Annotated in this window: 65 protein-coding genes and 2 pseudogenes (1 of these 67 running past the window's edge); 20 read left to right on the top strand and 47 right to left on the bottom strand. The window is 49.7% G+C overall.

Going from position 1 to position 55769, the window contains the following annotated elements; all coding sequences use genetic code 11:
* A protein-coding gene (locus tag CPA45_RS17710; RefSeq protein ID WP_244287646.1) for a type 2 periplasmic-binding domain-containing protein crosses the window boundary here: on the bottom strand, positions 1–309 show its 5' end (the start). 798 nt of this gene lie to the left of the window's left edge; 309 of the gene's 1107 nt are visible here — the first part of the coding sequence; the start codon lies at positions 307–309; the stop codon falls past the left edge of the window.
* A gap of 52 nt (positions 310–361) precedes the next feature.
* Positions 362–1486 carry a 4-oxalomesaconate tautomerase gene (locus CPA45_RS17705; RefSeq protein WP_096653804.1) on the bottom strand — a complete coding sequence of 375 codons (1125 nt, stop codon included), beginning with the start codon at positions 1484–1486 and terminating at the stop codon, positions 362–364.
* Positions 1487–1634: 148 nt separating this feature from the next.
* Between CPA45_RS17705 and CPA45_RS17700 the strand changes: the two genes are divergently transcribed.
* Positions 1635–2540 (top strand): LysR family transcriptional regulator, encoded by a 906-nt coding sequence (locus tag CPA45_RS17700; protein WP_170938520.1) that lies wholly within the window; start codon positions 1635–1637, stop codon positions 2538–2540.
* Here the strand turns inward: CPA45_RS17700 and CPA45_RS17695 are convergent.
* Positions 2533–4002, bottom strand: a complete 1470-nt coding sequence (locus CPA45_RS17695; protein WP_096653802.1) for a cobyric acid synthase — start codon at positions 4000–4002, stop codon at positions 2533–2535. The two genes, CPA45_RS17700 and CPA45_RS17695, sit on opposite strands and share 8 nt — an antisense overlap.
* 176 nt (positions 4003–4178) lie before the next feature.
* On the opposite strand from CPA45_RS17695, the gene CPA45_RS17690 reads away from it, so the two are divergent.
* Positions 4179–5099 (top strand): glutaminase, encoded by a 921-nt coding sequence (locus CPA45_RS17690; protein WP_096653800.1) that lies wholly within the window; start codon positions 4179–4181, stop codon positions 5097–5099.
* Between the two features lie 23 nt (positions 5100–5122).
* Here the strand turns inward: CPA45_RS17690 and CPA45_RS17685 are convergent, their stop codons facing one another.
* Complete coding sequence (locus CPA45_RS17685; RefSeq protein ID WP_096653856.1) at positions 5123–5971, bottom strand: bifunctional transcriptional activator/DNA repair enzyme AdaA; 849 nt, start codon at positions 5969–5971, stop codon at positions 5123–5125.
* Positions 5972–6150: 179 nt separating this feature from the next.
* Between CPA45_RS17685 and CPA45_RS17680 the strand changes: the two genes are divergently transcribed.
* A complete protein-coding gene (locus CPA45_RS17680; protein WP_096653798.1) occupies positions 6151–6744 on the top strand; it encodes a LysE family translocator in 594 nt (197 codons plus the stop codon).
* Here the strand turns inward: CPA45_RS17680 and CPA45_RS17675 are convergent.
* Together CPA45_RS17675 and CPA45_RS17670 are read right to left on the bottom strand one after the other, a co-directional pair.
* A complete protein-coding gene (locus tag CPA45_RS17675) occupies positions 6733–7581 on the bottom strand; it encodes an AraC family transcriptional regulator (RefSeq protein ID WP_096653796.1) in 849 nt (282 codons plus the stop codon). The genes CPA45_RS17680 and CPA45_RS17675 overlap by 12 nt on opposite strands.
* Before the next feature lie 86 nt (positions 7582–7667).
* Positions 7668–8144 (bottom strand): Lrp/AsnC family transcriptional regulator, encoded by a 477-nt coding sequence (locus tag CPA45_RS17670; protein ID WP_078087889.1) that lies wholly within the window; start codon positions 8142–8144, stop codon positions 7668–7670.
* Between the two features lie 194 nt (positions 8145–8338).
* On the opposite strand from CPA45_RS17670, the gene CPA45_RS17665 reads away from it, so the two are divergent.
* On the top strand, positions 8339–8950 hold the full coding sequence (locus tag CPA45_RS17665; RefSeq protein ID WP_096653794.1) for a LysE family translocator: 612 nt from the start codon (positions 8339–8341) through the stop codon (positions 8948–8950).
* A 110-nt stretch (positions 8951–9060) separates the two neighbouring features.
* Here the strand turns inward: CPA45_RS17665 and CPA45_RS17660 are convergent, their stop codons facing one another.
* Entirely contained in the window at positions 9061–9849 is a 789-nt protein-coding gene (locus CPA45_RS17660) for a slipin family protein (protein ID WP_078087891.1), read from the bottom strand.
* A gap of 30 nt (positions 9850–9879) precedes the next feature.
* The gene (locus CPA45_RS17655; RefSeq protein WP_096653792.1) at positions 9880–11256 is read right to left on the bottom strand and encodes an NfeD family protein; all 1377 of its coding nucleotides are present in this window, start codon (positions 11254–11256) and stop codon (positions 9880–9882) included.
* A 323-nt stretch (positions 11257–11579) separates the two neighbouring features.
* Between CPA45_RS17655 and CPA45_RS17650 the strand changes: the two genes are divergently transcribed.
* A complete protein-coding gene (locus tag CPA45_RS17650) occupies positions 11580–12233 on the top strand; it encodes an alternative oxidase (protein ID WP_096653790.1) in 654 nt (217 codons plus the stop codon).
* Positions 12234–12268: 35 nt separating this feature from the next.
* Here the strand turns inward: CPA45_RS17650 and CPA45_RS17645 are convergent, their stop codons facing one another.
* A complete protein-coding gene (locus CPA45_RS17645) occupies positions 12269–12676 on the bottom strand; it encodes a DUF4019 domain-containing protein (RefSeq protein WP_096653788.1) in 408 nt (135 codons plus the stop codon).
* A gap of 216 nt (positions 12677–12892) precedes the next feature.
* On the opposite strand from CPA45_RS17645, the gene CPA45_RS17640 reads away from it, so the two are divergent.
* Entirely contained in the window at positions 12893–13636 is a 744-nt protein-coding gene (locus CPA45_RS17640; RefSeq protein ID WP_096653786.1) for a class I SAM-dependent DNA methyltransferase, read from the top strand.
* An 84-nt stretch (positions 13637–13720) separates the two neighbouring features.
* Here CPA45_RS17640 and CPA45_RS17635 read toward each other — a convergent pair whose 3' ends face one another.
* Entirely contained in the window at positions 13721–14119 is a 399-nt protein-coding gene (locus CPA45_RS17635) for a GNAT family N-acetyltransferase (protein ID WP_096653784.1), read from the bottom strand.
* 274 nt (positions 14120–14393) lie between these two features.
* On the opposite strand from CPA45_RS17635, the gene CPA45_RS17630 reads away from it, so the two are divergent.
* On the top strand, positions 14394–14990 hold the full coding sequence (locus CPA45_RS17630) for a GNAT family N-acetyltransferase (RefSeq protein ID WP_096653782.1): 597 nt from the start codon (positions 14394–14396) through the stop codon (positions 14988–14990).
* A gap of 57 nt (positions 14991–15047) precedes the next feature.
* Here the strand turns inward: CPA45_RS17630 and CPA45_RS17625 are convergent, their stop codons facing one another.
* The 5 genes from CPA45_RS17625 to CPA45_RS17605 form a co-directional block, all read right to left on the bottom strand.
* Positions 15048–16112: an alpha/beta hydrolase family protein gene (locus tag CPA45_RS17625; protein WP_096653780.1), complete on the bottom strand. Its 1065-nt coding sequence runs from the start codon at positions 16110–16112 to the stop codon at positions 15048–15050.
* Positions 16113–16260: 148 nt separating this feature from the next.
* Positions 16261–16614 carry an efflux RND transporter permease subunit gene (locus tag CPA45_RS17620; protein ID WP_208858549.1) on the bottom strand — a complete coding sequence of 118 codons (354 nt, stop codon included), beginning with the start codon at positions 16612–16614 and terminating at the stop codon, positions 16261–16263.
* Positions 16615–16644: 30 nt separating this feature from the next.
* The gene (locus tag CPA45_RS17615; RefSeq protein WP_096653778.1) at positions 16645–17403 is read right to left on the bottom strand and encodes a MipA/OmpV family protein; all 759 of its coding nucleotides are present in this window, start codon (positions 17401–17403) and stop codon (positions 16645–16647) included.
* Positions 17404–17525: 122 nt separating this feature from the next.
* Positions 17526–18797 carry a sensor histidine kinase gene (locus CPA45_RS17610; protein ID WP_096653776.1) on the bottom strand — a complete coding sequence of 424 codons (1272 nt, stop codon included), beginning with the start codon at positions 18795–18797 and terminating at the stop codon, positions 17526–17528.
* On the bottom strand, positions 18797–19468 hold the full coding sequence (locus tag CPA45_RS17605) for a response regulator transcription factor (protein WP_096653774.1): 672 nt from the start codon (positions 19466–19468) through the stop codon (positions 18797–18799). Before CPA45_RS17605 ends, CPA45_RS17610 begins: the two co-directional genes overlap by 1 nt.
* Positions 19469–19697: 229 nt before the next feature.
* Between CPA45_RS17605 and CPA45_RS17600 the strand changes: the two genes are divergently transcribed.
* The 5 genes from CPA45_RS17600 to CPA45_RS17580 are packed head-to-tail and all read left to right on the top strand — an operon-like array spanning position 19698 to position 22902.
* A complete protein-coding gene (locus tag CPA45_RS17600) occupies positions 19698–20264 on the top strand; it encodes a cysteine hydrolase family protein (protein WP_096653772.1) in 567 nt (188 codons plus the stop codon).
* Between the two features lie 43 nt (positions 20265–20307).
* The gene (locus CPA45_RS17595) at positions 20308–21264 is read left to right on the top strand and encodes a GlxA family transcriptional regulator (RefSeq protein ID WP_244287645.1); all 957 of its coding nucleotides are present in this window, start codon (positions 20308–20310) and stop codon (positions 21262–21264) included.
* Positions 21265–21309: 45 nt separating this feature from the next.
* On the top strand, positions 21310–22143 hold the full coding sequence (locus CPA45_RS17590; RefSeq protein WP_244287644.1) for a helix-turn-helix transcriptional regulator: 834 nt from the start codon (positions 21310–21312) through the stop codon (positions 22141–22143).
* Positions 22144–22195: 52 nt separating this feature from the next.
* Positions 22196–22651, top strand: a complete 456-nt coding sequence (locus tag CPA45_RS17585; RefSeq protein WP_096653766.1) for a carboxymuconolactone decarboxylase family protein — start codon at positions 22196–22198, stop codon at positions 22649–22651.
* 32 nt (positions 22652–22683) lie between these two features.
* Entirely contained in the window at positions 22684–22902 is a 219-nt protein-coding gene (locus tag CPA45_RS17580; protein ID WP_340640519.1) for a YrhK family protein, read from the top strand.
* A gap of 128 nt (positions 22903–23030) precedes the next feature.
* Here CPA45_RS17580 and CPA45_RS17575 read toward each other — a convergent pair whose 3' ends face one another.
* The 13 genes from CPA45_RS17575 to CPA45_RS17510 all read right to left on the bottom strand — a co-directional run bounded on the left by CPA45_RS17575 (position 23031) and on the right by CPA45_RS17510 (position 30738).
* Entirely contained in the window at positions 23031–23585 is a 555-nt protein-coding gene (locus CPA45_RS17575) for a GNAT family N-acetyltransferase (RefSeq protein ID WP_096653762.1), read from the bottom strand.
* Positions 23586–23686: 101 nt separating this feature from the next.
* Positions 23687–24133, bottom strand: coding sequence for an acetyltransferase (locus CPA45_RS17570; protein WP_096653760.1), 447 nt, complete (start codon positions 24131–24133; stop codon positions 23687–23689).
* Between the two features lie 110 nt (positions 24134–24243).
* Positions 24244–24789 (bottom strand): nucleotidyltransferase family protein, encoded by a 546-nt coding sequence (locus CPA45_RS17565; RefSeq protein ID WP_096653854.1) that lies wholly within the window; start codon positions 24787–24789, stop codon positions 24244–24246.
* Positions 24790–25145: 356 nt separating this feature from the next.
* The gene (locus tag CPA45_RS17555; RefSeq protein ID WP_244287643.1) at positions 25146–25799 is read right to left on the bottom strand and encodes a LysE family translocator; all 654 of its coding nucleotides are present in this window, start codon (positions 25797–25799) and stop codon (positions 25146–25148) included.
* A 54-nt stretch (positions 25800–25853) separates the two neighbouring features.
* On the bottom strand, positions 25854–26360 hold the full coding sequence (locus tag CPA45_RS17550; RefSeq protein ID WP_096653758.1) for a class IV adenylate cyclase: 507 nt from the start codon (positions 26358–26360) through the stop codon (positions 25854–25856).
* Positions 26361–26411: 51 nt separating this feature from the next.
* Entirely contained in the window at positions 26412–26897 is a 486-nt protein-coding gene (locus tag CPA45_RS17545; protein ID WP_096653756.1) for a YehS family protein, read from the bottom strand.
* Between the two features lie 10 nt (positions 26898–26907).
* Positions 26908–27330: a Replicative DNA helicase gene (locus CPA45_RS17540; RefSeq protein ID WP_096653754.1), complete on the bottom strand. Its 423-nt coding sequence runs from the start codon at positions 27328–27330 to the stop codon at positions 26908–26910.
* A 216-nt stretch (positions 27331–27546) separates the two neighbouring features.
* Positions 27547–27981: a GFA family protein gene (locus CPA45_RS17535; protein WP_096653752.1), complete on the bottom strand. Its 435-nt coding sequence runs from the start codon at positions 27979–27981 to the stop codon at positions 27547–27549.
* Between the two features lie 63 nt (positions 27982–28044).
* Positions 28045–28470 carry an N-acetyltransferase gene (locus tag CPA45_RS17530; RefSeq protein WP_096653750.1) on the bottom strand — a complete coding sequence of 142 codons (426 nt, stop codon included), beginning with the start codon at positions 28468–28470 and terminating at the stop codon, positions 28045–28047.
* Positions 28471–28509: 39 nt separating this feature from the next.
* Positions 28510–28974 (bottom strand): NUDIX hydrolase, encoded by a 465-nt coding sequence (locus CPA45_RS17525; protein ID WP_096653748.1) that lies wholly within the window; start codon positions 28972–28974, stop codon positions 28510–28512.
* Positions 28975–29102: 128 nt separating this feature from the next.
* Complete coding sequence (locus tag CPA45_RS17520; protein ID WP_165771577.1) at positions 29103–29603, bottom strand: GNAT family N-acetyltransferase; 501 nt, start codon at positions 29601–29603, stop codon at positions 29103–29105.
* A gap of 104 nt (positions 29604–29707) precedes the next feature.
* Complete coding sequence (locus tag CPA45_RS17515; protein WP_096653744.1) at positions 29708–30268, bottom strand: flavodoxin family protein; 561 nt, start codon at positions 30266–30268, stop codon at positions 29708–29710.
* Positions 30269–30285: 17 nt separating this feature from the next.
* Positions 30286–30738 carry a VOC family protein gene (locus tag CPA45_RS17510; protein ID WP_096653742.1) on the bottom strand — a complete coding sequence of 151 codons (453 nt, stop codon included), beginning with the start codon at positions 30736–30738 and terminating at the stop codon, positions 30286–30288.
* A gap of 104 nt (positions 30739–30842) precedes the next feature.
* Between CPA45_RS17510 and soxR (CPA45_RS17505) the strand changes: the two genes are divergently transcribed.
* Positions 30843–31322, top strand: coding sequence for a redox-sensitive transcriptional activator SoxR (gene soxR / locus CPA45_RS17505; RefSeq protein ID WP_096653740.1), 480 nt, complete (start codon positions 30843–30845; stop codon positions 31320–31322).
* 99 nt (positions 31323–31421) lie between these two features.
* Here soxR (CPA45_RS17505) and CPA45_RS17500 read toward each other — a convergent pair whose 3' ends face one another.
* The 3 genes from CPA45_RS17500 to CPA45_RS17490 form a co-directional block, all read right to left on the bottom strand.
* On the bottom strand, positions 31422–31982 hold the full coding sequence (locus CPA45_RS17500) for a hypothetical protein (RefSeq protein WP_096653738.1): 561 nt from the start codon (positions 31980–31982) through the stop codon (positions 31422–31424).
* 74 nt (positions 31983–32056) lie between these two features.
* Positions 32057–32638: a class I SAM-dependent methyltransferase gene (locus CPA45_RS17495; protein ID WP_096653736.1), complete on the bottom strand. Its 582-nt coding sequence runs from the start codon at positions 32636–32638 to the stop codon at positions 32057–32059.
* 57 nt (positions 32639–32695) lie between these two features.
* Positions 32696–33253, bottom strand: coding sequence for a GNAT family N-acetyltransferase (locus CPA45_RS17490; protein WP_096653734.1), 558 nt, complete (start codon positions 33251–33253; stop codon positions 32696–32698).
* Positions 33254–34077: 824 nt separating this feature from the next.
* Here CPA45_RS17490 and CPA45_RS17485 point away from each other — a divergent pair.
* Positions 34078–34830: a sulfite exporter TauE/SafE family protein gene (locus CPA45_RS17485; protein WP_096653732.1), complete on the top strand. Its 753-nt coding sequence runs from the start codon at positions 34078–34080 to the stop codon at positions 34828–34830.
* A 64-nt stretch (positions 34831–34894) separates the two neighbouring features.
* Here the strand turns inward: CPA45_RS17485 and CPA45_RS23015 are convergent, their stop codons facing one another.
* The 5 genes and pseudogenes from CPA45_RS23015 to CPA45_RS17455 form a co-directional block, all read right to left on the bottom strand.
* Positions 34895–35977 carry an NAD(P)/FAD-dependent oxidoreductase gene (locus CPA45_RS23015; protein WP_096653730.1) on the bottom strand — a complete coding sequence of 361 codons (1083 nt, stop codon included), beginning with the start codon at positions 35975–35977 and terminating at the stop codon, positions 34895–34897.
* Positions 35977–37806: a LodA/GoxA family CTQ-dependent oxidase gene (locus CPA45_RS23010; protein WP_096653728.1), complete on the bottom strand. Its 1830-nt coding sequence runs from the start codon at positions 37804–37806 to the stop codon at positions 35977–35979. The genes CPA45_RS23015 and CPA45_RS23010 overlap by 1 nt, the downstream gene beginning before the upstream one ends.
* Positions 37807–38428: 622 nt before the next feature.
* A pseudogene (locus CPA45_RS17470) lies at positions 38429–38560 on the bottom strand (YtoQ family protein); the annotation flags it as partial.
* 285 nt (positions 38561–38845) lie between these two features.
* A complete protein-coding gene (locus CPA45_RS17460) occupies positions 38846–39634 on the bottom strand; it encodes a DUF2071 domain-containing protein (protein ID WP_096653726.1) in 789 nt (262 codons plus the stop codon).
* 101 nt (positions 39635–39735) lie between these two features.
* Positions 39736–39948, bottom strand: a complete 213-nt coding sequence (locus CPA45_RS17455; protein WP_279628820.1) for a YdeI/OmpD-associated family protein — start codon at positions 39946–39948, stop codon at positions 39736–39738.
* A 444-nt stretch (positions 39949–40392) separates the two neighbouring features.
* Between CPA45_RS17455 and rlmF the strand changes: the two genes are divergently transcribed.
* Positions 40393–41337 carry a 23S rRNA (adenine(1618)-N(6))-methyltransferase RlmF gene (gene rlmF / locus CPA45_RS17450; protein WP_096653724.1) on the top strand — a complete coding sequence of 315 codons (945 nt, stop codon included), beginning with the start codon at positions 40393–40395 and terminating at the stop codon, positions 41335–41337.
* 314 nt (positions 41338–41651) lie between these two features.
* On the opposite strand, the gene CPA45_RS17445 is transcribed toward rlmF, so the two are convergent.
* The gene (locus tag CPA45_RS17445; RefSeq protein WP_096653722.1) at positions 41652–42551 is read right to left on the bottom strand and encodes an arylamine N-acetyltransferase family protein; all 900 of its coding nucleotides are present in this window, start codon (positions 42549–42551) and stop codon (positions 41652–41654) included.
* A 140-nt stretch (positions 42552–42691) separates the two neighbouring features.
* On the opposite strand from CPA45_RS17445, the gene soxR (CPA45_RS17440) reads away from it, so the two are divergent.
* Positions 42692–43147, top strand: coding sequence for a redox-sensitive transcriptional activator SoxR (soxR, locus tag CPA45_RS17440; RefSeq protein ID WP_096653720.1), 456 nt, complete (start codon positions 42692–42694; stop codon positions 43145–43147).
* Positions 43148–43237: 90 nt separating this feature from the next.
* Here soxR (CPA45_RS17440) and CPA45_RS17435 read toward each other — a convergent pair whose 3' ends face one another.
* A complete protein-coding gene (locus CPA45_RS17435; RefSeq protein WP_096653718.1) occupies positions 43238–43966 on the bottom strand; it encodes a class I SAM-dependent methyltransferase in 729 nt (242 codons plus the stop codon).
* A 734-nt stretch (positions 43967–44700) separates the two neighbouring features.
* Here CPA45_RS17435 and CPA45_RS17430 point away from each other — a divergent pair.
* On the top strand, positions 44701–45897 hold the full coding sequence (locus CPA45_RS17430) for a DEAD/DEAH box helicase (RefSeq protein WP_096653846.1): 1197 nt from the start codon (positions 44701–44703) through the stop codon (positions 45895–45897).
* A 124-nt stretch (positions 45898–46021) separates the two neighbouring features.
* Here CPA45_RS17430 and rho read toward each other — a convergent pair whose 3' ends face one another.
* The 8 genes from rho to CPA45_RS17380 all read right to left on the bottom strand — a co-directional run bounded on the left by rho (position 46022) and on the right by CPA45_RS17380 (position 53491).
* A complete protein-coding gene (gene rho / locus CPA45_RS17425; RefSeq protein ID WP_096653716.1) occupies positions 46022–46975 on the bottom strand; it encodes a transcription termination factor Rho in 954 nt (317 codons plus the stop codon).
* The gene (locus CPA45_RS23295; protein ID WP_422822042.1) at positions 46951–47220 is read right to left on the bottom strand and encodes a helix-turn-helix domain-containing protein; all 270 of its coding nucleotides are present in this window, start codon (positions 47218–47220) and stop codon (positions 46951–46953) included. Before CPA45_RS23295 ends, rho begins: the two co-directional genes overlap by 25 nt.
* A gap of 437 nt (positions 47221–47657) precedes the next feature.
* The gene (locus CPA45_RS17415; protein WP_096653714.1) at positions 47658–48158 is read right to left on the bottom strand and encodes a hypothetical protein; all 501 of its coding nucleotides are present in this window, start codon (positions 48156–48158) and stop codon (positions 47658–47660) included.
* On the bottom strand, positions 48148–48480 hold the full coding sequence (locus CPA45_RS17410) for a hypothetical protein (protein WP_096653712.1): 333 nt from the start codon (positions 48478–48480) through the stop codon (positions 48148–48150). The genes CPA45_RS17415 and CPA45_RS17410 overlap by 11 nt, the downstream gene beginning before the upstream one ends.
* A gap of 1172 nt (positions 48481–49652) precedes the next feature.
* Positions 49653–49916, bottom strand: a complete 264-nt coding sequence (locus CPA45_RS17400) for a hypothetical protein (protein ID WP_096653710.1) — start codon at positions 49914–49916, stop codon at positions 49653–49655.
* A gap of 259 nt (positions 49917–50175) precedes the next feature.
* The gene (locus CPA45_RS17395; RefSeq protein WP_096653708.1) at positions 50176–50817 is read right to left on the bottom strand and encodes an MltR family transcriptional regulator; all 642 of its coding nucleotides are present in this window, start codon (positions 50815–50817) and stop codon (positions 50176–50178) included.
* A gap of 777 nt (positions 50818–51594) precedes the next feature.
* Positions 51595–52521: a pyridoxal-phosphate dependent enzyme gene (locus tag CPA45_RS17390; protein WP_096653706.1), complete on the bottom strand. Its 927-nt coding sequence runs from the start codon at positions 52519–52521 to the stop codon at positions 51595–51597.
* 343 nt (positions 52522–52864) lie between these two features.
* On the bottom strand, positions 52865–53491 hold the full coding sequence (locus tag CPA45_RS17380) for a helix-turn-helix domain-containing protein (protein ID WP_096653704.1): 627 nt from the start codon (positions 53489–53491) through the stop codon (positions 52865–52867).
* Positions 53492–53676: 185 nt separating this feature from the next.
* On the opposite strand from CPA45_RS17380, the gene CPA45_RS17375 reads away from it, so the two are divergent.
* From CPA45_RS17375 to CPA45_RS22735, 3 genes and pseudogenes are all read left to right on the top strand, one after another.
* Positions 53677–54054: a RidA family protein gene (locus tag CPA45_RS17375; protein WP_096653702.1), complete on the top strand. Its 378-nt coding sequence runs from the start codon at positions 53677–53679 to the stop codon at positions 54052–54054.
* 50 nt (positions 54055–54104) lie between these two features.
* Positions 54105–55184 carry a YkvI family membrane protein gene (locus CPA45_RS17370; protein WP_096653700.1) on the top strand — a complete coding sequence of 360 codons (1080 nt, stop codon included), beginning with the start codon at positions 54105–54107 and terminating at the stop codon, positions 55182–55184.
* 15 nt (positions 55185–55199) lie between these two features.
* Positions 55200–55310 (top strand): annotated as a pseudogene (locus CPA45_RS22735) (FAD-dependent oxidoreductase); the annotation flags it as partial.
* A gap of 131 nt (positions 55311–55441) precedes the next feature.
* Here CPA45_RS22735 and CPA45_RS23000 read toward each other — a convergent pair.
* On the bottom strand, positions 55442–55769 hold a 328-nt coding region (locus CPA45_RS23000), incomplete at its 5' end, for a hypothetical protein (protein WP_208858546.1).

The raw sequence follows: 55769 nt of genomic DNA, 5'->3' as shown, positions 1-55769 counted from the left end.
CCATTGGCTACCATCCGCGGCAGCTCGCATAGCGAACAGGTTACTGCCATTAATGGAGCCACCGCCGGGCACGTTATCGATGACTAGCGTAGGATTGCCTTGAATATGATCGCTCATCCACGTGGTGAAAAAGCGTGCCCATACGTCGGTTCCTCCGCCCACACCAAACGGAATAGTCCAGCGAATGGTGTCAGGCACGCTCACATCGTCAGCCTGGGCATTCACACTGATAGCGCCTAGCGTGGAACAAGCAACGACAAGTAGCGCTTTTTTAAACGTGTTAAGCGTTGTGTGCTTCATGGTGGTCATGGCGATACTCCTGTTATTGATTATTGTCGTTTGGTAATAGTCGTAGCGTGATTCAATCAACGGTTTCGATGGCGTGATGACCCACTTGCTTTGAAGGGCTCGCGTAGAAAATTTGCCCGCTCATAATTTTGCGAGCCGTTCGGATAAGCGATACACGCGCCAGATCAAACGCATTCTGTTGGCGATACTCTGCCGTCAGCTCAATAGAGCCAGAAGGGTGTTCCAGGACGATCTGTGATAGCAGCTGCCCAGCAAAAAGCTTTTGATGGCTGATGGCCATATGATTGGCAACGGAGCCGGGTAGATTAACCGCGGCAGCAACGGCCATTGCCCCGGTGACGGCAATGGCTTTGTGGCAGCGATGAGGCACAAAATAGCGAACATTGAGCGTATGCGATGCCGCTTCAGCCGCTGAAATCAGCACCACTTTGGGCAGTACGCTGTGACTAACATCGCCCATTCCCATCCGCCGCCCCGCTTCCCGGCGCAGAGTTTCTAAGCGGGTTAACAATGGCGCATTATCATCCAATTCGGCAGGCGACTCATGGCCGGCTAATCCAACCGACTCAGCGCGCAGCAGCATAATCGGGGTGGCCGCATCGATACAGCTCACTGCGACGCCTTCAATCTCTTCACATGCTTTTCCGGTGGGTAACAGCTGGCCTGTTTTACTGCCCATGATGTCTAAAAAGCTAAGCTGGATGCCTGCAGCACTTCCTGGAACGCCGCTAATGGTGACACTGCCTTCGTACTGCACCTGCTTCCCCGGTGTAGGGACATGGCATTCGATCAACCGCTGGGTGTTTAAGTTATGGACTTTCACCACGGTGGTACCGTCTTGCGGTTCTACCAGCCCCGTCTCTATGGCATATGGCCCTACAGCAGAGAGCATATTGCCGCAGTTGGGGTTAAAGTCGACGCGCTTGTTCACTACATCCACTTGAGCAAATAGATAGTCAACATCGGCGTCAGGGTGTGACGAGCGCTCCACAATGGCCACTTTGCTGGTGAGCGGGTCGCCGCCCCCGATACCATCAATCTGTAGCGCGTGGCCGGAGCCCATCAAACTCAGCAAGATATCAGCCTGCTGGGCCTGATCACTAGGTAGGTCTTTCATGCGAATAAAGGGGCCTCGAGAGGTGCCGCCCCGCATAATGACACAAGGAATGCTGTTCATATCGTTCCGCCATAGTTCGCGATGACTGTATGCACGGAGAATGTCAGCCAATCTTTAATGTCTCAAATGCAAATATAGATTGCTATAAATACGATTCTTGCATTAATGTGTTTTGGTTATTAATCCACTTTTTTTGCGCAACAATCCCATGCTGCATAGACTCGAATTTCTTGACCTTCATGCATTCATTTTAGTCGCTGAATTAGGCACCTTTCATGAGGCGGCTCAGCGCTTGCATTTGTCGCAACCGGCCCTTACTCGCCGTATCCAAAAGCTGGAAGAACTCCTTGAAGTTGAACTACTTGAGAGAACCACTAGGCGTACTCGGCTAACGCCTATTGGGGCAGATTTTTTGCCCCGGGCCAGGCGCATGCTTGAGGAGTACGAGTCCTCTATTTTGGGGATTCGGGAGTTGGTCACGCACCAAAAAGGAACCGTGACAATTGCTTGCTTGCCGACGGCGGCCTTCTACTTTTTGCCTAGTGTCATTCGCGTGTTTAGCGAGGCTTGGCCGGGTATTCGTATCCGAATTTTGGATGTCAGTGCTAACGAGGGGCTGGAAAAAGTTATCAATGGCGAGGCGGATTTCGGTATCAATATGATCAGCGCACAAAGCTCGGAGGTGCGCTTTACCCCGCTGTTGCGAGACCCCTTTGTATTGGCACTACGCTCGGATCATCCGCTCGCCAGCAAAAAACAGATCGAGTGGAGCGATCTAGAAGATGTGCGACTTATCACTGTGAGCCGCGATAGTGGAAATCGCACTTTGCTAGATAATGCACTTTCTGCTGAGGGTATCCACTTAAACAGCTTTTATGAGGTTCAGCACTTGTCGACCTCTTTGGGTTTAGTGGAGTCAGGCTTAGGGGTGGCTATTTTGCCGCGTATGACCATGCCTGGCCCAGATCACGACACACTGTGTTCTAGAGATCTTCCTGAGCCACGCATTCAGCGTTCCATTGGTCTTGTGCGTAGCAATACCCACAGCCTCTCCAGTACCGCACAGTTATTTATTGATTTATTGCTTGAGCACTGGGTTAAAGAATCTATTTAACAGTTTTCATGGCGCCAGCATCAATCAGCGCAATAACCGCTTCAATATCAATGTGCTCCTCCAGCATATCGGCCAAACGATCAAGCTCACGCTCACGGTGGGCCTGATAATCACTTTGCTCCCCATTCACAAGGCCGAGCTGCTTTAACAGTGCTTGGCAGGCATCCGGGTGGTCAAATAACCCGTGCAGATAAGTACCGATAATTTGGCCATCTTTGCTAACGGTGCCTTCTGGGCGTCCATTCAAATCAAACAGCGGTGAACTAAGCGCTGCCCCGTCGCTTACGCCGTTATGGATCTCATAGCCAGTAACGGTAGCGCCCTCCGCCACCGTTAAACCACTCACATTGCGCAGCTGCTTACCTGCTACCATACGCGTGGTAATGGGCAACAGTCCTAATCCTGCTACTTTTTCAGGTTTTCCCTCCAAGCCCTCCGGGTCATCTACCCACTCGCCCAGCATTTGAAAGCCACCGCAAATACCCAACACCTTGCCGCCATAGCGCAGGTGACGCTGAATGGCGATATCCCAACCCTGGCGTTTTAACCACTCCAGATCGCTTGCGGTACTTTTACTACCGGGCAGAATAATCACATCGGCAGCAGGAATTGGCTGGCCGGCCCGGATAAACGACAACGAGACCTGAGGATGTAACCGTAAAGGGTCAAAATCAGTGTGGTTACTGATACGCGGCAGCGCGGGTACGATGACGTTAAGCGTTTGACTGGCTTTTTCTGCGTGGGTTAAACCAATACTATCTTCAGCATCGAGCACCAGCCCCTGCAGATAAGGCAGCGTGCCAAATACCGGTTTTCCAGTGCGTTCCTCTAGCCACTCAAGCCCGGGCTTTAGCAGCGCTATATCACCGCGAAAACGGTTAATAATAAAACCTTTGGTGCGCGCCTGCTCGCTATCGCTCAGTAGCGCCAGAGTGCCTACCAACTGGGCAAAAACACCGCCACGGTCGATATCGCCCACCAGTAATACTGGGCAGTCAGCCGCCTCGGCAAAGCCCATATTGGCGATATCGCCTTTGCGTAGGTTAATCTCGGCAGGGCTGCCCGCACCTTCGGCAATAATTACGTCAAAGCGGCTCTCCAAGGCTTGCCATGCTGCCATCACACTCTCTTTAGCAGTACGCTTAAAGGCGTGGTAGTCCAGTGCATCCATATGGCCGTACACCTTGCCACGTAAAATCACCTGGGCACCGCGGTCAGTTTCCGGCTTTAACAGCACAGGATTCATATCGCTATGGGGGACCACACCCGCGGCCTGGGCCTGAAGCGCCGTTGAGCGGCCAATTTCACCGCCGTCGCTGGTCACTGCGCTATTCAGAGCCATATTTTGTGGTTTAAATGGCGCCACCGACACACCACGACGCTTCAGCACACGGCACAGCCCCGCAACGACCGTGCTCTTGCCAGCATCCGAAGTGGTGCCTTGAATCATTAATGTGGTCATGTGCGACGGCCCCTTCTAAAAGAGCCAAACTGTAGCCGTGGAGCGCATGGCGCGCAATGGACAAGGTTACATAACAGGGCGCATAGCCCATAGTATTTCGGTATCACCTACCAGCAGACAAGCTGACTAATTTCCGCTAGTGTAGCGCTTCATGCTGCCAAACGAATCCGCCCTAAATGCAAGAATTACTTAACAATATTGTCGCCGAGCTGGCCGAAGAAACCGAGCGCGGCAAAGTGGCCGACTACATTCCTCAGCTTGCCCACGTAGACCCTAGCCAGTTCGCAATCAGCCTAGCCACCGTAGAGGGTGAACGCTTTTCGGCGGGCTGTGCTACTACCCCCTTTTCCATTCAGAGCATATCAAAGGTATTTACGCTAACCATCGCACTTGGGAAGTTGGGCGATGCGCTCTGGTCGAAAGTTGGGCGTGAGCCTTCCGGTGACCCCTTCAACTCCATTGTTCAGCTTGAGCACGAAGGAGGCAAACCGCGAAATCCATTCATTAATGCCGGGGCTATTGCGGTAGTCGACGCGATCATGATGGGTCACGAGCCAAAAGAGACGCTGGGAGAAATTCTAAGTTTCGTGCGCTATATCGCCGATGACAACAGTATCTGCTTTGACCACCAAGTTGCGGCGTCCGAGATGCAACACAAAGATCGCAACGCCTCACTGGCTCATTTTATGAAAGCCTTTGGTCACTTACGTCATGATGTCGATAAAGTGATCGGCACCTACTTCCACCAATGTGCCATTGCCATGAGCTGCGAACAGTTGGCCCACGCAGGGCTATTTTTGGCTTCCGATGGCGTTAACCGCCCCAGCAACTTGCGCGTGGTGTCGCCACAACGAGCACGGCGGATCAACTCATTAATGATGATGTGCGGGCACTACGACGCCTCTGGAGAGTTTGCCTTCCGCGTTGGGCTACCCGGAAAAAGTGGCGTAGGCGGCGGCATACTGGCTATCGCCCCTGGGCGCGGTTCACTGGCTGTTTGGTCGCCAGGGCTAGATAAATACGGTAATAGCCTGCTTGGCACTCGCGCACTGGAAATGTTTGCTCAGCGCACTGGTTGGTCGGTATTTGGACACTGATGCTTTTTCTGAATAGTGCTTTTCTATGAATGTGTCCCAATCAATAATGAGTGCTTGGCCACTTCCCATGTTTGCACTATCTGCTTTTTCTCTAAACCCCAGCGATAACCACCGAGTGCACCGCTTTGTTGAATCACCCGATGGCAAGGAATCCATAGCGCTATCGGGTTTGCGCCCACCGCATTACCTACCGCCCGGGAAGATTTAGGCCTGCCTAAAGCCTGGGCAATATGCGAATAGCTGGCAAATTGTCCTTCGGGAATAGTCAGCAGCGCTCGCCATACGGCAATCTGGAAATTGGTGCCAGTGACATGCAGAGATAAAGCGGCCCTTCCCCCCTCAGGTTTAGTAAAGAGCCTCTCCACCGCGCAGCGGGTGGTATCAGGGCTGTGGCAAAACGTGCTGCGCGGCCACTCTTTGGTGAGCCGTGCTAGTAACTCATCAGCACTGGTGGCATCGACAAATCCCATTCGACAAATGCCGCGATGCGTAACGGCGACGAACATACTGCCGAATGGTGTTTCATGAACGCCGTACGCTATTTCTACCCCCTCCCCTTGGCGTTTGTACTCACCAGGGGTGACCGCTTCCAACTGCACAAAATGATCGTACAACCGCGAGCCACCACTCAGCCCAAGCGCATGCACGGTGTTGGTGAGGCTCTCCGCTGAAGCAATCAGTTGCTTGCCTCTTTCCAGTGTCAACGCCTGCAAAAAACGCTTGGGGCTAATGCCCGCATAACGACAAAACAACCGTTGGAAGTGGTAAGCACTTAAATGAACCTGTGCCGCCACCGTTTCCAAGCTTGGCTGTTCCGTCGCATTAGCCACCATATAGGTCATTGCTTTTTCGATACGGGCATAGTCGTTCATAGCTAAGTTCTCACGGATCCAAACGGGGAAAAGCACAGAGTTCAAAATATAGACCAAGCTTAACCAGCCAAAAGCGCTCAGCCTACCCGAATCTTGCGCAATGGTACGGCACCTCAATTTTGTTCAATACACCTGACATACACCGTTGCAAACTGCCTACTCTTTTAAGGAGGATGGCAATGAGTGTTTCGCTACTTTTACCGATGTCTGCATTTGCCCTTGCCGCGTCTATTTCGCCAGGCCCGGTCAACATTGTTTGCCTGAGTAGTGGCACCCACCACCCTATCGCGAAAGGTCTTGTTTTCGTGACTGGCGCGACATTAGGTTTTTTGGCTCTTTTTCTGGCAATCGGGGCAGGGCTCTATTCGCTACTGCTCGTGGTGCCCATATTGGAAGAAGCGTTACGCTGGGCGGGTATACTGTTTTTACTCTATTTGAGCTACCAGCTCTTCCGCCATGACGGCTCTATTCATGGCCAGAGTAGCGATAAGCCACCGGGTTTTATGACTGGCGCCCTGATGCAGTGGCTAAACCCTAAAGCGTGGTTGGCGTCTGCCGCTGGTATTGGTGCTTATACCAGCGGTAATGAGCCCTATCAGCTATGGCTATTCGCCTCACTTTACCTACCCATTTGCTGGTTATCTCTGGCCAGTTGGGTGTATGCAGGTGCCTTTCTTAAACGCTACATTCACCGCCCACTCATTCTGCTGAGCATTAATCGCACACTGGCTGTTTGCTTGGCCGCTAGCGCACTGTTCCTGCTACTGGAATAGCTCCTGCTGTTTGAGCAGTGGATAGCGATACTGGTTCGGTGTCGCTGCCACCAAGCGCTTAAACGTTCTTTGAAAGTGGGGCTGATCATTAAAGCCTGCGTTTAAGGCTGCCTCAACGATAGGCTGTCCTCGCTTAAGTGCATTCTGCCCCATCTGGATACGTTGGTTAATCAGGTAGGCATGGGGCGTTAGCCCGAAGTGCTGCTTAAACGCTCGAACAAGATGCCCAGCGCTATAGCCAGACAGCTGACATAAGCGCTTGAGCGGTATATCGGCGGTACAGTTGGCACGTACATAGGCCGCAACATGTTCCAGCATGCAGGGGGCACCTGGAAACTCCACCTCGGGCTCCTGCGCAAGCGTTTGCATAACTTCAGCCAGATATTCAGTAAGTACCGCTTTCTTATCCTCTATATCACGCCGCTCATCCAGCAAGCATGTCGCCATATCGCAATAACCACTAAAGAGCTTAGGCTGAGTAATAACCGCAGTCGCAATATCTTGCCAGCGAGGAGTATCCAGCAGCCCCATTTGGTAGCGCAACTCACTTAACCACGCTGCGTCTACATAAAGCATTAAGTATGCCCAGGGCTGGTTCTCAATGGGGTTGCAAGCATGTACCCAGTGCGGATTCATCATGACCAGATCGCCGGCAGAAATCTGATACGTGGCATCACGATAGCTAAACGTGCTTTTACCTGCCGTTACCGCCCCCAGCGACCAATGCGCATGGCTATGGGGTGCATAGCAAACCTGGCGTGCGTCAATAATTTTACGCAGCTCCACATAGGGCATACGCGCATCACGCCAGAAAATAGGTGTCGAGATTGGACTCATGCTCTGCTCGCAGTATTGAAAAGTAGTTCCTGGTAGCCAGACCAGCGCTATACATCACGCTATTATCAATTTATTTAACGTAGCAGCTAACCTCCCGTAAGCGGCAAAATTCCGTACTCTTTCACCGGCTGTATAGCAAAGTTACTGCGGATATCGCTTACTCCTGGCAAACGCAGCAGCGTGCTAGTGAGAAATGCATCATAAGCCGCCAGGCTTGGCACCACTACCTGTAGCAGAAAATCTGACTCACCTGATACAAGGTGGGCTGTGACCACTTCAGGCAATTTCACCACAGCCTCACGGAAGGCGTTTGCCTGCTCCTCACGGTGGCGCTCCACCTTAATGCCGACAAACACAGTTAACTCTAACCCGACGCTCCGGCGATCAAGCTCGGCGTGATAGCCACGGATAATGCCGCTGGCTTCCAAGCGCCGCACTCGGCGTAAACAGGGAGATGGCGACAAGTTCACCTTCTCTGCCAACTCGACATTAGTTAAACGAGCATCGCCTTGGAGCAAAGCAAGAATACGGCGGTCAGTGGCATCTAATTGGCTGTTTGGCATAGACAAGCATTTCTCTTATTTCAATTGGCACAAACTGCCAACAAGTGACTTTTTAGAAGTGTAAATGGCAAGAAATCACTCATCACTTTAACGCTACCATTAGCTTTCTCGAAGAGCTTTCTCAAAGTGCTTTCTCAAAGTGCTTTCTCAAAGCACTGTTTACCTACAACTTATCTATAGCAGGAAGTAAAACTATGGAGCTCGGGCTTTTTATTGGCGCTTTAGCCATTGTTTACCTCGTCCCTGGCCCTGATATGCTGCTCGTTTTACATACCAGCAGCACCCTTGGGCGCGGGCATGGACTAGCCACTGCAATAGGCCTAGCGATTGCCAGAGGCGTACATGTAGCTCTAGCAGGATTAGGGTTAGCAGCACTTTTCATTGCTGCTCCATGGCTATTTGATGCGGTTCGTTATGTAGGTGCCGCCTACTTGGTTTGGCTGGCGTTACAGCTTATCCGGGCACGGTCTAGCGCCCCAGCTAATCAGCAGGAAGCGCCTCTTCAAGGAAGCTATTACATGGCATGGCGGCGCGGGCTGCTAACGAACCTATTGAACCCCAAGTCGCTACTTTTTTGCTCAGTACTACTGCCCCAGTTTGTACATAGCGAACAGGGGTCAGTAGCGCTTCAGTTCACGCTACTGGGGGCTATGCTAGTTAGCGTAGGGCTCATATATGATACGTTGTATGCTTGCGCTGGGGCCAAAATGCAGCGTTGGTTTGCTGGCAATAAAACAAAGCAAAAAATACAGAACTGGGTATTTGGCACGCTACTCATTGGCTTCGCTCTGCGCTTAGCCTCTTAACGACTTAGTATCTTAACGACTGAGCATCTTAACGAACGTGCTTGCTGGTAGCCCACCCACTTCCAGCCGCGCTAGAAAGTCAACTTGCAGTGGGTGTGTGCTGCCACTTTCTATGCATCATCTGATTTTTTATCCGGCATTGGCGTCGAGTGTTTCGCTTTCATATCCCTGAATGCTTCCATAATATCCATGGGTAGCGGGAAGAAAATCGTCGAAGCATTCTTATTACTCATATCACTCATGGTTTGCAGATAGCGCAGCTGAAGTGCGGCTGAGTTTTCCTGCATCACATTAGCTGCTTCAACTAACTTTTTCGAAGCCTGCAGCTCACCTTCAGCGTGGATAACCTTAGCGCGCCGTTCACGCTCAGCTTCCGCTTGACGCGCAATAGCACGGATCATGCTCTCGTCTAAATCGACGTGTTTAATCTCAACGTTCGCGACCTTGATCCCCCACTCCTCCGTCTGGGTATCAATAATTTCTTGAATGTCATCATTCAACTTGTCGCGTTCGGAAAGCATTTCATCAAGGTCATGCTTACCCAGCACTGAACGCAAGGTGGTTTGCGCCAACTGGCTGGTTGCCTGAGTAAAGTTTTCCACCTGAATAATTGCTTTTTCAGGGTCTACCACACGGAAGTAAAGCACTGCATTCACTTTAACCGTCACGTTATCCTGAGAGATAACATCTTGCTCCGGTACATCCATAGTGATGACGCGTAAATCCACCACGTCCATCTTCTGAATCCCAGGAATCACGACCACTAGCCCTGGCCCTTTCACCGTCTGGAATCGACCCAGGAAAAACACTACCCCACGCTTATATTCCGGCAATATGCGAATAGAGGCAGCGAATAGCATCACTACCAACACAACGGGGACAAAATATGAAAGCATCATGGCACACCTCGTATAGAAGTTGGTTTTCCGTCAGTCGGGGAGCACATGCACAGTTAACCCATCAAGCCGCACTACCTTTAAGGTATCGCCCTGCTTAACGGGCACGTCACACACCGCGTTCCAGCGCTCACCATGCAGGCGAACATGGCCTTGGGTATGAAAGTCTTCTAATGCAATCGCATCCGCACCAATCAGCTGTTCTGCACCACTGTGTACGGGGCGCCTGCGCAGCGCGGCAAAACGTGTCATTGTCCACACCATCAAGCAGCCTGACACCAACGCCACTCCGCCAATTAGCGGTAGCGATATAGCTAAGTGTTCAGCGTCCATCAACATCACCGAACCAAGCACAAAGGCGACAACGCCTCCCCCTCCTAATACGCCAAAACTAGGTAGCAGTGCTTCCCCCACCATTAGCGCTATTCCTACTAAGACTAGTGCAAGCCCAGCATAATTGATGGGCAGTACCTGGAAGGCAAAGAGCGCCAGCAGCAGACAAATGACTCCGATAGTGCCTGGGAACAGGCTTCCAGGGCTGGAGAGTTCAAAAATTATTCCATAAAAGCCAATGATCATTAGGAAGTAGGCGATATTGGGGTTAGTAATCAGCGATAGCAGCTGGGTACGCCAATCTGGGTCGAAGCGCTCAATGGTAAGATTCGAAGTCGCCAGCGTATATTCTCCGCGCTCCATCACGACCGTCATGCCGTCGATCTGCGCCAACAGATCATCAAGATCACGTGCCACCACATTGATTACGTTTTGCTCCAATGCCCGGCTAGCGGTGAGATTTACCGCATCTCGAACCGCCTCTTCAGCCCAATCAGCATTACGCCCGTGGCGCTCAGCCAGGCCTCGGATAAAGCTCACTGCGTCTTCCATCACTTTACGTTCCATTGCACTGCCTTCACGGCTTGGCCTATCAGTAGCCTCCTCGCTCTCTTCAGCAGTGCCTTCGTCAGCATCTCTGCTCACCAGCCCGCCTCCGCCCATTTGTATTGGCGTTGCAGAGCCCAGATGTGTTGCTGGCGCCATGGCAGCCACATGGCTGCCATATAGCAGGTAGGTGCCTGCGCTTGCCGCCCTTGCTCCGCTGGGCGATACATACATAACTACAGGTATATCGGCATTCAGCATGGTCTGGATCATGTCACGGGTCGTATCTACCAACCCACCTGGAGTGTTGAGCTCGACAACCATCAGCTCACTCCCCTGATCACGCGCATGACGCATGCCCCGTTCAAAATAGTCCTTAGTGGCTGGGCCAATGGCCCCCTCAACGTTTAGTACCACAGCGTTGCCAGTACCGCTCTGCGCCAACGCTTGCCAAGTAAATGAAAGAGAGGCCATGAAGACACCAGCAATAAATATCCAAAGCCAATGGTATTTGTGGGAAAGAGCTTTCATATCGACTCCCCGCGCTTTGCGCCTTCATGTCACTGTCTAGCTCACTTTGACAAACATCGCCATGCCTCTTATTCCACGCTCATTAATAGAGACCACCATAGTGCCGTCTTGTTTCACAAACCTTATATTTTGTACAAATCATGGACAACGAGCTATAACCAAGCACTTTTAACAAAGCGACCTATCCGTCCACAAAATCCTAAATAAATTTTCATACATAAATAAAAACAAGCCCTAATCAAATGACTATTTATTCTGACAAGGTGAACCACACTCTTATACAGAAGTCGTACCAAGAGACTTCAAAAAGGAGAAGTAGCTCTATGGCAGCCGATAACCATTCAACTAATTCAACCAAAACAGATACACAGCAGACGCACTACCAGCCACGCGGGCTTTCAGATCGAATCGCTTATCGACTGGTACGCTTTATGCGTTTTTTTGCGGATGTTTTTTTTGCAGGCCGCTACGGTCACCGAGCGGTTATTTTAGAGACAGTGGCTGCTGTACCTGGCATGGTAGGAGGCGCAATTCAGCACTTACATGCCCTACGGCGAATTAAAGATGATGATGGCTGGATTCGCACGCTATTAGATGAAGCCGAGAACGAGCGTATGCACTTAATGACGTTTATCGAGGTGGCGAAACCTAACCGCTTTGAGCGGTTCATTATTATGGTTGCGCAAGGTATTTTCTTTAACCTATTTTTCCTGCTTTACCTCTGCTCCAGCAAAACCGCCCACCGCGTGGTAGGTTACTTAGAAGAGGAAGCCGTTTATAGCTACACCGAATACTTAGAAGGCATTGATCGTGGTGAATACGAGAACATTCCCGCACCACAAATCGCCATCGATTACTGGAACCTGTCACAGGATGCCCGACTACGTGAAGTGGTAGTTGCAGTAAGGGCCGATGAAGCAGACCACCGCGACACCAACCACGACTTTGCCGACCAACTGTCGAAACAGACTGACTAGCCAAGAAAAATTAACTTAAGATTTTTCAAGGGCAACTACTTCACATAATAACCGCTAACCCGCCAGGCCCCCTCTTCTAAGTGGGGAGTAATCGTTTCGATGCTCCTCGCTTTGTTCTCAAATCGCGTTTGAAAGGTGAACACCATGTAGTCGCCATCAGGCGCGCCGGGCATTGACCGCTCACGGCTTACACGGACTCGTTGACGCGACTCTACCGCACCAAAATCTCGTCTTGCCGCGCCGATGGTGCGCTCTAACATGTACGGTGAAAGCGGTCTTTGCAGTATCGGAGAAGAAGCTTCCCAGGCTTGCTTGTACTGACCACTATCGATGGCTTCAAGCCACGCCAACGCAACTGCCTCTGCCGCATTGGTACTTGCATGCACCTGGGTGAATAAAGATAAGAGCAAGGTGGCGACGATACAGGTCACTGTTTTGGGCATAGCGGTCTCTCTTGATATTGAGCAACAACCAGAAAATTCTTGATCGTCTTAATTCTATATCGGTAATCATCAGGGTTTCTTTAGAGCCATGGCAATATGGGGTAATGGCAATAATGTAGGTAAAAGAAAAACTCCAAGCTATGCCCGCTTCTCAAAACCAATCCGCTCGTTTACTATGCTGCCCCCTCCTTCATTAGCACCCAGCATTAGGCAACCATGTCCGCCAACGCACTCTATACCGACCTTTCTGGCTACTACGATTTGATGTGCGTAGATATCAACTACCCAGCACAAAGCAATGCCATTCGCAGGTTGCATCAGCTTTTCGGTAACGGCGGTACCACACACCTAGATTTAGCCTGTGGCACCGGCCCTCACGTACGCCATTTTATTGATTTTGGCTATGTCAGTAGCGGGCTGGATATCAACCAACCGATGCTGGATATCGCCGCCATACGTTGTCCAGAAGCACACTTCACCTTGCAAGACATGAGCACCTTCGAGGTAAGCGTCCCCCTCGATCTAATTACCTGTTTTTTATACTCCATCCACTACAACGATGGCATTGCAAAACTGGCAGCATGTATATCCACCGTACACCACGCACTCAAGCCTGGCGGTGTTTTCTGTTTTAATGCTGTCGATAAAGATAAAATTGATAACGATTTATCTGTTAAACACAGCGCTAAACAAGAAGATGCTGTATTCACATTCCGCTCTGGTTGGCACTACAGCGGGCAAGGAGAAAAGCAATCACTCAGGCTAAGTATTGAAAAGACTAACGCGGAAGAGACACAGCTTTGGGACGACGAACACCCTATGGTGGCCATCAGCTTTGCGGAGTTAAGCGCACTCTTAACGCCTCACTTTGAGGTTCATGTATTTGAGCACAACTACGAAAAAATCATTCCCTGGGATAACGGCTCTGGTAATGCGATTTTTGTGTGTGTGAAAGTTTAATATCACCTGCCAAGTACATCATCGCGCTAATAGGTAAATTAGCGTTATGCATCGAACCTTACTTGATACCCCAGCTTATCGGGACTAAAACCTGAAAACTCGTAGAACATGTGTGTCGAGGGGGACTTTAGAGCAAGTTATAAGCACCACCTTATAACAGCCAGCTTGCTGTGCAAATTCTGCAGCGTACCTAAGAATAGCGTGTCCGATACCTTGCTTGCGGTAAGCCTTGGATACAATCACGTTTTCGATGATTGCATACGGGCGACCAGACCAGCTCAAGTTAGCACAAATATTCACGGTACAGGTACCCACCATGCCATCATCAGTGATGGCACCAACGACGCCCCCACTGTGTAATATCGAACCAAAGATACGCTGCAATTCCTCATCCGCAGGCCTGGGTGAAAGATCACGGTCATATTCATCAATAAGGTCTAGCACGCTGGCAAGTTCTGTTTCATAGACTTGCCGAATTTCCATGGGAGTTCTCTATGTTTAACGGTCACTCTCACGCACTTGTCGCGTAGACTGCATTGCTTTCAATGCTAAGGCAAAGCCTCATTAGATGACCATAAAGCTTAAGGTATCAAACCTACAAAGCATGAATTATAGTTGAGTTGGCAGCTAGCTTGATTGGCATTGGCTTTAATAGCTGAGTGATCAGCTTCTGATATTGCCCCACCTCTGCAAATAAAAATTAACACCACCACGTCTGGATCAATTGTTATTACTCTTTGAATCTAGGAAACAGCATATGGGCATTGTGATTCAGAAAGGCTTTAACCTTGAAAAGGCTGAGCCTGTCGCTAGGCTTTATGAGGAAGCTTTCGGCGCTAAATTCGCCAGCGCAATACCTGACAAGGCTAAACGCATTCAATTGCTCTCCGACTGCTTTATCCCTGAATTTTCCTTTACTGCCATCCTTGAAGATGAGGTCATTGGGCTAGCAGGGTTTCAGCAGCCAAATGGTTCGCTAACGGGAGGAGTCGGGATAAAACAGCTGATAGGCAAGCTTGGAACATTGAAAGGGCTCTGGGCATGTCTGGTGTTCAGCTTATTCGAGCGCAAGCCAAAATCTCAAGAATTGGTGATGGATGGGATTGCTGTCGATAGCCGATTCCGAGGCCAAGGTATAGGCTCCAGACTCTTGGATAGCATTATTGCACATGCCGTGGATAATGGTTTCGAGACAATCCGCTTAGACGTTATCGATAGCAACCCGAGAGCAAGGAGGCTGTACGAATCCAAAGGATTTATAGCCGTAAACGAAGAGAATTTTCCCTACTTGAAATGGTTAATCGGTTTCTCTGGGTCAACAACCATGGTGTTGAAGCTAACAGACACCACCTAAGCACAGGATTTTCTCTCCCACCCCACCACATGTTAACCAGCCACCTCCAGATGCCGACTAGGCACTTGCCTCGGGGAACCTATCGAGCCAGTCAGCTAGGCAATCGAGAACGCCGTCGGCGAAGATAGCGTCGCCAAGAAACCAGATTTTGAACAGCTTCAGCCAAGCATCCATGCCTTGATGCTCAGGTTTCACCTGGTCTGACTTCATCAGGCTATGGTCAGCGTGGTCGAAGCGGCGAACCTCGAAGAACGGCGCGGCTGAGCACTTAAGTAGTTGACGATAGGTAGTAGCACTGGAAACCGGATCGACATAGGCATCATGCGAGCCAAAGAGCGCCAACATAGGCACGTTGATAGCCTGCAGGTCACTACGCACATCAGCTTGCCAGTTGCGTTTCGCGAAGCCCCAGAAAGCTTCGCTCATTGGCTTAACACCTACCTCACCTGCGATATGCTCCAGATAGTCTGTATAAGGTGCATCGCGTTGAATTAAGGCGTTGACTAGGTCAGCGGCATGCTCTTCCTCATCGATCTCCTGCTCCGTCATACCCTCTGCAATCATGCGCTGACGTCCAGAATAGCGCGATTGACCCATCCAGTTGACCGCGCCCGACACCGAGATCAGGAAGGTAATATCGTCGCGCAGGTTAGCGACTTTGGGAAGCACCCAGCCCGCCTGGCTAAAACCGACCAAGCCAATTTGCCTCTCCCCCAAGCCCTCTTGTGTGTGCAGAAATTCAATAGCCGCAGCAACTTCATAGGCCCGATCCTCCATTGATTGCAGCCGCCAATCGCCTTCGGACTCGCCAACGCCAGGTTTGTCCCAGGACAGCGAGCACCATCCTTTCTCCGCAAACAGGCGCCACAGAGATTCGTAGTAGCCATAAGCATCACGAGGTATGTCGCCGGAGCCGTGAACAAACACCACACATGCGTCAGGCATAGCCATCGAGTTTGGCAGTACCAATACGCCTTGCAGGGTATTACCAGCGTGAACGAAGCTAATCTCCCTACGCACCAAGGGATCTTCGTTAGCGATAATAAAACCCGCGCATGAGGCCAGGCATAGCAGCAGCAAGACAATAGCAATGCGCTTAACACTTACGGAGAAAGATGGCATGGGGTTCCTTGGGCGGTTTGGCTGACGGAGCGACCCGACAGGGCTGCTTCTGATCTTGGGTAATGGCAATTAGCACAGGTACTAGGAACAGCATTAGGACAGTGGAGAATAGCTCGCCAAAGGCTAGGGAGGCCGTAGCAGGGTTCAGCTATTGGGCCTGTCCAGAGGTTTCTGAGTGCAGCGGCAGCAAACCAACAACCGTTGTGGCCGTGGTGAGAAAAATCGCCCGAAACCGGCTAGTAGCTGCAGCCTGTATCGCGCCATAGGGGGCTATGCCTTCGGCAACAAGCTCGTTGTGACGGCTCAACATCACCAGACTATCGTTCACGACCACACCAGCCTGGGCTAACATGCCGAACATCGATAGTGACGACAGGGCCAGGTCGAGATACAGGTGGCCGAGAATGGCGCCGACAAAGCCGAACGGAATAATCGCCAGGATAATAAAGGGCTGCCAGTAGGATTTTAGCGGCACCGTCATTAGCACGTAGATTAGTACCATAAGGCCAGGACGCGGCGATTGAGCAGCCTTTTAAAACGCATAGAGATAGCCTGCGCTGATAGACCAAAGGTGATCTTTGTCGATGATAGGACTATCGTGAACCTCGTTGGAAAAACCGCGGTGACTGACGTTAACCAACAACCGATGCGATTCGCCAAACAAACGGGACAGGCTAACACCGGTCTGATACTGAAAGGCACCGCCCGGGCGGTATGCTGGACGCCCTACCTTCGCATCATCGGCACCTACTCCAACGTAGTAGCGCGTCACCTGACTGCCCGCGTAGGTCAGTGAAACATGCGGTTCAATACGCCACCGCTGGAACTCAAGAGGGTAACCGTAGCCGATCACGGCTGAACCCCCATTATGGTTGCCTGTGATATCCTGCCGGTAGCCTAGCGTCAGGTAACCCAATGAACCAAACCAATCGACACTCACTACGGCAGTATAGATGTCGTCGAGTTTCTTCATGTCCTTGAGCTCTCGACTGTTACCCCGTTCAACATCGCCGAAAGCGTCGTAACTAATTGCAGCGGATAAGGCCCAATTGTCCCCTCCGGCTAGATAGCTACCCAGCGAATAGTCACGAAAGAACCAGTTATCCGAATCCCACTCGATATAGGGCAGCAGGCCTGCATTACCCTTACCGCCCACGTAGAGGGACGGTTCCGTGTAGGCAATAAGCCCTATAGAGAAGGTGTCGGCGTTTTCTTGATCCTGGCTGAAGGACCAGGGTGAATAGGTGGCCAGAATGGCCATAGCCAGGGGAATTAGAGAAAAAATCTTCATTGTTTTGACTCCGTTTTGAATCAGTGACTCAAGGTGAAGTGAGAGGCTGATGTTTGCGGAATCTATTGTCAGACAGAGGGTATTAAGCGGGTCTTAAGATGCTCTGGTGGGAATGGCGATGATTACCAGCGTAGGGTTACACAAGCCCACTGGTGGTCAAGGGCAAAATCAAACTGCCAATCAAGCTGACTAGCAATACGTTCGACCAATTGCAAACCCAATCCGAAACTGACCGTTTCAGGTTTGCTACCAGCGTCTACGGGGTTTGAAATAACAAACGAGTTATCTGTTATCACCAGTGTAATCGTACCGCCGCTAGTGTGCTGGAAGGCATTGCGGATCAAGTTGGCTAGTACAATGCGAAATAGATCATTTTCAATTCTGATACTGCTAGCCTGGTCGTTAAGTGAAACCTGAATTCTTTTATTCTCAACCAGGTGCTGCATATCCACTAACAGCTCGCCACACAACGTCCCTGGCCAGACGATGGATTTTCCAATAGGCCTGGAGGATGGGCGTGCCAGCCACAAAAGGGCTTCCGACAACAAGATCATATTGGCGCAGGCTCGGCTAGCCCGTAACAGAGAGGGAAAATTGGGATCCTCAGGGGCAGTTCTCACTCCTAAAGTATCCAGGGAGGCCTGAATAATGGCGAGAGGGGTTCTCAGCTCGTGGCTGGCATGACGAAGAAACTGCTGCTCACGTTCGTTGTATTCTCTTACCTGTTGCAGTGTCGAAAGCAACTGATTGGCGATTTCATTGAGCTCACTGATCGAGAACTGAACATCAATCTCGCTGCCTGGATGCTGCTTGACCCGACTTGACCACTCCACGAGTAGCGATAGAGGCTTCACTGTGTTCTTAAACAGCCAGGAGATAACCAAAAACAGAACCAGGCTAAATATCCCAGTAATCAGGCTGGCCTCAATCAGTGTCTGCTTGAAAATAGCTTCAGCCAAGGCATCAATCTTGTCAGCCTCTTCAAACTCCAACAGGTAAAGGCCACCGGTCTGTTGTTCTTGTGACTGAACTTGTGAATAGAGCAAGTAACCGTATTCACGAACACCCTGCTCATTGACCCGCTCTATTTCCAGTGGCTCCAGGGGTTGGATTTTACTGCCAGAAAACAGCTGCCTGATCTCTAGAGGAATATCATCCCACTCCCGGTAGGCGCTGACGTCATCTCGTTGCGGCAAGACATAGTCGGGATCGTTATTGGCCGCCTGCTCCAGCTTAATCGCATCAAGATACATATAATACTTAGCAGCCTGACCAACCTGATAAAAGCTGAAAATGGTGACCAGGGCAATCTGCCCGACAAAGATGGCAATGGCCAAATACAGCAAGTACTGTCGAGACTGGGAGGCCAAGCTACGAACCGGATTGGAAGGCATCACAGCGTCCCCCCACACAGCGACAAACCAACCCCGACATGGGTATGAATAAGGAGCTGTTTAAAAGGTTTATCGACCACTTTGCGCAGTTGGTGTAAGTGCACGTTGACGGTTCCTTCCTCCACCTCCTCACCTGGCCAGACATGCTCCACAATCTCGTTTCTCGAAACCACAGCAGGCGATCGACGGGCAAGAAATAACAGAATTTTCCAGCTGGTCGGCGTCAGCTTCAGCTCCTGCTCAGCACGAATGGCCCGGTGCTCTTTTGGGTAGATCCTGAGATCAGTAATCCGTATACACTCACGCTCGGGGTGACGACGGCGGTACAGCGCATTCAGTCGGGCCAAGAGCAGCGGCATCGTACAAGGCTTGATGACATAGTCATCGACACCAGCATTAAAACCCTCCATTTGATCGCCTTCCGTATCGCAAGCGGTCAGCATCAGTATCGGAGTGTCGATACCATTAGCCCTCAACTGCCGACAAACATCAATGCCCTGCACCTTCGGCAGCATGTTATCCAGAATCAAACAGTCATAATGCTGCTGGAATGCCAGAGTGATACCGCTAGCCCCAGTATAAGCAAAGTCGCATTCGACACGGTGCAGTTCCAGGTACTCGGCAATAGCCAGTGCCAAGTCCCGGTCATCTTCAATAATTAATGTTTTCATGGAGGCCGACTACGGAAAAACGGGCAGTTACCTTAAATGGGAATGTATTAATATTACATTAAGCCTACCGTTATCGAGACGTGTTAATAATCGTTTCACCTGCTCTGTTTGCTGCTACCCTTTTGGCTACATATGTCCGAAATTGCCCGCTTTTAGACCGATCCACACATCGTTTCCGGAATATGTAACCGCTAATCTGTTGTCTCACTTCAACACGATGAGATTAGCCATGCCCCAGTCTAAAACCGCCTTATTATTAATTGACGTTCAAGCCTCCTTTCCCGCACGCGATTACTGGCTAGAATCGCTGGCTCAAGACTGGCGACCCAAGCAGCGTGCAGTACTGAACGCTGCACAAGCGAGCAACATACCCGTTGTACGCATTCTGCATGAAGAGCCAGACAGCCAAGGGCCTTTCGACCCTGATTGTGGCCTTATTCGTCCGCTTGATGATTTTGACGACATAGCAGCGGTGACATTTCATAAGCGTGTTCACAATGCATTTAGCGATACTCAACTTGAAGATTGGCTACACGAACACGGTATTGAACGACTTGCCATTAGTGGTATTCGTACCGAGCAATGCTGCGAAACAACCGCCCGTGTGGCGTCAGATTTAGGATTTAGCGTCGATTTTATTAGCGATGCTACCCTAACGTTCCCTATGACACGCCACGGCATCACTTGGTCATCGGATGATATTAAGGCACGCACCGAACTGGTACTTGAAGGCCGCTTTGCGCGTATTATTAGTACACAGGACTTGATTAACGAATGGCAAAACCAACGTGAGTGAAGAGCAGCAAAATAGCCAACCGCAGTCCCAAAGAGCCAAAACTTTGCGGATTGCGGTACTGATGATGCCAGGCCAAGTGCCTCTTGATCTGGTTGGCCCACTTCAGGTGTTGCAGTGTGCTGGTCGGCTTTCAATAGATGTTCAGGTGCGCTATATCGGCCCGAAAGCGGCCATGCAATGGCTAGGACCGCTGACCCTTAGCGGCATTGACCCGCTACCTGAGCAGCTTTCCCCTCAACATCTATTGCTTGTTCCAGGGCAGTATCGCAATAGTCTTGAACCATTGGCACAACAGGAGTGTATCAGCTGGCTCAAGGCAAACGCTCGCTATGCGGATACGCTAATGACCGTTTGCTCCGGCGCGCTATTGCTTGCTGATGCGGGCTTATTAGAGGGACAACGCTGCACGACGCACCACACGTTAATCGAGCAGTTACAAGCTAAAGCCCCAACAGCCAAAGTGCAAAGCGACTGTATTTTTATCGAAGATGACCGCTATTTAACTAGTGCCGGAATTTCGACGGGTATTGATACTATACTGTACTGGCTTACCCGTGTTTGTGGCCATTCACTGGCCTTGGCGGTAGCGCGGGAAATGGTGCTATATCTTCGCCGTAGCGGACAGGAACCTCAGCTTGGCGCTTGGCTTGAGGGCCGTAATCATGTGGATGAACGGCTACATCGCACTCAAGATGCAATATGCGCCGCACCCTCTCAAAAGTGGCCTATCGAAGCGCTAGCAGCTCATGCAGCCATGAGCGAGCGTCATTTCCGACGCCGATTCAAAAACCTTACTGGTATGCTGGTGGGCGAATATATTCTGGGGTTGCGCCTGCAGCGCGCCAAAACGTTAATGACTGAGACGACATGGACGCTAGCAAGAATCGCCGAAGCATCAGGGTTCGGTGATGAACGGCAACTCAGGCGCATCTGGGCTCGCCAAGAGAAAATGCCACCTAGCGTATGGCGCAGGGCCAGCTCCCAAAAGCTACTTGATTGAATCAATGTAAGCTACTATTAAAAAACAATATCGCTGGTTGACCCCATGACCGACCTTATCCTGCCAAGTAACGCCAACTATCTAAATTTTCAGCATCGCCTGCCCGATAAACGCTTAGCCCCATGGGTTCAGTGCCTTTGGTCAATAGGTGGCACTGGGCGCCTCGCTGAACCTAGAACCGAAAAGTTCTACCCTGATGCTGGCGCTAGTCTTAGCATCAGGCTCACCAGCAGCCACCCCATCATCACGTTCTGTTTCAACAGGCACACGTTGATAGAAACACTCGACACTACCGCACCCTGTCTGGGCATTCGTTTTAAAGCAGCAGGCGCCCACTGCTTACTGGGTTTGCTACCCGAAGCATTCACAGATACACACCACCGCTTAGATAACGAGCTTGAACCACTAAGTTTGCAAACATCAAGTTTGCAAAGACCAAGGTTGCAAGGGTTAAAGCCCGTGGTAGAGCGCCTCTACCAGCTGGACTCACAACAAGGCTTACGACTGCTGGAAACATGGTTATTACATCGACTAGAGAGCCAGCCGCCCTCCGATAGCCGTATCACTACGATTGTTCAAGCGATTGGAGAGCTACAGCTTCCACCTCAACAGTTAGGTGCCACACTAGGGTTTACCAGACGCACCCTGGAGCGCAAATTAAAACGCGAGGTGGGCGTAACCCCAGGCCAATTAGTAGCCTATTCTCGGCTAAACCGTGCCCGCCACGGGCTGCTTGAAACCACCCTGCCCCTAGCGGAAATAGCGCTGCAATGTGGCTACTATGACCAAGCTCACTTCACCCACGCCTTCCAATCACTCGCCTATGAAACACCCGCCGCCTATCGCAAGCGCAAACTGTCGCAAATTTACAAGGCGTAAAAAAACCTCGACGTTAAGCTGAACCCTCAACTTACACATTGAGGCCATTTACATGTCTACTCGTATACCCCAACAGTCGGTGTATCGCCTTGTCCCACGTCTAGCTAAACACTTGGTTGCATTAGGTAACGTTGCTGACTCAACGGTTAATCGCACAATTACTCACTTAGTAAATTTGCGTGTTTCGCAAATTAATCACTGCTGCTTTTGTCAGCATATGCATACACAAGAAGCTAGAGACGATGGCGAGCATCAGGTTCGCCTAGACGTATTACCTGCTTGGCGTGAAGCTCCCTGCTTCAGCACGCAAGAACGCGCCGCACTCGCCTGGGCCGAAGCACTCACATTAATCAACCAGCAGCCCACCATCAGCGAAGAGACCTACCAAAATGCGTTAACTGCCTTTGGCGAGCATGGATTGGTTGAGCTCACGACCATAATTGTTCAAATCAACAGCTGGAACAGGATATCCGTGGGTTTTCAGTTTGCACCTGATATCAGTATTTAGATCCTCTTGGGCACTTGAAAATACAATTTCAGATGGGAAACACAATGAGCAGTGTGACAAAGCAGCATCAACAGCTACCCCACCTTTTAGGCCTCTTATCAAGCTTATGTTTTTTCTTTGGCAGTCTTTTGTTTCTGCCTGCTTTTTCGAGCTATGCAACCGTAGGCGTATGGTGCTTTGTGATGGGCTCACTAATCATGTTTATTATTTACGCAATGAGTATCAAAAATGCAGGTAAGCAGTGTAGCTAATTGGTTCAACATTTGATGTTGATATAGCCGCTGGGTTTTAGCTACCTAGTGGCTATAGAAGGTAGTGCGGTGAGAGTTGCCCCATGCAAGACTAATGGCGCTAGCATTTCCGCCTTCGGTATCCTGCATCAAACACTGGCCGTGTTCGCCGCATTATTCTGTGATACATACCATTGCGACAACGTTAACCGATATAACCTCACGGGGCGTCCATGGAACTCAAGGGTGTCGAACGTATAAAATCCTGCTTTCGCTGCAACCTTAAGTGACGCAACATTCTCAGCCTCAATAATAACGACCACGGAAGAGAGTTGCTTTTGACTTAATGCATCATTGAGTACCGCTTGCACGGCTTCTGACGCAAATCCCTTGTTCCAATACTGCTTGGCTAGCCGATAACCCAGACCGATTTCCTCAACGCCATTAACCTCTTCGGGGCTGACACCGCAAAAACCAATAAGCTTACCGGAAACCTTCTCTACTAGGGCCCACGGCCCGATACGATGAGACGCATAGCATTCCAAACACCAATCGATAAATCGCCGCGTTGCTGCTTCGTCGCAAACGCCTCGGATCGAATACTTCATTACCTCAGGGTCACTGAGGATATTGGTCAATTCAGGAACATCGCTGAAGGACAACGTTCGTATAACCAGCCTCTCCGTTTCGCAAATTTGCACCATTTCCTCCTTGTGTATGATGCCCAAAACCGCTGTTGCTGCTGTACTACTTAGACTGCCTTAAAAATTAACTGTTTGAATAGCTTTGCAAGCTCACTGGATGATCACTTTGATTCTTTCGACAGCTCCATATGAAGCAGAGGATAAGGCTTACCCTGACCATCTAGCGGCGAACGCCCTGTAATCGAAAAGCCAATATGCTGGTAGAATCCCAACGCTTGCTCATTCTGCTCGTTAACATCAACCTTGGTAGCTCTCTGCGTTTTGATCGCATAGGTCGCTAGTAATGAGCCAATACCCTTTCCACGCGCAGCAGGCGAAATGAATAACATTTCAATGTTGCCATCACTAACGCCACAGAAGCCCAATATATCGCTCTCGCTACTTTTAGCGACATTAAGTTCAACCGCATCAAAGTACTGCTCAAGAATCAGCGGCTTGAGCTCCAGAAGATCTTCCTCAGCCAGGAAATCATGAGTGGCTCGCACTGATGCCTCCCAGATTTCCAACAGTTTGGGGTAATCTGATTTTTTTGCGTTTTCTATCTTCATGATTAGCTCGATACAAAGAAAAGAGTTAATAGCCGCTCGCAATGGTAGCAAAGTCCTAGCAAAAGACGCTTATACATACTTGAACGCTATGTTCGAAGTAGTGGGCCTTATTAAACATTTACCACCAGTCTTGGCCACGTTTGCAACCACCGCTTGCTGCATATTCGGGCTTCAAACTCTGTTCGTTTGGGCCGCTTGGGATTTAATGTGATGGTGTAGTCAAACAGAGGCTTAACACCAAAGGGAGCCACAATGATAACCTCTCCATCATCATCTAAAGCAGCACCTACTGCAGTTTCTACTTCAACCCAGAAGCTCATCGCATCTTCAGTTGAAGTGTACGGACAATCCCTATTTCGCTCGTGCATTCTTGCCTGGTTCTTTACCGACCACGGCAGCTTAGAGACGGCCCTTAACTCGTGTTCAATTTCCCGATCACGAGTATCGCTCATATCTTGCTGATCGAAGTAAATTAAATCAATGTCGTTTAGCGGTGTACTCGATGAAAAGGCATGTAGCTTGTCCCATGCCAAATTTCTAACGAACCCAGCAGCGAGGCACCAACCCGACAGCTTCTGCTCAGCCGCAATAGTAAGCGCCTCCATTCGCAGAGAGTCCTGTCTTATCCAATTTTTGATCAGTGTTTCATGATCCATCTCAATACCCAACTCAGACGCCTGTTTTAGCTGTGAAAAACCGACCAAACAATAAAACTACGTCTTCCTTACCCCCTGCTATTGATCAGATTCATGGTTGATGCCATCGCTAACAGAAACATCATCCAAGTCAAAGGGGTTAACATCTTCCAAACACCCGACATTGAATCCATACACATTGGGATTCGAGCGTGTTTGGTGGTGGGTGTAGATGCCGCAGTGGCATGTGGCTTTGTGCCTAGCTTGGATCTTAACTCCGCCCACTTGCTTGATCACAGCCATCCCTTTCGTATCATTGACGAGGCTTTAGAAAAGCCAGATTGCGAAGCCCCCTTTTGCGGATCCTAGCTAAGCTTTTATAAGTTAGTATCAACGTTCTTCAGACCTAGAAGCACTGCTGCTCCAATCAAAAACGAGCCAGACACCTTACCTAAGTGCTGGCGTGCTGATGACTTCAGTTTCGTACTAACCCATTCAGCTGATTTCCCGTAGGAAAACAAGAAGACCGCGTCCATGATGAGATAAGTGGCACTGAGTATCGCAAACTGATGAAGAAGGGGCTCAGAGGGGTTAATAAACTGTGGAAATAGGGCAGCGAAAAAGATAACAGCTTTAGGATTGGCAGCTGAAGTAACGAAGCCTTGCCAATACAAGCTACGGCTTGACCTTACTTGGCTGGCCAGATTGGCATTGCTGGCTTTCTTAGAAAAAATTAACCGCAAACCTAAGTACGATAAATATGCCACTCCCGCCCACTTCACAACGGTAAAGAAATTACCCGATTGCTGAATAATGCTCACCAAGCCTATCGAGGCGACAATCATCTGTAAAAAATTGGCTGACAAATCGCCAGCGGCGGTAAATAGTGATCGGTGAAAGCCATTACTAATACTATTTGAAAGCATCAGAAGCTGGCTAGGGCCCGGCGTGCTCATTAAAATGAATACGGTGCTGGCATACAAAAGCCAAATTTCCGTTCCCATAGCCATTACCTTAACGTCTGAATTCATTGACTTTCATGGCTCCTTGCTCAGAGCCTGCCGAATGAATGGTTAGCTTCCCGCTTATTCAAACATATCAACATAAGCGGCTTCGATGAGCTGGGATGACTCAATACCAAGCTGGTTCAATAGACGGTGTGCGATCTCAATACCGACCCGTGATGGCTCGCTGTCGGAAAGTACCACTTCAAGTTCAAGAAAGTGCCCAAGGGCTTCCACTCTATCGAGATGTATACGCGTCCTGCCAACAAGATACAGCGTGCGATGCTTCCGAACACGACCAACTACACCATAAGCCAGCGAAAGCGTCTCGCGTAACGTCTCAGGTTCATCGGTTTGCGAACGAACGTAAAATGATTCTTTCGGCCCAGCCTGATTTTCACGCCGGTAAAAAATCAGTTCGCCGTGCTTGTCCGAAAGCACCCGGAGCTTCAATCGCCCAGTATCACATTGAAAAAATGTATCGTCTTGAAATATCTCGGTTGGGCCATTACCAGCGATCTTAGCCACCTTGGATTCGAGCATTCCGATGTTGCTGATACGTGCTTTGATCTCAATATTCCTGGCCATATGGTAAACCCTTAACCCCAAAGTGCACTGGTGACTTTGACGTAGCGAAGGTCAAACATCTGTACCTGAACCGTTAGGATTTGGTCGTAATTGTAACTGGATGCCGAGTAAGAAATTGCGCAGCATTTGGTCTTTACATTCACGATAATTTTTATGGCTTGGCTTACGGAAAAAAGCACTGAGCTCATGGTGGCTTAACGGTAAGCCCACCAGTTCAAACACCTCTAAAATATCGTCCGCTTTTAAATTCAGCGCAATGCGCAGCTTCTGGAACACCATATTATTGTTTAGCTGCGATTCAGGCACTGGCTGTGGGCCTTCGCGCTTGCCACGCTTAAAGCTGATAAACCCATTCAGAAACGCCGCCAGCTCCCTGTTCTTCATCGTCACAAAGGCGTCGTCGTCATCCTTTTTCAGCCAAGCGGTTACCTGCTCTTGGCTTACACTGACTTCCGCCAGCGAGAAAATATCCACTATGGCGCTATCTTTTAAATCGAAGGTATAACGTATACGGCGAAAAATATCATTGTTGGTCAAAATAGGGTTCCTAGCCAGTGGTTAGTGTTTCAAGTAGCTCATCGATTTCTGCTTTCAGTTCGTTATCTTCAATGCCATGAGCGCTGGTTTTGGCATGCTGCAGGCTTTTGATGGCAGCGTCTGTTTGGCCCAGCTCCACTTGCAACGTCGCCATGGAAAACGCGATGGATGAAATGTGGTCTTTCGAATTAATGGCAATGGCTTTTTCTAGGGCTTGTTCATAGATAGGTAGCGCATCTTCTAGCTCTTCTGTGAAATCAGCCAGTGTTTCCCACTGCTCCGGGTGATCTTTATCAGTGTTCTCGTTATCAGTGCAGATCGCCTTCAACTCCGCATAAAGCGCATCGAAAGCCTGCCGATCCTCTTTATCAGCAGCCTTCATGAGTTTTTCAGCGAGTTCGTAAACCGCTTTGTATATTTTAGTATTAATCATGAACGACTACCTTTCTCGATTGGAAACAATAAAAAGTAAAAAACCATCTAAAAATCAACAGTTAAAACACCAAAACTGCTCCATGGCAAGTGACATTATACCCCTTGGAGATGGCGCTAAGGGCGATCCTTTCGAGGTTTTTGTAGGGCAATGATGGCATAGCTTACTTGGCTGGTTTCGGAAAGGCCGCCTGTGGCGCACAGGTTCACCTCAACTTCAGCGGTTTTTCCGCTGCAATGCCTGGTTAAGTGCATCCAAACTATCAGGGCCATCCTTCAACCAGACACAGCTATCTGACTCTTTTGCCCATGTTGCTGCTGAAGTCAGATGAAGGTGCACAGAAACTTGAGATAACGTCACACCATCAAGCAAGCCAGCAGGGATCCACATTAGGCTGGTGTCTTTCAGTTTGTTCGGCACCGGACTACCGCAGACCAAGCAAAAATCGCTCCGATAGCCGGTTGGCTTTTGAAAAGAGCTAATGCAGGACTGATCAGAAAGCCAAAGGAAGCACTCCTCTCTCACCAAAGTGGCAGCATTAGCTGCCGACCCCGTTGCTTTACGACACAAAGAACAGTGGCATTGATAGAGATTTGGTAGCTCTCCTTTAATTTCGAACTTAACCTTTCCGCAGAGACACTCACCTTTCATCGAACACCCCTGTGATACTTCACATCAAGTAGCCAGCAAACCACCGCTGGCCTCTTCACGTTGTTAGCAGTAATACTCCATGACAAGCTCTGGGTGGCCAGTTTGTTCATCAATTTGCTTACTCAATGAAATAAATCCATGTTTCTTATAAAAATAGATGCTTGGGGTATTTTCACTATAGACCGTCAGTTGCAAACACTCCCTTCTACTCTTGGCATCATCAATCAGCGCTGCTCCTATACCTTTACCCTGCAAGCTTGGCGATACAAAAATGGCAGCCAACGTATCTCCGTATAGGCTATAGAATCCAGCTATTTGATCTTCAGACTCAAATACAAAGGTCTCCGATGCTGGGATGTATACATCACGCATTTCGCTAACCTTTGATTCCCAAAACGCTGACCCAACAAAGGAGTGGGCTTTAATTGATGCTGCAAGCCAGATATCCAAAATTTGACCAATATCCGCCTCCCGGTATTTGCGAATCATCTAGATATTCCTTACTGATGGTCAACTGCGCCAAAGGCATCATTGAGAAACATTTAATAAACATTTTCTGTGCAGCACAGAACGAAGCAAATCAGGAATCCAATCAGGTTTGAAGAGAGAGGCTTCTTTGGCAAGTAATTCGTCTAAACTCCACCATTTCCACGTTTGAATCGTGCTCTTCTCCTCATCGGTCCACTTTGCAGCAAATACCTCTCTGTTTGCAGGCCATTTAACCAGGAAGTACTGCTCAAGCCAACGTGCTGGCACCGACCTTGCTACGGCATAGACGTCATCCCGTTCCCTTATCATTTCACCGACGTCTTGTGTTAACCCTGTTTCCTCGTATAACTCGCGTTTCGCGGCCTCAACGTAGCTCTCGCCTGGTTTTAGCTCGCCGCCAACGGTTGCCCAAAATGGCGCCTGATGCTCATCTTGGTATAAAAACAGTAGCAAGCGTCCTTCTGCATCAACAATTATTAACCGTGATGATTTTCTTGTCTCCACTGCTGACACTCCATTGCTTCTTTAAATATTCGGCGCCTACACTTACGTTCACAAAGATATGCAGAGAGACACCTAACGGGAAAATCGCCCAAGCCTGCGGCGACTTTCCCTGTTAAAAAGCCTCATAATCACCAAGGTTCACTTTGTAGAACCACCTTTCCAACGGCGGCTAAGTCGCCATGATGCATGAACTCGAAGGTAGAAAGCACTTTCTCACCTTGCTGCAGCAAATAAACGGCGCCAGGATAACGCTGGTAACCATGTTTTTCATAATAAGTAACCAGTCGAGATGGGCAAAAAAGCGTAAATACTCCAGCTCCCAAATGCTTTCTTGCCTGATCATGCACTTCATTAAACAGTAGAGCTGGAATGCCTTGCCCTTGATATTCTGGCCGTACAACAACCCCACCAATACCAATCACTAAGTGTGGCACAGCATCAATTAGCACTTCAAAACGATCAAAACCAATGTGACCAATAGGATCATTCGCTTCCGAGTAAGCGATGCTATGCCAGGAAACAGGTGTCCACTCTTTACTACGCCCCTCTTCAGGAAATACCCGTTCCTTCCATTGGGTTAAGTAGTGCCAATCGCTTTCCAATATCCCTTTTTTAGTGTCAATTCTCACTGAAAGCTCCTGAGATTTTACAGCTAATACAATTTATATTAATTTTTACTAATTAATAAATCTATCACTTGTCTGTGTCTGCCGCACGCCCACATGACCAACCTTCACGCCGCAAGCTTCTTGCTGACTTGCGCCACCCGCTGGCCTAAATAACGCGCGGCAAGTAAGTCTGTTTCATCTAATACACCATCTACTGAATGAGCAATAAGCCCAGACTGCGCCCCCAGCCTGTTACGCATTTCTGGATCGTAGTTGCCCGGGATATCCAAGCCTACCCATAGCATGCCATGCTGACTTGCGAATACTTGCATGTACTGAAGTGTATTCAGCTGATCGCCACTTAAGTTGGCACCAATGGTAAAGCCAGCGGCAACCTTGTTTGCCCACGATTGCGTTGACCATAGCTCACCAGTGGCATCACTAAAGGCTTTAAACTGGGCTGACACGCAGCCCATATAGGTAGGTGAACCAAAGACCAATGCATCGGCCTTGTCTAATTGCTGCAGCAGCTTGGTATTGCGAAAACGCCCTTCGATAATATCGGCACCAACAATTTCTACCATGGCCACTTCAACATCAGATACCACCGCTGCACCAGAAGCAACAGCCTGCGCGAGTTGCTTGGTACTGCCTGAAGCGGAATGAAAAACGACGGCGACTTTCATTACCCCTCCCCCTTGCGTTACTGAGCATCTCCCTGAGCTGCTGGCTGCAGAGCATCACGGTTTAAATTCCGCTCGGCGGGGATATCACTCAAATACTCAACAAACTCCACTTCAAAACCGGCCGGATCGACAAAGTAGACATTTTTTCGAAACGGCTCTGTTGCGCCGGGTTTGGCAATGGCATAACCAGCATTATTTAGCCTGGCAACAACGGCATCGAGGTTATCGACCACATAAGCAAAATGGGCCAGCCCAACGCTGTGACCTTTCAAATCACGGTTCTCCCCTTCGCCGTGATCGCTTAACGCCAAGTAATTTTCATCGTCACCAAAGTGCACCCATTTACGCGGTTTGCCATACCACTCGCTATGGCCTTCATCCCGCACCCGCCAGTGCGGGAAGGCTGCACGGTAAAAATCCAACATGGCATCCATATCAGCAACCACCAGATTGACGTGTTCTAAGTACATAAGAGTCTCCTTGCGTTAAGTAAGATGGCAGGATAAAACCTCAACTGAAGTTGAGGTAAAGTGGTTTTTAGGAAAAAATGGCAAAAAATATTCAGGGGTGAGTGATGGCAGATGCTATTTGGAGTGTCGGAATGGTAGCGAAGCGCTGCGGTGTGAAGGTCAGTACCTTGCACTTCTACGAGCAACAAGGACTAATTCACAGCTGGCGTAATGCGGGTAATCAGCGCCGCTATAAGCCAGAGGTGTTAAGGCGAATTTCGGTGATTAAAGCAGCACAGAAAGTCGGCGTTAGCTTGGAAGAGATTAAACAGGCCTTTGAATCATTACCCAATAACCGCACGCCGACAGTTGAAGACTGGCAGCAGCTTTCAAAAAACTGGCAACAGATGCTTGATGGCCGTATTGCTTATCTTCAAAAGCTACGCGATAACCTAGCTGGGTGCATAGGCTGTGGTTGTCTAAGCATGACTAATTGCCCACTCTATAACCCAGATGACAAACTGGCTGAATCAGGTAGCGGCCCAGTCCTTCTGGATCAGGCAGAGCAAAAAGCGAGAGCCCAGCAAGAAGCAAACACTAGCTAATAGCCCATGCTCTTAAGCTCCTCAAAGCTTCGTTGTGTCTCTCAGAATAAGGCAGCTTGTTGCAGCCCAGAGCAGCGATGGCTGAATTAATTGCGTATGTCAGCAATTGAAACTGGGTGGGATATCCCAAAGCTGAACTTCGATATAAAGCTCAAAATCGGTTTCCCAATAGCGCTCATAAGGTACCAAGTTATCATTAGTAGGGACCCCGAATCGTGTAACGAGCTCACTCACCTCGTTAAGCAGAAACACTTGATTGTAATAAGGCTTATCGTCTCGGGTTAACGCAATAAAGCTATCTGGGTAGGTCAAAGACGTAACTTCAGGATCAAGCTCCGAGAGCGGGATTTTCAGTTCACGTTGATGAGCATTCAAATCACGAAACCAAGGAGATTCCCCCAGCACCAGATAAAAGGGATGACGGCGGCGAGGCTTCCCTCCTCGCGCAATAAAGAGCTCTCGCAGCCGAGCTTCAACCTCACGCCGAACCCTAATGTAGTTACTACCATAGCGCCGCCGGTAGCCAGGGTCACGCTGATGTCGAGTCAAGAGATTTAGAAACACGGGATCTTCAGAGCCAGCTGAAAGCTCTGAAAGGCTCCGAAACGGGCCAGTCTCAGGCAAATAATAGTGAGTAGCGAAGTCAGGGGTTTTTACCATGGAGCCCCATCTCCCTTATAGCGTTGCAATCACAGTTGGATGAGATACCAGCGAGCAACTGGTTAAACCAAGGGTTAGGCGTCGCTTCGCTCAAGCACGATCTCCCACAGCGCTTTCGGTTTGACATACTTGCTGGTGACATAGTGTTCCATTGAGAGCTTGTTCCAACCTTCATTGAACAGTAACTCAACAGACTCTCTATCGAAGAAGCGCTTAGGACTGCCTTCCACAAGAAATAAGTGTGGTTCAAGCTCCGCATGACCACTAGCCCCGAAATTATGATCCTGGGTAGAGTTGAGACGACAGAGCAGGATGCCCCCGGGTCGTAATGTGGAACGAATTCGCTGAACGAGGACTTGAGTTTCGTCCCAAGCGAAGTAGTGTAGCGATAGGCTCGCCACAATGGCGCCCACCTCATGAACCTGCTCAGGGAATGGTTCACGAAGATCTCTGCACTGCACCGTAGCAGACGGAACTCTGACGCTGGTGACACTCACTGCCGTACGAGACAGATCAAAAGCAAAGACGCTGAGCCCAGCGCTAGCCATTATGGCCGTGTCATCTCCGTGCCCGCATCCGATTTCAAATACAAAATCTGTGCCAGCACGTTCGCGCAAGAGCGGCAGCCAACGATGGAGCCAAGGGTCGGTGATCATTGAGTTTAGACTCCTTACGTCATAATGATGCGATTGGCGTGCCCATTTCCTCATGTATTAAGGGGTAAACTGATCACTAGCCAGCCTGCCATATAGCGCGGAATCCGATACAATCCCGTTGATTTCCCACCGCTGCCTTAACAGGCCCTCTTGAGAAAAACCGAGTTTTTCTAATGCTTTCGCTGAGGAGTGATTATCAGGGTCGATTTCCGCCTCAATGCGACGCAGTCCCAAGGAGTTAAAACCATACTGAATTAATGCTTCCCCTGCCTCACCAATATAGCCCTTACCCCAACAGGTTCGGCTTAAACCAAAACCAATCTCCGCACGCTTTGACCCTTCGTCGTAACTGAACAGCATGCATTTTCCAGCCAGCTCACCTGTAGGCTGGACATATATGCCGAGTACAAGCGATTCCCGACGTAACATCGAATCGTTGCTGGCACTTATGAAGTTGTAAGCATCCTGAATTCCCTCCCAAGGTGCTGTGTTCCAATACTTCATGACCTCAGGGTCCGAGAATATTGTTAGCAAGCTCGCCGCATCATCGGTTTCTAAGGGCCTTAGTATTAAGCGCTCGGTTTCAATAAGCGGGAAAAAGAGCTCTCCTGACATTTCAACCTCCATATTAAGCACATAATTACGCCACCACCGGCAGTGTTATAGCAGCCATATTATCCGGTTAGGATAAACGTGCTGCCACCCTTACTCGGCAAGTGCAGCTTACCATCAGTTTTCTAAGCTAATGCCCGTTAAAAATTAAATTTAAATGATAACTTATATCCAAAATTCACAGCCGTGCTTGCCTTAATGATGCCAACCTACCCTATTCATAAATTTTGCTTAGGTCATACGGTTTGACCACCATCGCGGGTGCCTTATGGCTCGTGCCTCGCCAAGCGTTACACCGCGCTACAAGTATGCAATAGTTTGATTTTAATGGCTTTGTAGTACGCGGTAAGCGAAGCGCACCCGCAAGAGCAGTCCGGTACGCAATAGCTTGATTTCAATAATGTTGTAGTGCGTGGTAAACGAAGCGCACCCGCAAGAGCAGTCCAGTACGCAATAGCTTGATTTCAATGATGCTGTAAGCGCACCCGCAAGAGCAGTCCGGTACGCAATAGCTTGATTTCAATGATGTTGTAGTGCGTGGTAAGCGAAGCGCACCCGCAATAGCAGCCTGGCATGCAATAGCTTGATTTTAAAGACTTAGCAGTGTGTGGTAAGCGAAATACGCCCGCAATGGTGGCCCAGCGAGAATACAGTTCTGAATGGTTTGCTGAGAGTAATCTCACCAGACCACGATGACGTTGGCTTTGCGAAGCATCCAGGAGTGGGTATATTGGATTTCTTCAGATAATTTAGGGACCGGGCTAGATAGACGTGCACTGCTCCAGGATGAGGCCCGATACAGACATCAGAGACTCTAGAGGGGTAGCATGGATTCGGTGATTTTTATTGTAGTCCTCGGCGCTATTGTAGCCGGATTCGTGCAAGGTCTATCTGGATTTGCCTTTGGATTAACCGCTATGTCGTTTTGGGTTTGGGTGCTTGACCCTAAGCTGGCGGCAGCCTTAGCCGTGTTCGGGGCCTTGACGGGACAAATTATTGCAGCGGTGGCCGTGCGTCGCGGCTTCAGTATGAGCAGGCTGGCGCCGTTCTTATTCGGAGGTCTGGTGGGTATCCCACTGGGTGTGGCGGTATTACCTGCCCTGGATATCGAGTTGTTCAAAGCGATTCTTGGAGGGTTCCTTGTTCTCTGGTGTCCACTTATGCTGGCGGCAAAAAACATACCTAGAATAACGGGCGGTGGGAAGGTCGCGGATAGCCTAATAGGTGGTATCGGCGGGATCATGGGGGGGATCGGGGGGTTCACTGGCACCGTTCCGACCTTATGGTGCACGTTGCGAGGCTTCGACAAGGATGAGCAGCGCTCAATAATCCAGAACTTCAATCTTGCAGCGCTCGTCGTAACCATGGGTATTTATATTGCAAAGAATATTGTTACAGCTGAGATGGTACCAATGTTTGCCATCGTTGCGCCCGCCATGCTTGTTCCAACGCTATTGGGTGGACGAATATATGTCGGCATCTCGGAAGTGGCTTTCAAAAAACTGGTATTGAGCCTTCTGATTTGCTCAGGTGTAGCGTTGCTTGCATCGTCGTTACCCCAGTTGATCCAGCGCCTATGAAAAGGCCCAAGGCCGCTAAAGGTAGCTTGCCATGCCTACCATCCCATTTGGTCCCATCTGCTGTTCACTGCCGCCGTTGCCAGAAGGCCTCCTGACTGAAACGCCTTGGCCCCTGATAGCTGGCCTTGAGATGCCAGAGATAGCGCTGGCTAACCGCCTGCATCTCCTGCTGGTAGGCACCCAGTGATTGGTGCAAACCAGACTCGATAGCCTTGGCCGCACTGGCTGCCGAGGCCAGGGAATGAAAGAGCCCTTGGGAAGCGAGTGGATCGAAAGCCAGCAGGGCATCACCGATGGCCAGAAATCCCGATCCCACCTTCGGCAACTGGTCTACTTCCAACAGAGAAGTGCCAGCCGGTCGCCCTCGTACACGGGCAGGAGCCAGCCCCTCCAACACCTCTGCCAACAGAGCATGCTCCCTGGCTCGGGCCAGAAGGGCGTCGGGGCGGCGCAGCAGCTGACGGCTCAGCGGATCATCGATGTCCATGTGGTAGGCCAACACCCGCTGCCCATGAGGCAGAGGCACCGTATACCACCAGCCACGGGCATCCGCCTGGATACGCATAGTAGCGTCCTGGCTCTCAGCCACTTGATCCAGAAAACTGTAGAGACACAGCAGAGGATCATCGGCGTAGCGCCGTAATCCCAATCGGCGCCCCAAGTGCCCACTGCGGCCCGTGGCGTCAACCAACACCGGCGCCCTGAACGATCCCAGTGTCGTATCCAGGAGCCACTGGCCCTGACGATGGCGGATATCCACTTGCTTGCAGCCTTCCCCCAGCGTCACCCCGGCATCCTGGGCTCGCCGACGCAGCATCTGCTCGAATTCCCGCCGATCCAGATACCACCCAGGGCCAGCCGGATCCTGGATGGCATCCCTCCAGAACGGCTTGTCATTATCCCACACTGATACTGCAGCGCCCCGCTCCCGGTGTCCCGCATCTCGAAAAGCCGCCATCAGGTTAAGGCGCTGCAGCAGCACAGCGGCCGCTCCCGGCAGGGACTCCCCAATGGGGCTCGACCTGATCGGTAAAGCCCGGCGTTCCAGAACCAGCACCCGATACTCCGGCCGCAGCAGGGAGCCGAGCGCCAGCCCTGCGGGCCCGGCACCAACAATCACTACATCGTAGGGACGATAGTCGGCCATTAGCGGCCGCGTCGTTGGGAGATTAACAGCTTGCGCATTCCCTTGTCGGTGTCGTGCCGTTCCTCGGGCGTCATGTCACGGCCGCCTCTGTCCTCGACCTGCATCTGCGGCGGGAAATCGGGATCCCCACTGAGCCCTGGCCGCACCTCCACGACCCCCATCTGATCGAAATCAGTCACCATTCTCGCCAGCTGTTGCTTGTGGTCAGGGCCCAGGGTGCGGTCCCAGTCGGCGCGTTGATGATAGGCCGCCAGGCGCTCTTCCCTCGGCAACAAGTCGTTCATCACCGTGTCATAGTTCTCCTTGCTCAGCACCTGATTGGGTACCCGAGCGGGCCAGAAGGTGGGCAGATAGGGATCGTATTCGGTGTCGTAGCCGGAGCGGCAACTGGCGGTGTCGGTTTGCCAGGGAATGGCCATCCAACGGGTGATAGAACCGGGAAATTGGCCGTACAGAGGACCGTTATAAGACTTCACCATGGCCGAAGTCAGGGTCGTGCCGTAGTCCGGCTCAGGATCTTCGGGGCTGCGGTGGCGCCAGCGGTAGGGTTCCATATACATGGTGCTGTGGCGTACCGGCCAAGTCATCTCACACCCCGGATGGAAGGCATCGGCAATGCAGAACTCTAGCGCTGCCCTATCCAGCATGGCGGGCTGCTGCTCCAGCGGCACCTCGTCGATGCTTTCCAGGGGTTGCCGATTCGGATCATAGTCCGCCTCGAAATCCCCTTCTGCCCATTTGTCCAGCAGAGCCAGTTGAGTAGTGGTCAGGGCATTCATGGCGTCGGGCACCCTGGGCATGGGGACGTTCATAGCATCGCCATAGATCCAGGGCCATGGCTTCATGGAGATGTCGCCGTCCTGAGGGTTGCGGAAGCTATTGACCACCGTGCGCCTGAGTTCGGCGTAGGTTTCGCCCGGTTCGGCCAGTTGCGACAGGTAACGGGGCTCAAGGAAATGCTGGGGCATACCGTAGCCGAAACCAGCGGCAAATCCCGCATTCATCCATTGCAGATCGCACATGGCTTTGAGGATGGGCAGTATGTCGTCGGTAAAGGAAGGCCTGGTGGGTGCTGGCAACTGACCAGCCTGGATAGCCACATCCGTCATCAGCGCATACATGGTGCGCACCGCCTTCTGCTGGGGGCCATAATTGGGCGGAGCCACCACCACCCAGGCTGGAGACACGGCAATCGGACGGCCATCCACCAATACGGTGGCGGTCACAGGGCCGTCACTGGTGTCATCATACCAGCCATCATTATTGGCGAAGGTGATGGGGGTCTTTCCCAGGTAGGAGGCGGAGAGCCCATAGCCGCCGAAGACCTGCAGCCGGCCCAAGACGTCGGTGCGCAACTCCCCCAGTGGCACCTCTATTCCCATGAACGTTCCGCCCTGAAACTGAGCTAAGCCGGAGCAGGTATTGATGCTACGCGCGCCTGGGATGATGGACAGATTGTGCCGATCCAACGCCACATCGGCGTTACGACGCGTGGAAGGCACTGCCCTCTCCGCTTCAGGGATATCCAGCGCGAGCTCGAAGTTGTACCAAGCTGCTTTATGGTTAGCTACTTCCACCGTCCAGGTAATCTCGGTGGCGGCATCCATGGTCAGCTCCCGCACTACCCGACCGTTGCTGTCGTAAGCGTAGATGCGGAATTCAGCCACCTCGCGCTTCAAGGCACCGGTGGCATCCCGGTAGGCGCCCGGCTCCCTGGGCGGAGGCTCCGTGACCTGGGGACCAATATAAAAACCGTCGGTTTGCTTGGAATTGCCGACCCTGGCGATACCGATAGCCGGGTGGATTTTGGCGTAAGCGATCTCAGCCATCGGTCACTCCCTTTTTGTATGGGACGACACCAAGAGGAATAGAGGCTCTGGCGCCGCATAGGCTCATGAATCTCTGAACTGAAACTGAAGAAATAGTACGGCTGGCTCAGCGGTACATTGCTGCATACTAAGATAGAACAAGACAGCCACTTATTCACCGCAACAGTAAAATTTAATTTGGAACCAGCCTGTTTGGATTGTACTGCTACCTTTCACAAGGTTACTGGCATCCCCCGCTTAAGCATTGATTCTATTTAATCCTGCTCAAACCACTATTTTCTGCGATCGCTAAAATCAACCAACTTACGTTGATGAGTTGATTTCTAAACTCATAGAGGTAACTATCCAGCCTGGATTCATAAATTGGGTTTAACTCACGTGGCTTTGCAGAAAGTTCGTGTTTTAGCTAGCTTAGGCAACTGCACCACCATCGCGGGTGCCTTTTGGCTCGTCCCTCGCCAAGTGTTACGCCGCGCTACAAGTGCATAATCGTTTAATTTTAATGGTTTTGTAGTGCGTGGTAAGCGAAGCGCACCCGCAATAGTGGCTCGCAAAAATGCAGATGCTGAAGCCCCTCCCATAATACCAGTGCGGTAACGGAGCGCAGGGAGGCGCTGCGTGCTTATGCTTTGAGAACGTAACGCAGGGTTTCAACCACTTGATCGGTAGTGGTGCACCAAGCCTGAGCATCGACCGCTTTAAGCGGGTGAACAATCTCTTCGTTGTGCAGGGTGGTATAGGGCTTGGCGAGAACTACTAGTAGCCTAGTAATGGAGGTGCAACCACAATGGAAACACCGCCGCCAAGACTGCTCTTCATTAGTTTAACTTGTTCTCCAAATTGATCTTTACAGCAGGCCACTCACTTGAAATTATTGAGTAAACCACGGTATCTCGGAGCGACCCATCACGCATGATCTGGTGGTTTCGTAGTATTCCATCCTGCTTTGCACCTAACCTTTCTATTGCCGCTCTAGACTGTTGGTTAAAGAGGGGATACCAATAACTCTCCGCATAATAGACGCGCGCTTGTTAAATTTTCACCCGATCACAGCAGGAGGCAAGTAGATAGTAAATTCATTTATTGGCTCAATTAAGACACTGTAAGGTGAATTTTGCTCTGACACTTTCACAATACCGAGATCAGACAAGAGCTTGAAACTTGCTGATTTTAGCCTAGCAGGCTTAACTTCCAACTCTTTGTGCCACACCCGGTACGTACCTACCTTATTGTCTCTTCGATAATAAAACCCAGCTAGAGGGTGAGTTAGAAAGACTAGAGCCGACTCAGTATCAGGGAAGCCAGGAAACTCCATTGAATCGAATTCTGATTGTACTAAATCAACTGAAGCTTCAGCCCAATCGGAGAAGGTTTTCATCTGGTATTTATCGTACAAGCCAGTTGCTTCATTCAAGGTGCAATCGAAGTAGACCTTTCCCGCGTGCCAAGGAAGATTCCATATGTATCTAGGTACTGCCAAGGTCCAAGAATCAAGAGTCGTACCGAGAAACCATACACAGCGCTCACCCGTTTTGGTGTCGACAATGTAAATTCGGTAGTTTGTTTGTCCCATTGTAAATTTTGGGAACGGGAAAACGGCTGAAGTGAAATCAACATCAATAAATGGAACTACAGATATTAGCCCCATTTCTTGCCCATTGATTTCAACAGTATCCAATTGAAACCGTTTGGGAAATATTCCTTGAAACCTTTCAGCTGGGACGGCGTAAGTAATAATTGCAAAATGCTTTAAGCCACAAAGAACATCTATGCCTTTCGGCTTAGGCCTATCTATCAAATAGTCTTCTAGCTTTCGCGGCTCTTGCACGATATCTCCTCGAAATTTAACGCTAGCCATCAGCCGCACGAGGTGCAAGCGTCGGCTTGTATGGCATTGTTATGCAAGCAGTTCCAGGGAGCACCGTCCAGCTATTCCTTTTTCGAGGCTGGATGTTTCATGTTCATATAGACACCCCCGGTTTCAAGCTCATTAAGCATTTGACGCAACCGCTTTCCCTTGGTCTCTTGACTCTTGGCACTATTGATCCAGAGTAAGTAATCATTCCTCTGATACGGCGGCCTTTCGCCGTATGCACCCATGAGCCCTCTCTCAAGCAACGCATGCTTAACGAACTCGGGCATAGGTTGCCGGTCTCGCCTGAGGTTCGGCATATCATCTTGCATAAGCTCCCTCCGAACTCATTACACACAACAGCGTATTAGACTGCACGTTCTGATATTGAATGAACGCACTGCACTATTAAACATTCTTGTCACGCTCACATAAATATATCTAGCTATCTGACATTTAATAAATTTAACAATCGCTTAGCAGCATATCAAAAATACACATACGCGCTCGTTTTACTGATCTAATCATACTCTATTCATAAAATTGAATTAGGTCACGAGACTTTTCAGAAAAAACGCTGGCGAGGGCTTTAGGCAGCAGCCTGACACAGAGCGCGAGCGTATAACCGGCGGCCCTCGAACGGCTGAGTATGCTCAACACAACCATTAAGCTTATAATCACAGACTCAGCCAAACCCACTCTACTATTGAGCGCCAAGCCTCAGGCCTATTACTGTGAACACCCTCCATCGAAGTGAAAAAAGTCGAGCCAAGCCTGTTCGCAAAGGCCTGCACCCGAAGAATCTACACAACCAAGGCTATGACTTCCCTGCCCTCGTAAAAAGCCACCCTGCACTAGCCCCCCATGTAAAACCGAACGCTCATGGCGAACTTTCCATCGATTTCGCAGACCCATTGGCAGTGAAAACTCTCAACGCCGCATTATTAAACCGATACTACAACATTGTCGATTGGGATATTCCAGAGGGCGCGCTTTGCCCTCCAATCCCAGGCAGAGCCGACTATATCCATTACATGGCGGATTTATTCGAGTTGGGGCTTGGGCGTGAACAGCCCAGCATAAAGCTTCTGGATATAGGGACTGGAGCAAATGGAATCTACCCACTACTTGCCTGCCAAATTTACGGCTGGCAGTGTGTCGGTAGTGACATTAACACTCAGTCGCTTGAGAACGTAGCCACGATTATCACCAACAACCCCACTCTCAAAGATCGCTTCACGCTGCGCACACAGCACGATAAAAACCACATATTTGAAGGGATCATTCAACCGGGGGAGTTCTTTGACGTCAGCGTATGCAACCCACCCTTCCATGCCTCGCTCGATGAAGCACTCAAAGGTAGCCAGCTTAAACTCAATAACCTTGCTCGTAGTCGCGGTGAACAAAACGCAAAAACCCAATCCCCCACACTGAATTTTGGCGGGATGGGTACAGAGCTTTGGTGTAAGGGGGGCGAACAGCTGTTTCTTAAAAAGCTAATAAGAGAAAGCCAAGTGTATTCAACTCAATGCCGCTGGTTTAGCAGCCTGGTTTCAAAAACTGACAATGTTAAGCCTGCAAAGAAGTTGATTCGTAAGCTCGGTGCAGTTGATATACGGGAAATAGAGATGAAGCAGGGAAATAAGATTACTAGGGTATTGGCCTGGACATTCATCTGACCCATTCCTAACGGTGGCGCATGATGATACGAAGCCTCCGTGACCTTATCCTGCGATAAGCACAGCTTGCAGCCCACTCCTCGTCTTTTTGTCCCGACCCTATAAAACCTAGGCCTCAGCGCTTTTTTACAAGCCTCAACGCTAGAGCTAAGCTGCGGCCTGTAAGGCCGTCGGCTTGAGCTCGTTGTTGGGCATCTGGCAACGTTGCAAGGTGGCTTAACGGCTCAGATGCTATTTGAAGAATGAACTAGCCGTCTTTCTCTTTCAATGGCTGTTCCGCTTGCTCCTCCTTTGACGCTACCGCACACGCATCATCAAGCCCCGAGCGAGTCTTCCTTAACCTCGACACCGCACATGGCCTGAGCCCGATCCACAAGTAGGCTCAAGGCCTCCTGTGGCAGATCCAACCCAAAGACATCCCGCAGCAACTCTGGCATCATCTCAGGGAGAATGGAGTGCTTTTCCGGCGGCTCGTCTGGACGAAACACTTTCAGCTCACAGTCAGTCAGCGCATATCGGATAGCTTCACCATTACGCTGCGCCACAATTCGGCGCACGAAGGGCGATTTGGGGTGTGTCGCCACACCATAATTGTGGTCCTCGTAATCCACCCGGTAATAGGGTTCCTCACTGAATTGGTACAGGTTGAACCAGCCATCGTGGCGACGGTAACGCAGCAGCCACCGACCGGCCTCGGTTCTGTTCAAACGATATACCCAGAGGCCATGGGACACCTCGACCCCATCCTCCAGTGGGATTGGCTCCCGAGGCCCGGTATTGCCGACCCCAACATCCACATGCCAGTCGTTTCCGCCGACCCTGACATTGAGGCACGTGTGGCCGATAGCCGTTAATTCACGCTCATCGCCCCCCATTAGCATCCGTGCACTGCGGCCGGTGACATCGAACCCGAGCCGGTCCAATACGGTGGCAAATAGAATATTCTGCTCATGGCAGTACCCACCGCGTCTGTGGTAAACCAGCTTGTCTTGGAGGCTGGCCAAATCAAGCCGGATCTCGCCGCCGGTGATAATATTCAGATTCTCGAATGCAATCACGTCCAGATGCGCCCGCTGCAGAGCGCTCAGGGTTTCTATGGTCGGCGCAATCGACCCGTGATAGTCGATACGTGCTAAGTAGGCTTCCAGGTCGAGCACTGCCGATTCCCACTGCCTCTCCTGAACTGGAAGGTTCGGTCGCGTTGTGGCATTCATAATGAATCACTCCTCATACATGGATAACTGTAGAGTGGTTTACTCCACCTTCTGATAGGGGCTAGTTCAGCGTCTTGAAATGTAACGGCAACAAGCGTAATACTTAAAGTTAACTTTAAGTCAAGAGGCTATGCCAAAAAATGTCTCGCTCCACTCAAACTCACGCGGATCTCAGCATAGGAGAAGTCGCTGAGCGCGCTGGCCTGGCGACTTCCGCATTGCGGTTCTACGAATCGCGGGGGATGATCAAGAGCCGCCGTAACGTCAGCGGGCATAGGCGCTATGCGCGGGACGTACTCAGAAGGTTGGCTATCATTAAGGTGGCCCAGCGAGTCGGCATCCCTCTGGAGGAAATCGCTGAGGCACTGTCGACGCTACATGATGGCTGTACACCCAGCGCATCCGACTGGCGGCAGCTATCGGATGCGTGGCGCACGAACCTGAGCGACCGCATCGACAAGCTAAGCAAGCTCCGCGACGAGCTGGATGGCTGCATTGGGTGTGGCTGCCTGTCGTTGAAGAGCTGTCCTTTACGCAACCCTGCCGACATTGCCGCAGAAGTCGGCCCAGGAGCGCGGCTGTTCGATCCAAACTAACGGCCACTGTAGTGCTCCGTAACTATTAAAATCAACGCACTATAAAAATGCCACGCGTTGCGAATCCCTATTGAGCAGTTTGTTAGGCTTTTATTTTTTTACTGCTGATACTATTAGCATCATTGGCCTTCTCAGTTCATCATACCACCCCATTTTTTCCACCAATTTTTTCGATGGCTTGGGCTCTAATACCGATTGAATTTCAAATCCTTCTGCTAATAAAGATGATATATGTGTTTCAATCGTTCGATGATACTTAATTACCTGACTGCCTAAAAATTCCGTTGTTCTGCTTCCTTCAAGAAAGTAGTTATCCAGGGGCCAGTGCTGAATATTGTTATTTTCGTAGCACCAATCCTGAGAACTATTTGATGTAAATACCGGGTGTTCAACAGAATAAAAGAGAACACCTTTTGATTTTAATAGCTGGAACGCTTTATGAAAAACCGAACCTAAATCCTCAACATAATGTAAAGCAAGAGAACTGAATATAACGTCAAATGATTCTTCAGTTGCCTCAAAATCCTCGATAGCACAGCGCTCAAAGGTAACATTACCTTTTATTATTAACTCACGCGCCTTACTAAGCATCTTTTCTGATAAATCAATACCTACGACAACTTCAGCACCTTGCTCAATGGCATACTGACAATGCCATCCATAACCACAACCTAGATCAAGAACCTTCTTCCCTGATAATTCAGGTAAATTTGTTCGAAACACCTCCCACTCACCTGCCGATTTCAACCCATCAGTTGAACGAGGCATCTTAGAGTAGGCTTCAAAAAACTCCGGGTCATCATATTTATTTTGTTTCAAAATTACATCTCCAATACAAAACAGCTTGTATTATAATAAAAACATCCACATGTAAAAAGCCTAACAGTTCGCGCTCTGATATTGAATGAACGTACTGCACTATTCAGTTCAGAATTCTTAACATTCGCACCAAAACACCACTAACCAGCTGATATTTAATAAAAAATGGATTGACAGCATATCCAAAGTTCACATACCCGCTCGTCCTACTGATCTAATCATACCTTATTAATAAAGTTTAATTTGGCCATACGGCTCTGCTTAAAATTGCTCTATAGCTATTTTTGGCGGTTACGCCGCGCTACGAATGCGCAAACAATTGATTTAATTATTTTATAGTGCGTTATAAGCGAAGTACACCCGTAGCTGGGACTCGAAAATATGCGCGGGCTGAAGCGCACTTCCACAGAATCAATTCAGTGGCGGGGATTACTTATGCGCTGGGGTCTTCGTGTCCTAAAGCGCCTCCGCTCCAGTGGTCGGCTACCTAGTAAAACCTAATAATTCAAACAAACAGCATTCGAAACTAAAAAACCAGATCATAAAAATCAAAAATATACTATAAAGCATCACTTACCACTCACTTAATGAACACTTTTAGCTTCATCACAAAAGTCGTCATTCAGTACTATGAAGCTAATTGCGCTATTTCGAGTAACGAACGGCTGCTTTTACGCTATACTGCATCATTTTTTATTTTCGACAAACCTTACGACGATCTGTCAAGGCGCCTTATGCCATTTGCAAAACTAGGATTATCCGCTCCTCTTGTTCAAGCTATTACCGAACTAGGTTACAAAACGCCAACGCCCATCCAGGAACAAGCGATTCCTGCCATTCTTTCGGGCAAAGACTTAATCGCCACCGCACAAACAGGAACAGGCAAAACCGCTGCCTTTGTTCTGCCTCTGTTAGAACGATTCAGCAAAGCGGAAACGTTACGCGGCAAACGCATACGTGCGCTGATTCTGGTACCGACCCGCGAGTTAGCGATTCAGGTCGAAGCCAGTGTGGCTCAATACGCTAAACACACGCACTTAACCTCTATGGCGGTGTATGGCGGCGTGGATACGGCGCCTCAAAAAGAGCGGCTAATCGAAGGAGTGGATATTCTGGTCGCCACGCCGGGCAGGTTGCTGGATTTAGCGCATCAGCGAGCGCTGCACTTTGATGAACTTCAAGTCATGGTGTTGGACGAAGCGGACAGAATGGTCGACATGGGTTTTGTCGATGATATCCACAAAATCATAGTACGGCTGCCTGAAAACCGGCAGAACCTAATGTTTTCAGCCACCATGACCGGCGATGTTCGCGCCCTCGCCTACGGTTTTTCAGATAGTAAGATGACCGACCTGGCGGCCGACATATCCATCTCTCCCAATATCCGCGCCGCCGCCAATATCAAACAATGGTTAATCACGGTAGATAAGGACACCAAGTCCGCTCTGTTGAGCCACTTGATCAACGAACAAAAGTGGGATCAGGCGCTGATTTTTGTCGAGAAAAAACACAGTGCAGCCAAGCTTGTTGCTCAACTGGAAAAACGCGGCATTCAAGCGGACTCCATCCATGGCGGCAGAAGCCAGGCCATGCGCGAGAAGGTGTTGGATCAGTTCAAAACTGGCGAACTGAAGTACCTAGTTGCCACGGGCGTGGCCGCTCGGGGTTTGGATATTGGTGAGCTGAGCCGTGTAGTGAATTACGATTTACCTTTTCAGCCAGAAGAGTACATCCACCGTATTGGCCGAACCGGCCGTGCGGGTGCCTCAGGTGAAGCCATCTCGTTGGTAGACATCAGTGACTTTAAAAATCTTTGTGCGATTGAAAGGCGGTTAAACAATACTATTGAGCGCCAAGAAGTTGCAGACTTCCCGGTTAAAAAAGCAGTACCCGCTTCAAACTTGAACCATGTTAAAAAAGGCAAACGTTAATACTTAACCAAGAAGCTCACCTGTTAAATAAGTAAAAGGTGAGCTTTTTGCTAAAGCTTTGCAATTAGAGCCTACTTTAGCTGCATATGGGTAAGCACGGGGCCGTCAACGTTCTCTCTAACCATTAGGCTGGTGAAAACATATCTAATAGCTCGGCATTTGTTGGATATTTCTCCAATAGCTCAAGCAACTTCTGCGCGCCTTCTACTGGCTTAAGCGTTGTCAAAGCCCTACGCAATGTCCTTACTTTTTCAATATCTTTTGCATCAATCAAAAGCTCTTCTCGACGGGTACTGCTTTTGGCAATATCTATCGCCGGGAAAATCCGTTGACTTGCCACCTCACGTGATAGCACGATTTCCATATTGCCCGTGCCCTTAAACTCCTCGAAAATCACCTGATCCATACGGCTTCCCGTATCCACCAGCACGGTGGCCAGAATCGTGAGCGATCCTCCATTCTCGATCTTTCTCGCAGCGCCAAACAGTTTGCGTGGTATTTCCATCGCACGGCTATCCAGCCCACCCGACATCGTACGACCATTGCCGCGCTGCTCGGCATTATGAACACGTGAGAGTCTGGTAAGCGAATCGATCACAATCATCACATCATGACCCTCGCCTGCCTGCTTACGCGCCGTCTCAAGGAGCTTATTTGCCAAATGCACATGGTGTGAGTAGCTTTCGTCTGAAGACGAGGCATGCACTTCTGCCGACACACTGCGCTTAAAATCGGTCACTTCTTCAGGACGCTCATCAATCAGCAAGGCATACAGCTTTATGTCAGGATGAGCTTCTGCCACGGCCTGACAGATATGTTTTAACATCGTCGTTTTGCCAGAGCCCGGCGGCGCAACAATCAACCCGCGTTGCCCCATCCCAATGGGCGTAATCAAATCCATCGCTCGCACACTACGCTGCTTAGAACCAAGCTCTAAAACAATGCGAGGGCTAGGATGAATCGCCACGCCATTCAAAAAACGTTTTTCGGGATCATCAGGAAATTGATCTTCAACTTCGTCGACGGGCTTGGCATCTAGCTGCCATTTCGTTTTCAAACTGAGTGTTTTTCTCGCCATAATATTGATGGATCGCCTTGAATAGCCTGGATTAATAGAATAATTGCATCTGAGCACTTCTTCACTGAATGGCGCATTGGGTGGTGGGTTACGATAAGGCTCTTAGACGGCTTGTAGCTCTTTGGCGACGATATACAACAGCGCCAAAGCTGGCCATTACCACGATACCAGTGCCTTAACGTGGCGACGCTAATACAAAATTTAGCTGCAAATTCCATCTGGGTCATACCCAATTTCTTACGCAAAGCAGCTACATCAACCAGCTCTGGCCGATGCGTTTTAGACGCGACGTTGCGCCCTTGATTAAGGTCGATGGCTTCTTGCAAGTTCTGGGCAATACTTTCTAGGAACTAGCTATGATGCTTCTCCAATGCGGCATTAACAAGCATATTGACCAACTTCGAAAGCGCATTTCTATCTGCTTTTGAGAGATTTTCGCGCTAGCATGCTCGTTCCGAGGAGTATGAACCAACCTCCTTAGTCCTATTATTTCCGCCCCATCTCAGCCCCGTCATTCCCGAGCGGGGTTATCGGGAATCCAATTTGACCTTTTCAGCCGAAGCTAGAGTACTTAAATCGAAATGGATTCCCGCTAAAGGCATGCGGGAATGACAGTTGGAGAAAAGCAGTCATTCCCGTCGCCTTATTATTTTGTCCGGTGGAGCTACTTATTGGGCGAAATTCATTTGCTCCAGCCTCGAATACGCAAGCTGCTTTCTATTTTAGATTTTTCACGAGAAAGCAAAGAGTTCCTTGCTACAATAATTTCTTCTTGATCGGACCCACTTACCAAACTCTCAAGCTGAAGCATAAGCCCTTGAGCCCCAACACCTGAAAACTCCTGGTAGATGTAACTTCTATCTACATCTTCAATAAAGCCAGCAACATCACCACTCTTTAGCCTATCTTGGTTATTGGAAATTCGATACACCATTTCATGATCTATTTTCTTTATTAGCTTCTGATTTATCTCATATTCAGAGTAAGAATTTTGAATAAAAGCAAAAAACCATAATAAGAATGGCAAGACCACCATCGACGACACAAATAACCCGTGCTGTGTATCAAGAAAACTAAATACGACATTACCGCTTTTTTTTGGCTTGTCTATAAGCTCTTCTTGTACCTCCTTTCGGTAGATTTCCTCTGCTCGGATTCTTTCTTTTTCTTTGTCAGAGAGCATCTTTCATGTACCCCACTCGACCAACACGTTGATGGATATCAAACTTTCCATCATCGTGTTTTTTGATGCTATAAACGCTTCCTGTTCCTTGGTCTAGAAAATAGGGCTCACCTTGTATGTCAATCAAATGGTAACGCGCACCTCCAATCCAAGAGCTATTTCCCCGAGGTGCAGAGGCACAGCCAGCAACAAGAGCTATTAAGATAAGTAAACCTGTAATTTTTAATTTCATATGACTAACCTTTTGCGCCAAAAGTCGTGCTCTGCGGAAATTTCGGAGCGCAGCGGAAAACCAGTCCGACAACATGCGATTGATACTCATTGAGCCTTCTCCCCCAGCTCAGCCTGTTTGGCTAAGCTGAAAAGGCGACCAAACCTAACAGGAGAAGACTCAATGAACTTTTACAATAGCACTCACCGTCACTACTGTGGAATTGATCTGCATGCCCGTAGCCTATATGTCTGCATCCTGGATCAGTAGGGCGAAACCCTGTTACATAAAGAGATTCCCGCTAGCCCAGAACCTCTACTTCGGCTAATCGACACCTACCTGGATGATCTAGTAATCGGCGTCGAATGCATGCACTGCTGGTACTGGATCGCTTATGTCTACCCTCGCAGCATGCGAGCTACCCGAAACCTGCTTTGCCGCCGAACGGGGCTAGTTCGCCACGGTACTGATCTCAAAGCCCATATTGTCAACATAGCGAGTCAGTACAACCTGCTACCCAACAAGGTTAATTTGAAGAATTTCAGCACCAGAGAACAACTTAGCAGAACCCTTCACAATATGACAACTTAGCGCAATATCGATGCTAAAATTGGGCATCTTCTGACTGATCTTGAGATCTGAAGCCCGACGTCTACACCCAACTCGAAGCCCGTCGCTTTAATTACCCATCCTACTGGCGCGCACCAATATCCTGAGCGGGTGGACTTATACCGGCGCTGAACCTGAAACTAACTGGGATTTGTTTGAATAGTACAGAGGCTGGTTAACCGATGAATGTCTAGTGCCCAGACCAACCTGCAAGGAGCAACTCGGTTTAGCAGTGGTGAATTACCACGTTAGAGAGCCTTAATAGGTGTTTGCTGTAAGCCATTCACAGCCAACGATGACAGATGAAGTAGGATCACTGGCTCAGGGATTTGATATTGACCGCTACGCGGCCAATAAAAACACTGCGGCCTATTGACAGACAGAAGGCTCATTGGTGTTATATGTTGAATTCACTTAGGTCGATAGGTGTCCAGCAACGCTCCCGACTCCAGCAGCCCATATTGTTTCAAGGGTTGAGCTTAAAAAAACACGAGTACGAGAAGTTAATGTTTTTACCATAGACACCTCCTTAATGTTGTTTTGATCCGACGGAATCAATCTAATACTAATGTAACGCAACAAGATAAGCAGAAGGGCCACAGAGCCAACAAGCGCCATGGGGATCGTAACTCCCCCACCTACCGCCCCTATCGGCCTAAGTACACTCAATCATTCTATCGATTTTTAGGCGGTCCTCTTTTAACAATGGCCTCGTCAGGTCCCTTGAGATATGAACCTGAAGGTCCTGAGTTCTCGAACATCCAATACTCACCACTCCAAATCACATTCTCGCGAATCGCCTTGATACCATTTTGGTAGTAGCCAACACTTAGACATTCTTTTGAAACAACTGAAAACACATACCCATCAATACCAAAGCTATCTGCATTTGATTTTACTTTAATCCAATCACCTGATTTCACGATTGGTGGCACCACGATACTCTCCTTGCATATAACGAGGCTGTAGAAAAAACCTCGACCAATTTTTCGATGATGCTCATATGTAAAATCTAGAAGAGTTTTCGGTGAAAAGCGCTTCAGATTTTAAGATTAGAGGCTATTTTTAGCTCAATTAATGAACAATTCCTGGTCGATAAATGCTTACGACCTTTTTCTACAGCCTCAACGCCTTGCTCACCGGAAAATTGGGAGCGCAGCGAGTAATTTTTCCGCGTGCAGCAACTTGTTAGGAGATTTACTGCACAAGATCAACCAGATCTCCCATCCCGTTGTTTTTTAGAAACTCTCTAAGAGCATCTATACCTTTTTGATTAAGAGAAATATCATGGTCTGGCATGGCAGAGCGCCTCTTTAATTGCTGAGTAGAGACTTCGATAACACCAAGGGCAGCCATCATAGCTCTTGTAAATTTTCCTCTCGGTCTTGAGGTGTTATCCTTGCCATCTAAATGTAGTTCTCTGCACCTTGAAGAAATTGGCTCGTCATCAAAAGTTAATGCGCTTGAAACATGAGCGAAATCATTGCGTATCTTCCTTAAAAGGTGAATGTCTTTGTGAACATTGCCTGGCAATAGGCCAAGCGAATACGTTGAGTCAATCCTTGATGAAAATGTTCCAAAAGGCCCATTAAAATCGAACATTCGTTTTATAATTTTGGGATCATCCACCAAGTATGACTTAAGTAGCCCGCCTAGCTTTTCATCAATATAAGCTGCTGCCATTAATGCACAACCGCGGTCAGTTTCAGAATTTAACGTCTTCCTAAACTCCGAAATTTTCTTGATAGGATTTCCGATGTGCTCAGGTAGAACATCAGCGGTTCCAGTCATTAATTCTTCGAGAAAGCCTAGCGACGCTTTCAGTTTCTCCTCATCCATCTGATATTCTCTCTCCTAACAGTGATTATATAGCCTGCTGCATAACACCCTTGAACATGCCAGCACATTATTGGTGTTATCTAGCCGTTCCAAAAATCATAAACCACTGTTTTTATAGTTTTATTTATCCCGCATGGCAACATATCCAAAATTCGCGTGCCGGCTCGTTTTTACGATTTAATCATACTTTATTGATAAATTTGGCTTAGGTCACGTGGCTTCGATGAGAAATTGAGCTGGAGCAGGCTTTGGGCAGCTGACGCTGCCATCGCGGGTGCCTTTTGGCTCGTTCCTCGCCAAGCGTTACGTCGCGCTACGGGGTGGCTAGATTGCTTATGTGGCGTGATCATCGCGCGCTGAAGCGCCCTCCTACAACACTGCTAATACAGTGACGATGTTGCGGGAGACGCATGAGCTTAGGCTTTGAGGACGTAACGCAGGGTTTCAACGACTTGATCTGTCGCGGTGCACTAGGCTTGGGCATCGACTTCATTCAGCGGATGATGTAGGGCTTGGCGAATGCAGAGGAGCATGAACCAATCTACTCAATCCCGTCATTCCTGAACCACCTCAGCCACGTCATTCCCGAGTGTGGTTATCGGGAATCCAATTTGACCTTTTCAGCCGAAGCTAGGGTGCTTAAATCGAAATGGATTCCCGCTAAAGGCATGCGGGAATGACGGCTGGAGAGAAGCAGTCATTCCCGTCGCCTTATCAGGCAACATTGAACGCCCAGCGTTAGCAGCGGGAGTTACTGATCTTAGTTGCTTGGCCTTGTTATAGGGCGTGTTTGCCGCTATTCCAATCCCTGATTTGATCAATCGTGGACGTAGCGCCGCCACATACTACGACCAATATATTGCTGAAACTTTCGAGTTCTGATGCACTCTCATATGCCATTGCCAGGCTCGCACCGCAGGCAGGCTCTACCACTATGCGATGATCGTCAAGGAAACGTTCGCAGGCAGTCAGTGCGCTTTGGTCTGATACCACGACGCTGTGGATAGGGTGAGTTTTTGAACATTGGAAAGCATTCTCGCAAACACGCTTGGCACCAAGTGAGGTGGCGATGCTTGTTATCTTTTCTAACTCGACCGTATGACCGGCGTTTACGGCTGCATGAAATGAGGCGGCACCCGTAGTTTCTACGGCGAAAACGGGGATATCACTCCATCCGTTACGATGAAGCCCTTCTACCACACCTGAAAACAGACCACCTCCGCCAACGGAAAGCACGACAGCGTCGGGCTTAAGACCGGAACGAAAAACTTCATCAATCAGTGTGGCGTGGCCCTGCCAAAGCAGCGGATCATCAAAGGGGTGGAGAAATGCATCCAATGCGCCTATCAACGATTGTGCAAAGGCGTTGGCTTCTTGCCAGGAGGCACCATGCACGATGACCTCCGCTTTCTCCAATCGCAGCAGTTCTTTTGCTCTTTCAGTGGTGGTTTCCGGCACTACAACCGTAACCGGAACACCTAGCCGACGACCGGCGTAGGCGACAGCCAAGCCAGCATTTCCTCCAGATGACGAAATGAACCTTCGAGCACCTCGAGCCAGATAGGTTTCGCACGCATGGCCAATGCCCCGTATCTTGAATGAACCGGGCGGCTGCAGTGCATCAAGCTTAATCCAGACCGAACGTTCAGTGGTAACGCTCATTGTGCGGAATTCGATCAGAGGAGTTTCAATGTGTAGTGTCATGAGCACCTATCACGAGGATGAAGAAAAGCCCAATTTTGAGCCGTTTCCGCCGCCTGTTTTCCTTATTCATTTACTCAGCCGGTCATCCGGATGAATCATCTTAATATCGGCATTCAGCTACTTGAGCGCTCAGCTCAAGTGAGTTGAAAACTGTATTTGCCCTAATAAAGTAACTTATCCCGCTCTGCAAATAGCACACCAGCAGCACTTGTTCAGATAGTGCTTCAATCTCATCGGCATGCCGACTGACGAAGCTGGCCAATGTGGTGAGGTGGGGAACTTGCCAGGGGCTCCCCCTTTACATTCTGTGTTTTCACGAAATTAGCGAAGCCTGATAGCTGGTTCAGCCTTGGAGATCGCCCTCTTTGGGTTCCGACATCACAGCTATTACTTCTGCATCTTCATCACCCTCGGCCAGATAAATATGCCCGATGGAGCTGTTGAAGTACGCCGTTTCTCGTTCACCCAAGCTGATGCTTTCACCATTTTCAAAGCGAATGCAGACGCGCCCCGATAGCACCATGGCAAACTCCTCTCCGGGGTGGCGGATGAAGTCTTCAAACTCCCCCAGATCACGCGCCTGAATCCGAGCATAAACCGGCATCATGCTCCGACCGGGAAACTCACCCGCAATAGGATGATATTCATAGCTGCCAGTAGCATACCCAGTCGCCTCAGAAATTTTGCTGGTGACCACCGTTGGCTTAGCTGAACTGTCTGCACCCGATTCAGGGTTGAACAGCTGGGACAGGCTGATATTCAGAACACGTGCGGCGGCAGCAAGCTTGTCATAGCCGACAGTTGCCTGCCCCAACTCCATTTTCGACAGCGTTGAAAGCGCAACACCACTTTTCTCAGACACCTGTTTCAGGGTGAATTTCTGCTGTTTACGGTGAGCCCTTAGGCGAGAGCCGACCAGTACTCGGTCGATCAGTGTATCGGACGGCTGGGATTGAGAGTCTGTTGGCATGAAAGCTTCGCGGCTCGACCTGGCTATGAATACGAAGTCCTAGTGTATCCCGAAAACAGCTTGACTTTAAGGTTCTCACATTTGATATTCTCTTTTACGAGAATTATCATTTAAGAGAAATGGTGATTCTATCGTGCTGCCCGCGCGGCTCGGTCACTCAATAGCCATCAACGAGATATAACCCCATGTCCAATTCAATCGAACGTATCCCCAGCGACTTGCCCTTCCCATTCTCCCGTGCCGTTCGCGTGGGAGGTTTCCTGATGCTTTCAGGCCAAGTTCCCATGACTGCTGAAGGCGAAGTCGTCAAAGGCAGTATCGAAGAGCAAACCGAAGCGGTCATGACCCGTATCGGCGAGTCCCTTGAACACTGTGGCGCAAGTTTTTCGCAGGTCGTTAAAGCGACCGTCTGGCTGTCGGACATGAAGCACTTTGCGGGCTTCAACGAAGTCTACAAACGCTATTTCGAAGCAGGTCTGCCGGTTCGTTCCACCGTGACAGCAGGCCTAGCACTGGGCGTTGATGTAGAAGTAGAAGTGCAAGCCTGGGTCGGTGAAGCCTGATTCAGCCAGCTGACTGGCACAGAAAAATAAGAAACTGAGGATTTGGCACCATGAAAGATGTATTGAAAATCGCGGGCGCTTTTGTCGGATTTCTGGTTGGAGCAGGCTTTGCTTCAGGCCAAGAGCTGCTTCAATTCTTCGTTAGCTTCGGCGTTTGGGGGCTAGCAGGTATCACGCTGAGTACTGCCGCTTTTATCTTCCTGGGCATGACGCTGGCGAATCTGGGTAGCGAGCTTCAAGCGACTTCTCACAAGGAAGTTGTGCGAGCTATCTGTGGCCCCTGGCTTAGCAAGCCCATCGATTTGCTGATGACATTTTTCATGTTTGCCATAGCCGTAGTGATGCTGGCCGGTGCCGGTGCACTGCTGGAACAAAAACTGGGCCTGCCTGCAGCCTGGGGCAGCGCGCTGGTGACTCTGCTGGTAATTGCAGCCACCTGTCTCAAACTGAAAAAAGTGCTCACGCTGATCAGCAGCATCACTCCTCTGCTGATTCTGGTGGCACTGGGTATCGCGATCTACGCACTGGCAACCCGAGAAACCGACCTGACGACACTGAACCAGTTGGCACTCGACCAAAATGCAGCCACCAGCCATTGGGCACTGGGCGCCATGCTGTACGTTTCGTATAACATCTTCGGCTGCGTCGCGATTCTTGCCATCTCCAGCGGTGCTGCAAAAGACCGCCGCAAAGCAACCTGGGGCGGTATTCTTGGCGGCATTACCCTGGGTGCGCTGATGATGACAATCAGTCTGGCCATGCTGTCGCGCCTGGACAGTCTGGTCGATACGCCTATGCCGATGCTGGCTTTGGCACTAGAGGTTTCCCCTGCGCTTTCCTCGCTAGTGTCGGTCGTCATTCTGCTGATGATTTTCAATACCGCAGTGGGCTGCCTCTATTCTTTTTCATCCCGATTTTTGCCGGCCGATACCACGTCTTTCCGCGTTGGATCCTTAATAGCGGGCATCATTGCCTATGCCTGCAGCATGTTTGGATTTGTTAGTCTGGTCGGCATGGTGTATCCCGTGTTCGGCTACATCGGGTTCATCCTGATTACCGCAATAACCGTTGCCTGGGTGCGCCAACGCATGAAGCACAGTCACAAGGCACAAACTGCACGAGCCCAATAAGGCGTTAATGGATTCATGGCACGTGAGATTCTGGTGCTAGGTGCTGGCATGGTCGGAGTATCCGTTGCCTGGCACCTGCAGCAGAGAGGCGATAAGGCCACACTGGTGGATCGCACAGCATCTGGGTGCGCCTTGCCCCTAACGCCTTACTAAGGTGTGAGTAACGCAATGCAAAAGTTACCGCACCTTAAACACGTAAGCCTCCGCATACCAAAAATGCCACGCTTACGGATCACTCTTAAGCAGTTTGTTAGCTCTTAAGAGCTATTAGTTGCAGAAAAAAACTCAAAAACAGTATTAAGAGCCCCAAAAAAACGAGGAGACTGATCTTGGCCAATAACCGAATTCTCAAGGCGAACTATTGGCCATAGAATGAGCCTTAATACCGCTCCCAAGAAACCAAATACAATAAAAAACGCATAAATGAATGGCAACATCAACAACGTTGAACTAGTAATTAGAATTCTGGCTAATATTTGGCTAAAATTTAGAGCACCATAACCGGTTAAACCCGCCTTATTCATGAGGGCGCTGGCTGAGTGGATTGTCAGCCCTCGCTGCCAACACCGGCCCACCGGCACCGCG

The sequence above is a fragment of the Vreelandella nigrificans genome (assembly GCF_002374315.1).
In the GTDB taxonomy this organism is placed as follows: domain Bacteria; phylum Pseudomonadota; class Gammaproteobacteria; order Pseudomonadales; family Halomonadaceae; genus Vreelandella; species Vreelandella nigrificans.
Note: the sequence above shows the minus strand (reverse complement) of the source record. Positions and strands in the feature narration are given on the sequence as shown.

Bases quoted from the DNA above. Each gene is read 5' to 3' on its own strand.
- CPA45_RS17705 (WP_096653804.1), bottom strand. From the start codon at position 1,486: ATGAACAGCATTCCTTGTGTCATTATGCGGGGCGGCACCTCTCGAGGC.
- CPA45_RS17700 (WP_170938520.1), top strand. From the start codon at position 1,635: ATGCTGCATAGACTCGAATTTCTTGACCTTCATGCATTCATTTTAGTC.
- CPA45_RS17695 (WP_096653802.1), bottom strand. From the start codon at position 4,002: ATGACCACATTAATGATTCAAGGCACCACTTCGGATGCTGGCAAGAGC.
- CPA45_RS17690 (WP_096653800.1), top strand. From the start codon at position 4,179: ATGCAAGAATTACTTAACAATATTGTCGCCGAGCTGGCCGAAGAAACC.
- CPA45_RS17685 (WP_096653856.1), bottom strand. From the start codon at position 5,971: ATGAACGACTATGCCCGTATCGAAAAAGCAATGACCTATATGGTGGCT.
- CPA45_RS17680 (WP_096653798.1), top strand. From the start codon at position 6,151: ATGAGTGTTTCGCTACTTTTACCGATGTCTGCATTTGCCCTTGCCGCG.
- CPA45_RS17675 (WP_096653796.1), bottom strand. From the start codon at position 7,581: ATGAGTCCAATCTCGACACCTATTTTCTGGCGTGATGCGCGTATGCCC.
- CPA45_RS17670 (WP_078087889.1), bottom strand. From the start codon at position 8,144: ATGCCAAACAGCCAATTAGATGCCACTGACCGCCGTATTCTTGCTTTG.
- CPA45_RS17665 (WP_096653794.1), top strand. From the start codon at position 8,339: ATGGAGCTCGGGCTTTTTATTGGCGCTTTAGCCATTGTTTACCTCGTC.
- CPA45_RS17660 (WP_078087891.1), bottom strand. From the start codon at position 9,849: ATGATGCTTTCATATTTTGTCCCCGTTGTGTTGGTAGTGATGCTATTC.
- CPA45_RS17655 (WP_096653792.1), bottom strand. From the start codon at position 11,256: ATGAAAGCTCTTTCCCACAAATACCATTGGCTTTGGATATTTATTGCT.
- CPA45_RS17650 (WP_096653790.1), top strand. From the start codon at position 11,580: ATGGCAGCCGATAACCATTCAACTAATTCAACCAAAACAGATACACAG.
- CPA45_RS17645 (WP_096653788.1), bottom strand. From the start codon at position 12,676: ATGCCCAAAACAGTGACCTGTATCGTCGCCACCTTGCTCTTATCTTTA.
- CPA45_RS17640 (WP_096653786.1), top strand. From the start codon at position 12,893: ATGTCCGCCAACGCACTCTATACCGACCTTTCTGGCTACTACGATTTG.
- CPA45_RS17635 (WP_096653784.1), bottom strand. From the start codon at position 14,119: ATGGAAATTCGGCAAGTCTATGAAACAGAACTTGCCAGCGTGCTAGAC.
- CPA45_RS17630 (WP_096653782.1), top strand. From the start codon at position 14,394: ATGGGCATTGTGATTCAGAAAGGCTTTAACCTTGAAAAGGCTGAGCCT.
- CPA45_RS17625 (WP_096653780.1), bottom strand. From the start codon at position 16,112: ATGCCATCTTTCTCCGTAAGTGTTAAGCGCATTGCTATTGTCTTGCTG.
- CPA45_RS17620 (WP_208858549.1), bottom strand. From the start codon at position 16,614: ATGGTACTAATCTACGTGCTAATGACGGTGCCGCTAAAATCCTACTGG.
- CPA45_RS17615 (WP_096653778.1), bottom strand. From the start codon at position 17,403: ATGAAGATTTTTTCTCTAATTCCCCTGGCTATGGCCATTCTGGCCACC.
- CPA45_RS17610 (WP_096653776.1), bottom strand. From the start codon at position 18,797: ATGCCTTCCAATCCGGTTCGTAGCTTGGCCTCCCAGTCTCGACAGTAC.
- CPA45_RS17605 (WP_096653774.1), bottom strand. From the start codon at position 19,468: ATGAAAACATTAATTATTGAAGATGACCGGGACTTGGCACTGGCTATT.
- CPA45_RS17600 (WP_096653772.1), top strand. From the start codon at position 19,698: ATGCCCCAGTCTAAAACCGCCTTATTATTAATTGACGTTCAAGCCTCC.
- CPA45_RS17590 (WP_244287644.1), top strand. From the start codon at position 21,310: ATGACCGACCTTATCCTGCCAAGTAACGCCAACTATCTAAATTTTCAG.
- CPA45_RS17585 (WP_096653766.1), top strand. From the start codon at position 22,196: ATGTCTACTCGTATACCCCAACAGTCGGTGTATCGCCTTGTCCCACGT.
- CPA45_RS17580 (WP_340640519.1), top strand. From the start codon at position 22,684: ATGGGAAACACAATGAGCAGTGTGACAAAGCAGCATCAACAGCTACCC.
- CPA45_RS17575 (WP_096653762.1), bottom strand. From the start codon at position 23,585: ATGGTGCAAATTTGCGAAACGGAGAGGCTGGTTATACGAACGTTGTCC.
- CPA45_RS17570 (WP_096653760.1), bottom strand. From the start codon at position 24,133: ATGAAGATAGAAAACGCAAAAAAATCAGATTACCCCAAACTGTTGGAA.
- CPA45_RS17565 (WP_096653854.1), bottom strand. From the start codon at position 24,789: ATGGATCATGAAACACTGATCAAAAATTGGATAAGACAGGACTCTCTG.
- CPA45_RS17555 (WP_244287643.1), bottom strand. From the start codon at position 25,799: ATGAATTCAGACGTTAAGGTAATGGCTATGGGAACGGAAATTTGGCTT.
- CPA45_RS17550 (WP_096653758.1), bottom strand. From the start codon at position 26,360: ATGGCCAGGAATATTGAGATCAAAGCACGTATCAGCAACATCGGAATG.
- CPA45_RS17540 (WP_096653754.1), bottom strand. From the start codon at position 27,330: ATGATTAATACTAAAATATACAAAGCGGTTTACGAACTCGCTGAAAAA.
- CPA45_RS17535 (WP_096653752.1), bottom strand. From the start codon at position 27,981: ATGAAAGGTGAGTGTCTCTGCGGAAAGGTTAAGTTCGAAATTAAAGGA.
- CPA45_RS17530 (WP_096653750.1), bottom strand. From the start codon at position 28,470: ATGATTCGCAAATACCGGGAGGCGGATATTGGTCAAATTTTGGATATC.
- CPA45_RS17515 (WP_096653744.1), bottom strand. From the start codon at position 30,268: ATGAAAGTCGCCGTCGTTTTTCATTCCGCTTCAGGCAGTACCAAGCAA.
- CPA45_RS17510 (WP_096653742.1), bottom strand. From the start codon at position 30,738: ATGTACTTAGAACACGTCAATCTGGTGGTTGCTGATATGGATGCCATG.
- soxR (WP_096653740.1), top strand. From the start codon at position 30,843: ATGGCAGATGCTATTTGGAGTGTCGGAATGGTAGCGAAGCGCTGCGGT.
- CPA45_RS17500 (WP_096653738.1), bottom strand. From the start codon at position 31,982: ATGGTAAAAACCCCTGACTTCGCTACTCACTATTATTTGCCTGAGACT.
- CPA45_RS17495 (WP_096653736.1), bottom strand. From the start codon at position 32,638: ATGATCACCGACCCTTGGCTCCATCGTTGGCTGCCGCTCTTGCGCGAA.
- CPA45_RS17490 (WP_096653734.1), bottom strand. From the start codon at position 33,253: ATGTCAGGAGAGCTCTTTTTCCCGCTTATTGAAACCGAGCGCTTAATA.
- CPA45_RS17485 (WP_096653732.1), top strand. From the start codon at position 34,078: ATGGATTCGGTGATTTTTATTGTAGTCCTCGGCGCTATTGTAGCCGGA.
- CPA45_RS23015 (WP_096653730.1), bottom strand. From the start codon at position 35,977: ATGGCCGACTATCGTCCCTACGATGTAGTGATTGTTGGTGCCGGGCCC.
- CPA45_RS23010 (WP_096653728.1), bottom strand. From the start codon at position 37,806: ATGGCTGAGATCGCTTACGCCAAAATCCACCCGGCTATCGGTATCGCC.
- CPA45_RS17455 (WP_279628820.1), bottom strand. From the start codon at position 39,948: ATGCCCGAGTTCGTTAAGCATGCGTTGCTTGAGAGAGGGCTCATGGGT.
- CPA45_RS17445 (WP_096653722.1), bottom strand. From the start codon at position 42,551: ATGAATGCCACAACGCGACCGAACCTTCCAGTTCAGGAGAGGCAGTGG.
- soxR (WP_096653720.1), top strand. From the start codon at position 42,692: ATGTCTCGCTCCACTCAAACTCACGCGGATCTCAGCATAGGAGAAGTC.
- CPA45_RS17430 (WP_096653846.1), top strand. From the start codon at position 44,701: ATGCCATTTGCAAAACTAGGATTATCCGCTCCTCTTGTTCAAGCTATT.
- rho (WP_096653716.1), bottom strand. From the start codon at position 46,975: ATGGCGAGAAAAACACTCAGTTTGAAAACGAAATGGCAGCTAGATGCC.
- CPA45_RS17415 (WP_096653714.1), bottom strand. From the start codon at position 48,158: ATGCTCTCTGACAAAGAAAAAGAAAGAATCCGAGCAGAGGAAATCTAC.
- CPA45_RS17410 (WP_096653712.1), bottom strand. From the start codon at position 48,480: ATGAGTATCAATCGCATGTTGTCGGACTGGTTTTCCGCTGCGCTCCGA.
- CPA45_RS17395 (WP_096653708.1), bottom strand. From the start codon at position 50,817: ATGGATGAGGAGAAACTGAAAGCGTCGCTAGGCTTTCTCGAAGAATTA.
- CPA45_RS17390 (WP_096653706.1), bottom strand. From the start codon at position 52,521: ATGACACTACACATTGAAACTCCTCTGATCGAATTCCGCACAATGAGC.
- CPA45_RS17380 (WP_096653704.1), bottom strand. From the start codon at position 53,491: ATGCCAACAGACTCTCAATCCCAGCCGTCCGATACACTGATCGACCGA.
- CPA45_RS17375 (WP_096653702.1), top strand. From the start codon at position 53,677: ATGTCCAATTCAATCGAACGTATCCCCAGCGACTTGCCCTTCCCATTC.
- CPA45_RS17370 (WP_096653700.1), top strand. From the start codon at position 54,105: ATGAAAGATGTATTGAAAATCGCGGGCGCTTTTGTCGGATTTCTGGTT.